Below are 57671 nucleotides of genomic sequence, written 5' to 3' on the forward strand. Positions count from 1 at the left end.
AGCCTTAGGGCAAATGGAAGAAGCGACCGCCAATCTTGCTCGCGCAACTTGGTATTATCAGTGGTTCTCTGCGGCAAACTATCAGTTGGCGCAAATCGAAAGCAAAAAAGGGAATCATGAAAAGGCACTTGAATATATCAGGGAAGCGTATTCTACAAACAATCGTGATGGTCGAATTGTAACACTTTACGCAGGTCTTTTGCGCAATGCAGGAATGCAAGAAAAAGCGGTAACTCTTTTGGATAATTTACTGGTTTATGACCCCTTGAACTTCGTAGCATTGTACGAAAAAGGTCTTTCCGAGGGAGATGCTTCTATGGCCAAATGGCATAAGAATATGCAAGATTTGGATAACAACTATTTAGAAATCGCAACACACTATATAAATATGGGTTTTAATGAAGATGGGATGACTTTGTTATCCTCATTGGAAAATCCGAAGAACCCTTTGATAGCTTATTATCTGTCTTATTTTCAATCTGAATTGGGCGACGAAGCTGCTGCAAAAAACATACTGCAATCCGCTAAATATTCTTTGGATTACGCTTTTCCATATCGACCAGAAACTGAAATCGTTTTGAAAAAGGCACTTGAACTGAATCCCCAAGATGTTACAGCCTACTATTTGTTGGGTAATTTATTATATGACCATAGACCTGAAGAAGCCATGACCGCTTGGCAAAAGACAGGGGAAATCAATAATAGTATTCCCATGGTCTCACGTAATCTGGCTTTTGGCGAATTTTATACAAACAAAGACCCCAACAAGGCCATTGAATATATCACGAAGGCCATTTCGGTCGATAATTCAAATCCGCTTTGGTATGCGGAGTTATCAAAATACTACGACGAATCGGATGCTAATTTCAAGGAAAATCTAGACCTACTTAAAAAGAACTTAGCCGTTGTTAAAAATGACGTATCCGCTCCTAAAACTTATGTAGAATTGCTCAATCTTAATGGTGACTACGATGAAGCGATTGATTTTTTAGATACGCATCATTTCAGAACCTGGGAAGGTGGTCGAGAAACCTATTGGCATTATGTGGACTCGCATACTTTGAAAGCAAAGGAACTAATACAAAACAAGGAGTACCAAAAGGCTATTTCCCATCTGGAACGCGCCTTGGAATATCCCGAAAACCTGGAAGTTGGTAAACCCACACACGATGAAAAAAGTGCGATGATTTACTATTTCATGGGAGACGCCTATTCACAAATGGGAAACTCCAAGAAAGCAAAAGAAGCCTATCAGAAAAGTGCAAACGCGGAAAATGGACGAGCAATGTACGATCTCTTATTTTATCAAGCGAAGTCAAATGAAAAATTAGGACAGTCGGATAAAGCAAAAAAAATGTTTAGTGATCTAATCGAACGCGCTCGTTCGCAACGGAACAAGGGAACCGACAATACACTTGTTGCCGTGGAAGAGGCATCAGCAACCAATAACAAAGCCATTTCAAATTCATATTACCTCGAAGCCTTAGGCAACATAGGGTTAGGAAATAAAGACGAAGCAAAGAAACTACTCCATGAAGCGATTAAAGTCTACAAAAACAATTTGTGGGCTAAACAAATGATAGATTCATAAAGTATGTGTAAGTCCCGAAAGTATTGTTTTCTACTATGCCTTGGGGTTTGTACTTCAATGGTCTTTTCACAAAATGATAAAAAACTTTCCCTAGGAGAGCAACCTATTTTTAAGGTATCTAAGACAAACCAAGGTATTACCATTAATGGAAAAATGGATGAGGAAATTTGGGCTTGTACCGAAGCAAGAACGTTTGATAATTTCTATCGAATTGACAAGCCGGATGACCAACAGCAAACCACTTTTCGAATGCTTTGGGATGAAAATAACTTGTATTTGTTTTACCAAATGGAAGACAAACATTTAACCGCTCGGGAAACTAAACGAGACGGGGAACCTTATCTAGATGATTGTGCAGAAATCTTTTTTATTACAGTGCCAGACAGTTTGGATACCCATATCGGCTACGAATTGAATCTGTACAAAGCCTCAAACGACTTCGTTTATTTTAATGATTTTTATCAAGGTCAGCACGGAATTCTAAAAACCTTCAATCCAGAATTTGAAGTAGAAGTCACCTACGATGGGACTTTAAACGACAATTCAGATATCGATAAAGGTTGGACTATGGAAATGGCGATTCCTATTTCCAATTTTGATGGATTGGGAAAAATTATCCCTGTACAAACCGGAAACAAATGGGCTTTTCTAGCGATTCGACAAGACCGCAATGATGCCGAGGGTAATCGCAGGTCCACTTCAACTATTTTTCCCATTTATGATATTTCAAAAAATGTGCATCAAGCCAATAGATTTGGACTGATGGAATTTGTCAAATAAAAACCTCTTGACTACCAATTGGTCAACGAACCATCATCTCTTCTAAGTCTCGGAATATCTATCATCTTGAATTCCCGCTTGATTGCCAATTCTTCATTGAACTCAACTCCCAGACCAGGAGTGTCGGGAATGCGATATCGAGGTCCATCCAACTCGGGGCGAACAGGATAAAATTCAGGCGCGTCGGTTCCCATGTATTGAGCAGGAGTGTTTACTTCTTCAAGATAGCTGAAATTAGGGCAAGCTGCGGCAAGATGAATGCTGGCCGCCGTGCAAATCGGACCCAATGGGTTATGGGGCATCAAATCAACATAGTGCGTTTCCGCCATTGCCGCGACCTTCATAGCTTCTGTCAATCCTCCTACATTACAAACATCGATTCGCGCATATTGTGCAATGTTATTTTCCAAAAAGGGCCTAAACTGCCACTTACTTGAAAATTCCTCTCCGATGGCAAAAGGTACGTTGACCATCTCTCGCAAGGCTTGATACGCTCCAGGGTTTTGGTCACGAATAGGTTCTTCTATAAAATCAATCGTTCCCCGAGGCATCCGTTTTATGAACGAATAGGTCTCGGCAACATTCAACCTAGTGTGATAATCAACACCTATTGTTATGTCCGAGCCGACTTCTTTTCGCAATTCGGTAATCCAGTTTGAAAGTTTAGCTATGGACTCTCTCGGTTCAAACCTACTCTTATCTTCTTGGGATTCAAATTCGGCTGGGGCCAATCTTAAGACCTTCCAACCTTCCTTTACGCAGATCGTGGAATAGTCTAATAGTTCTTCCTTTGTGGTAAAGCGTATAGAAGCAAAACATTCTACAAAATCACGCTGCTTACCTCCTAAAAGTTCATAGACCGGCACGCCCAAAGCCTTTCCCTTGATATCATACAAAGCAATGTCGATACCCGAAATGGCTGCCGTGAACACCCTTCCGCCCTCAAAATATTGGCCGCGATAGAGTTCTTGCCAAATAGCCCCGATCTGCCTTGGATCTCTTCCTATTAGAAAACTTCTAAAATGTTTTATGAGCCCAACAACAGCGAGTTCGCGACCGGTTAGCCCCGAACAACCCCAACCATATAGGCCTGAATCGGTCTCAACTTTTATGACCAAATGAGCTCCGCCATCCTCAATATTGATAGGATAAGTCTTTATATCTGTTATTTTCATAGCTACCATTTATTTACTTTCCATGAAAAGTAAGAAACTTTTATATTAATTTAATCCGTAGCACTATTCCTTTGGAACAATGCGCTCTACCTTACCTACTATAAAAGTGTAGCAGATCAAGCCTAATAAGGCCATAGCCCCTATAAAGAAGAGGGCAGGACTAAAATCTCCATCTTGCACCAAATAGCCAATTACAATAGGTACAATGACCGCCGACAACCCGCCGATGAAGTTAAAGGTACCTCCGATAAGACCGATATTCTTTTTTGGGGCAATAAGTGAAACGAATATCCAAGCAATACTCGCAAGACCGTTTCCGAAAAAAGCTATAGATAAAAACACGATTATCAAGGTCGTGTCTTCCGTATAATTTGCACCTATAATTGCAATGGAAAGTAACATGCCGGTAATAATTGGTGCCTTTCGTGCAACTTCGGATGAATGGCCCTTTTTAATCAAAAAATCAGAGGTAAACCCAGCCAATAAAACCCCTAAAAAAGCTGCTAGATAAGGAACAGATGCGTAAAAGCCGGATTTTATAAAATCTAACCCTCGGAATTCCACCAAATAGGTGGGGAACCAGGTCAAGAAGAAAATAGTGGTTGCACCCAAACAAAACTGACCTAAATACATACCCCAGAGTTTGCGATATTTGAAGGCATTCGCCAAATCATTCCATTCGAACTTATTGGTTTTATTTTTTTCTTTCATAGCAACCAATCCACCACCTTCTTCTATATGCTTTAATTCGGAAGAACCGATTCGATTATGATTTTGAGGGTCTCTATAGAAAATATACCAAACTGCGGCCCAGACCAAACCAATTATACCAGAAACAATAAATAGACCTCGCCAACCCAAAGCATCCTGTATCAGCGTTAAAACGGGTAAAAGCAATGCCATGCCCAAAAATTGACCTGAAGTGTAAGTTGCGATGGCCGAAGCCCTTTCATTTTCAGGAAACCATCTTGTAACTATTAAATTATTGATCGGGTAGGACGGTGCTTCGAACATTCCAATACCAGCTCTAAGTCCCAGTAGTGCAGCAAAAGAATTCACCATTCCCTGGATCAATGTGGCAATTGACCATAAAGCCATAATTACAGGATATAATATTCTTGATTTTACTTTATCTGCAACAATGCCTCCCGGAATTTGTAATATGGAATAGGTCCAACCAAAGGCCGAAAAAATATAACCCATCTGTATGGCATTTATTCCCAAATCTTCCTTTAGGGCTGCTGCCGCAATAGAGATATTGGTTCGGTCGAGGTAGTTTATTACGACCGTTACAAATATCATCGCAAGGATATTATAACGTTTTTTGCCTATTTTCTTGGTTGGTTTGGATTTCGTCACATTTTATTTTTTAAACGGAAAATTGATGCTGACTTTATATTCATCAGTCAATTATCTCAACATTAATTTCCCCATCCAAACTCGACCTGCGGTCTGAATTCGATACAGATACATGCCGGATTGTGCTTTTACCCCAGCATTGGTTAGGCCATTCCAGTTACATGTCCATTCTGATGGATTTCCTGCTTTTTCTTGATGTTCGTAAACTTTTAAACCGCGCATGGAATAAATCGTAACGTCAACTTCTTCACCCTCTTCCAATTTCATATTGAAGGTAATGGACTGAGTAAATGGATTGGGGTAAATTGTCATGGACGATTCTTCAGCAATCACAGCGATTTCTTCTTCAACAGGAACTTCATTGGCTACATAGACTTCGCCTTCCACCATATTTTGCCCTTCAACGATTTTGATACTTTGATTCACCGCTATATTATATATAGTTTCTTCAAGACCACTTGGCCAAGAGATAATCAAACTATCGACCTTTTGTGTTTTGCCCAACCCAAAATGAACCGGTTTAAGGCTTTGCCCCATCATAGTTGACCCATGATGAAAGCGATGCATGAAATGTCCTTCCGATGCAACTTTTAAAACGGCACCCAATGCGCTTCTATTGGATGCTGTTCCCTCTAAATGTACCTTTAGCCAAGCGTTGGGGTTTGCAGTTTCATTCTTGTAGAGGTATGGCGGGTTGTCACCTGGGTTGCTCACAAGAATATCCAAATCCCCATCATTGTCGAAATCAAAAACTTCCGCCCCCATGCCATTTGCGTTTCCATCTGCACCTGACCTAACGGACCAATTCTCGAATCTTTCCTCACCTTCAATACGCAGGTTTTTGAAAAAGACATTATTGTATTGTAAATCGGTTTGACCATTAACGATATATAAATCCTCATCACCGTCGTTGTCCGCATCAAAAAATTTATTGCCCCAACCGAAATGACCATCCCCGACCTGTTCTCGTTCTTGCGTATTTTCAAATACCCCACTCTCAGTTCCCATAAACAGGGGGTTCTTTATGAATTCAGCAATATTGGTAATGTAAATGTCAAAATAGCCATCATTATTATAGTCGCCGATTGACGAACCCATTCCGTCACCATTATTGACTAGGTTATACACTTCCGTAAGGTCGACAAAATCTTTTCCCTCTTGATTTAGATAAAAACGGCCGAGACCAAAATCATTGACAACATAGAGGTCCATCCAACCATCTCGATTTGGGTCTATCGGTAATGAGGACCATGTTCTCGATGGATTGTCAAGGTTTAAGGCTCCTTCAATTTCGGTAAAAGTACCATCACCTTGATTATTGAAAAGGCGGTTAGGAACGTTTAAATAATTGAGATAAAGATCGAGATCTCCGTCCTTATCATAGTCCCACCAAAGACCGCTTGAGCTGCTACAACCTTGACAGGGAACAATATTCGATTCCGTAGTTACATCTGCAAAAGTACCATCGCCCATGTTACGATATAATTCCGTACCGTCTTGATGGGCCAACAGTAAATCAGGAAAGCCATCATTATCATAGTCGCCCCACGACGCCCCCAATTTCACATCCGTGCCATCAGCGTTCGAATGCTGATTTCCAAATCCAGCTTCAATCGTCACATCTTCAAACCAACCGCCACGGTTGTTCAGTAGACGACTCCATGTTTTGGGTTCATCAGGCTGAAACGAATTATAAGCTACAATAAAAATATCCATATCGCCGTCTTGATCATAGTCGGCAACGGCATTTCCAAAATTACCTCCCATTTCGGATAATATTCGAACGTTGGTCTCTGAAAATTGTTGGGCACAAAGAATATTGCCGCTCATTAAAAAATGGAGGAACAAGAAAATGATAATAAGCTTAACGTAGTTTTTTTGCATTCGGCCCGTGCCTAGTGAATTACATGGCTCAATTTATTCCAAAAAAAGCGGTATTCTATTTTTTGGACAAAGAGAATTTGTTCATTTGTACGTTTTTATTGGTCACAGTCGATTAGGGTAAAAGGGAAAACAATTGCATAAAGTAATCATTATTAGCAACTATGATGGCTTCTTTGCCATTAACAATAATTGGTTTCATATCCTTAGCATCATGTGGGGCAAAAAACCCACTCTCAGCTACTGTTATCACTTCAAAATTTCCTGACCCGTCGCCCTTTAGAAATAAACCAATACCAGCATCATTTCTAGGAGTTTCGATTTCAGAGGCGTAAAGATTACCCGAAATCAAAAGATCCTGTTCTCCATCTCTATCAAAGTCTTTTGCTATAATATTATTGATGCTCGATACTTGGGCCAATTTTGGCAGTTGATACTTTCTAAACGACTTGCCATCTAAGTTTTCAATATAGTATGAGGCAAAGGTTTTTGCCCTTAAGTGAAGGGCCTTGTCTAAATCGTCACCATAAATATCTTGTAAATCAGCCTCTCCAAAGGACTCAAACGTTGGGAACTTTTTATCTAAGGAAGGAATTTGCTGAATGGAACAAGACCGACCGCGAATAGGGAACAATGTACCGTGTTCATAATAACTTAATACGATATCACTGGTGCCGTTATTATCAAAGTCATAATTATATACCTCGAAAGGAGTTTCATTCGATGCTTTATATTTATAGTTCAATCCCAAATTACCAACAATAAGGTCTTGATCTCCGTCGCCATCCATATCTTGGTGTATTACCTTGTAATACCAGCCTTCTGTATCTTGAAGCCCTTCAAATTTATGTATGGAAAAAGTACCGCTGTCATTTTGAATAAAGGTGGTAACGGGCATCCATTCACCAACCACGATAAGGTCTAATCTTTTATCAAGATTGATATCGACCCAAGTTGCTGAGGTCACCATGCCCACTGATTTTAATTCAGGGGCATTTATTTCGGTTATATCCACCAAAAATCCATTTCTGTTTTCCAAAAGTTTACTATTTGCAGGTTTAGGATAGTTGCCGGGGACTAGTCTTCCTCCGATAAAAACATCAAGATCGCCATCATTATCGAAGTCGGCCTTTTCAACTATGGACCCACTAATCCGGTCTTTCGGAATTCGATTTATATCCTTCTTAAAAATACCCTTACCATTATTTATATAGATACGATCTTGGAGTTCTTTTGCATTTGGCAAGAATTCATTACCACCGCTTACCACTAAAAGATCCAGGTCACCATCGAGGTCGATATCAAAAAAAGTGCTTCCCATGTCTTCGGAGGATTTATCAGCGGACCAAGCACCTTCTTTTATTTCCTCGAATCCATTGCTATCCCTTTGGAGAAACAATGTACCCGAAAATCCCGCTGATCCCCCCACGTAGAAATCATCCAAACCATCACCATTCACATCACCTACTGCAATTGAAGGCCCGAAAGTGGACATTTTATGTGGCAGCAAAACCTCTTTATCATAATCATTATATTCATTCTCTTCATGTCTGTGGTATAGACTGGTTTTCTTAGTGCTATTCGTAAATAAGAAATTGCTTTCTTTGGTAAGTAATGCAGGATTAATTTTACCTGAGGCTTCTTGATCAATAGTGAGTTGTTGGTTGGCCTTCACATCATTTAAAGATCGAAATGTTCCATCGGGCCATTGAATGTCTATTTTTTCGATGTTTTCAACACTACCTAGTCCGAAGTGGGCAATATCCTCACTTTTCGATAAATACCCTCTTGTATTCGTAAGTTCTATAGTTTGCCAAAAGGTCCCATCTTTAAATAAGGAAATACGTGTACCGTAAATCGGTTTGTTGTTTTCACGCCTCAGTTCAAGCCTTAGATAGTTGCCTAAATTTCTTTCACGGGAATTGTTCTTGTACAGAAATGCCTTTTCATTTATATTGTTGACAACGAGATCCAAATCCCCATCCGAATCTAAATCGGCGTAGGCCGCGCCATTCGATAATGAGGGGAGTTCAAAACCCCAATCTTCAATGACTTTGCTAAATGTAAGGTCCCCGTTGTTCTTGAACATATAGTTATTGATCTTATCTTCGGGAGCCATTTTTGCCAAAGCCAAAACATCAACAACATCTTGGAATCTTCTATTTTTTTGTTTTGCCACTATCTCAAGACTGTCCAAAATAACTTCATACCTATTATTTACATCACTATATCGCATGTTTCTTTTGATGCCATTTGTAACGAAAACATCTTTAAAACCATCATTATCAAAGTCAGCAAACAATGGTCCCCAGCTCCAATCTGTATTCGAAACCCCTCCCAGTTGTGCTAAATCGCTGAAAGTACCGTTACCATTATTTCGCTGAAGGGTGTTGAACATATATTGATAGTGACCACCGTCTTTCACGATTGCCCAGAAATCTTCAGGATTCATACCGCCCATATTCGTTTTGATTCGCTTATGATCTTCTGCCACCATGTCAACGACCATGATATCAAGGTTACCGTCGTTATCATAATCGGCAATATCACTGCCCATGCTAAAATTGGACGTATGCTTAAAAGTCTTTTTAAGCACTTCTTTGAACTTACCGTTCGCGGTGTTTAAATACATATAATCCGGACGGTCGTAATCGTTAGTTACGTATACATCCGTCCAGAGATCATTATTGATATCCCCTATTGCCGCCGAAAGGCCATGGGCCAAATTCTTTGTCCCCGCCGCATTTGAGATTTCAACAAAACCTTTTGAGCCACCTAAATTCTTGAATAGTTTATCACTATACCTTGGGTCTGGATTTTTAAGTGGGGTTTTACCGCCTTTACGGTTGCCGTAACTTGGGGGTTGATTGACCAAATACATATCCACGGCACCATCTTTATCAAAATCAAAGAAATTCGCTTGAACTGAAAAACCGGAATCTGCGATCTTGTAGGTCTTGCCTGCTTCGGTGAAGGTTAGGTCGCCATTGTTCAAATAAAGTAAATTCGGACTATTTTCAGAATTATGCCTTGCGCTTTTACAAATATAAATATCCTGATGTCCATCATTATTAACATCAGCGAAAGTCACGCCAGTTGACCAAGTGTCCGTTTTCATGATGCCACTTTTCTCAGTGATATCTTGAAATTGTAAATTTCCCAGGTTTAGATATAATCTGTCATGAACTTGGTTACCCGTGAAAAAAATATCCGGTAATCCATCATTATTGATATCGCCTATGGCCACACCCGCACCATTAACAAACTTCTCATTCAATAAATGATTGTCCTTATCGGTCTCGATTAGGGTATTCTCAAAATCTATTCCTGAGTGCTTGTAATCGACCAACGAAAAATGCTTATCACTACTTTTTAATGGAATGGTTTTTTCATTGGAACATGAACTCGTCAGCATTACGAAAAAAAGTAAATATTTAAAGATCAAGTGATTTTTGTTCATTGATATAAGGTTCTATTTCATAAAATTAACTCGAAAATAACTCAACATCTAAGTTATTCTAAACGGTTAAGGTAAAGTAGATGAACAAGGCTAATGTCCTGTTTGCACTTCCTTCATAAATGATCTGAGCATCCTTTACAATGACAATATAAGCCAACTGAAATACTTACTATTGTGAAAAAGGCAAAATAAATTACTGTTGATTAGATATTCCTTAATAATGCTCATCATTTACCATTGACCTTATAATTAATGTTCTTCTTTTGGGGTGTTGCTGTTTTTGCAGCTTTTAATAGAATCTTGCTTTACAAGATTTTCATCTAAAATTTTAAAAAACATTTGAACTTGAATTACTAACAAACTAAAAACTCATCCTATTATGTTTAAAAACCATTTTCGAAAAAAAATTCATAAAAGTAAAAGGGGCATTATGTCCTTATTTGCTTTTATCTGTTTTACTTCATTGTCTTACGCACAAACGCAAATTAGCGGTACAGTGAGCGATGAATTGGGTCCGGTAGCAGGCGCCAATATATTGGTCAAAGGCACCACAACTGGCACACAAACAGATTTTGATGGCAATTTTACCATTGAAGCCTCCCCAGAAGATGTACTTTCAATATCTTACTTAGGGTATGCAACACAGGAAGTAGTCGTTGGTGAACAAACAATGATTAGCGTTACCTTGATCGAAGATGCCGCGGCACTTGACGAGGTAGTGGTTATTGGTTATGGTTCACGAAAACGAAGTGACGTAACAGGTGCGGTCAGTTCGGTAAAGTCCCAGTACATAGAGCAACAGTCAGCAGGTGATGCGACTCGAGCTTTGCAAGGGAGTGCCTCAGGTGTGACTGTAGTTGCCTCGGCAAGACCAGGTCAACAAGCACAGGTTCGAATTAGAGGTTTGGGTACTATTAATGGTAATGGGCCCTTATATGTTGTTGATGGTGTTTTTGGTGCGCAACTGCCACCCACGAATCAAATCGAATCAATGCAAGTACTTAAAGATGCTTCTTCAACGGCAATTTATGGCGCCAGAGGAGCGAATGGTGTTGTTCTGATTACCACAAAGACCGGAAGGGCAGGGCAGTCTGCTAATGTTGAACTGAATGTAAGATCGGGAGTAGGTACTGCGAATTCAAAGTATGATTTTGTGACAGATCCAACTTTGGTGGGCCAGCAAATCTGGTTGGAACAGACCAACGACGGAATTACGCCCAGCCACCCACATTTTAATTTTGACCCCAATGACATTCAAGGAACTACTTTTAATGATTACCTATTTCCGAATGGAGCGTCTATAGGCGACCCTTCTACGAATCCTGATTTATATGTGTTACGTGATTACCCAATTACGCTTACTAATCCAAATGGTACGGATTGGTTGAAAGAGTTGTATCAACCAGCACCAATTACAGATATCACACTTACAGTAACAGGTGGTTCAGAGAAAACAACCTACGCCTTAAGTGGTAACTACTTTAAAGAAGAAGGAGTGTTACGCTATAATTCTTTTGATAGATATGCCTTCCGAGCAAATGCAGATTCGCAATTAAAAGAATGGTTAAAAATAGGACAAAGGCTAGGTGTGACGTTAACTCAGTCAAAAGGGAATACGGCGGGTTTTAACACCATTGTGGAAACAAGTCCTTTAATTCCTGTTCGAGATATTGCCGGAAACTTTGCCGGAGGTATAGTAGGTGGTGGCTTGAATGATGGTCCGAACCCGCTGGGTAACAATTTTCGTGAACGAAAAGATAAAAGGACTACTATTAACGCTACGGGTAATTTTTATATCGAAATTAAACCCTTGAAAAATATTGCAGTGAAATCTCTCTTCGGATACAATACAAGCTGGTACAGCAATTTCGATCCAAGATTTGCAGATCCAGAAAACACCAATGGTACTACGGGCAGTACGTTAAATGAGACCAGAGGAAAGAACCTAACTTGGAACTGGACCAATACTATCAATTACAGCAAGACCTTCAATGACTTACATAATTTTGAATTGCTATTAGGTACTGAGGCAACACGTTTTGAGTTTGATCAGATAAACGCTGGGCGAGAAGGTTTTATCTCGACCGATGATGATTTTTTCCAATTGAGTTCTGGTTCTGACAACCAAACTAATGGCTCGGCCGCAGCAGCATGGGCGCTTAATTCTTATTTTGGTCGGGCTTACTATTCATATGACGATAAATACATGTTGGAGGCTACTATTCGACGTGATGGATCATCGCGATTCGGAGCCAACAATAGATGGGGTAACTTTCCAGCAGTTTCGGGAGGATGGGTTGTTTCTCGGGAAAACTTCTTGAGTGACAGCAATTGGTTGAGTTATTTAAAGCTAAGAGCTGGTTGGGGTCAATCAGGTAATGATCAAATTGGGAATTACAACGGCTTTTCTACTTTTGGTTCCGGTTTAGGAGCGTCTTTCTACGGTCTTGGAGGGGCAGATGGCACAATTGTTCAAGGAGTCCAGACAACAGCTATCGGCAATCCCGATGCGAAGTGGGAAACTACTACATCAACCAATTTTGCGATTGATGCTACTTTCTTCAATCGTCTTAATATGACTTTAGATGTGTGGAGTAAAGATACTTCTGATATGTTATTCCCTGTTGCAATTCCAGCAGTGGAGGGTATTGCCAATGCACCTTCCGTTAATATAGGAGACATGGAAAATAAAGGTATTGATTTGGAACTTAGCTATAGTGGCGGTGGAAATGAGGATGGTGACTTTAAATATACAGTCGGTCTTGTTTTCTCAAAATATAGAAATGAAATTAAAAAACTATCGGATAACGAAGACGAATTCATTGTAGGTAGTCAACAACGTGCTCAGCGCTACACACGTGCTGAAACCGGAACTGCTTTTCCCGAGTTCTTTGGCTATGTGGTAGATGGTATATTTCAGTCGCAGGCTGAAGCAGACGCACACGCACCAAATGGAGATTATAACCAACCGGGAAATCTTAAAATTCGCGATGTAGACGGTGATGGAGAGATTACGGCAGATGATAGAACGTACATTGGTAATCCGCATCCGGATTTTACTGCTGGCCTTAACCTGCGAATGGAATACAAGAACTTTGATTTTACCGCTAGTTTATATACCAGCCAAGGCAATGATGCGATTAACTACTACAATCGGTTTACTAGATATGGTCTATTTCAAGGCCCTAAAAGCGCGGATAGACTATTCCGTTCATGGGGAAGCCCTTATTTAGATAATAATGCGGATGCCGTATTACCTAAGGCCTCCTCTCAAACTAGTTTTGAGCAGAATACGCATTCTGACTTAATTGAAGATGCTTCATTCATACGGTTGCAAAATGCTCAAATTGGCTTTAATATGCCGGAAAGAATTTTGAAGGAGCTCGATCTCTCTGCTGTACGAGTTTATCTTATGGGCACGAACCTATTCACTATTAGTGATTATTCTGGATTAGATGCCGAAATATTTGTAGGCAATGAAATCGATAGAGGTCTTGATCGCGGTACATGGCCAGCTCCAAGACAGATTATTTTTGGTTTGGATATTAAATTATAAATTGTTAGAAAAATAAAATTGAGAAAGATGAAAAAAATACTTTTAAAATTCGGATTACTAAGCGCTTTATTACTTGTGCTTGGAGCTTGTAGCGAGGAATTCTTGGAGGAAAAACCCAAAGGTGCCGTAAGTGAGGCAACCCTTGCAGATGAAAATGGAGTAGATTTACTACTAATAGGTGCCTACTCAAGAATTGATGGTTATGCCGCTGGTGAAGCAGGTGGTACCGGGGGCGCTTCAGCTACAAACTGGGTTTGGGGTGATGTAACCTCAGATGATATGCACCGTGGAGACCAAACAGGTGGATGGGCGCCTATTAACCTTATCGAGAGATTTGAGGTAGACCCCACTAATCCTTGGGTAGATGAACTATGGATAGCTAATTTTGATGGAATTGCCAGGGCTAACGACGCTCTGAAAATATTGCGACAGGCAAGTGAGAATATCGAAGTTGCAAGAGCAACTCAGTTAGAAGCTGAAGCAAGGTGGCTAAGGGCATGGTACTATTTTCAATTACGTTCAAAAATTGAGAAAGTACCCTATATCACCGAAGATATGGTTGCACGAGAAGTACCTAATGACAGAGAAATTTGGGACGATATCGAAGCAGACCTACAATGGGGCATCGACAATAATATGGCCGAAAGTCCTGAGGTGGGGCGTGCTTCTCGCTGGGCAGCAAAAGCATTAAAGGCTAGAGTACATTTGTTTCAGCAAGAGTTCTCCGAAGCAAAACCTTTGTTAGACGATATTATAAACAATGGACCGTTTGTGCTTATGGACCATTATTACGACAACTTTGATGAAGAAAAACAAAACAACGCTGAGAGCATTTTCGAGGTTCAATATACCGTAAATGACGGTGCAGGTGATGCAAATTCAGGCATCGATCATAGAACCCTGTTTCCAAGAGGTTCCGATGTTGGACTATGTTGTGCCTATAGCGCGCCTTCCTTTGATTTGTTTAATGCATTTAAAGTCGATGCCAACGGCCTACCGTTGTTCGATACGTTTCAAGATGACCTTTTACTGGAAGACTATGGTATTTTAGATACCGAGCCATTTACCCCTACAGACGTAGCTTTAGACCCTCGGGTTGATTGGACTATAGGGCGAAGAGGTATCCCATTTTTAGACTGGGGACCGATGTCAGGTGGTGACTGGATGTTAGATCAAGCCGGCATGGGACCTTTCTTGAACAAGAAAATCATGTTCTACAAAAGAAATTTTAAGACAATTTCTATTTCAAGCCCAACATGGTCAGCAGGACTGAATGGAAATAATTGGCGTCTTTTTAGACTAAGTCATGTTATTTTATGGAGAGCTGAGGTAGCCGCTGCCGAAAACGATTTGGAAACCGCGAAGAACATGGTTAATATGATTCGAGAAAGAGCCCAAGATGATCTCGTAATGGGAAAGGTAAACAATACCACCTTTGAAAGTGGGTTTGTATTGGACATCGAAGAAGATCAACCCGCAGCAAATTATAACCTTGGATTGTACGATTCGTTCCCAGACCAAGATTATGCTCGCAAGGCTATCTACCATGAGATGAGACTGGAATTTGCGCTAGAAGGAATGCGGTTTCAAGACCTTGTAAGATGGGGTATTGACGATGAGGTAATTCCTCAATATTTGCAATCGGAATTATCTGATGGCAGGTTACCATGGTTGCAAGGGGCGACCTATACGGCAGGTCAAGACGATCACTTTCCTCTTCCCCAAACGCAAATCGATTTACAACCAGGAGTTTTGACTCAAGATCCTGCATACTGATATTTAAAAAATAGGGTTAGTACCATAGCCCTATTAATCAAGTTGAGTTAGTTTAAAGGCGGCCCTTTTAATCCGAGGGTCGCCTTTTTGTTTATAATTAAAAACTAATACAACTTTGTCTTATCAATTTTATGGCAAATCATGAAATCAATGTACAGGCTCAAAACAAAACACCTATCAATACGAGACCAAATTTTACGGTAAATTGGCTAGAATTTACCAAATACATCAAATAGTATTTTCAAATAGTGTGGTATATTTAATGGAAGTAAAGAAGAAGCGGCGATCACAATGAAACAAGTATTCAGAATAAATTTCAAAATATGGTGGTCGGTAGCATGTCTTTTGTATGCCGTGCTCGTTTTTTCACAGAGCCCTGATTTAAAATTCGAGCATTTCATTGATGATAAGGGGCTATCCCAAAGCTCCGTAATGAAGATACTTCAAGATCGGGAAGGATTTTTATGGATGGCTACTCCAAACGGTCTTTACAAGTACGATGGAAAGAATTTCACCATATATAGACATGAATCGGACAACCCCAATAGTCTGGTAAGTAATTCAGTCTACGAGCTGGAGTTGGATTCATCAGGCAAAATCTTAATTGGAACGGGAAGAGGTCTAAGCAAGTTTGATCCAGTGACCGAGACCTTTTCAACATTTCCCTTGCTCTTAAAAGACAAACGGATTAGTGCTATTTATCCTGAAGAAGACGGTTCGCTTTGGGTAGGCACACTTCATTCTGGCTTATATCATTTTAAAAGCTCGGACATAGAGGGTATTACGCCCGATCATTACGTGTATAGACCTGACATTTCCTCAAGCATTAATAGCAATCAAATTCACTCTATTGTCCAAGATTCTGAAGGTAGTTTATGGGTAGGTACCGTAAATGGAATGAATAAAATGAAGAGCGGGTCTCAGAAGGGTTTTACGCGATTCACCGCTTTTGAAGAAAGTGTGAAATCACTTTTTTTAGACAATAAAAATAGGCTTTGGATCGGCCTTGAGGGCTTGTTGCTTGTCTGTATCGAAAACCCGGAAGATTTCGATGCTTTAGAACAGAGAGATTTTAAACAATTTCAATTCAACTTAGGACCTACGGATAAAGCTGAATATGGAGGGCTGATTGCGATTAATCAGGCATCAGATGATAATCTTTGGCTTGGAATTCATGGCGTAGGACTGTATTGGTTTAATTCAAAAACCGGAGACTATATCCAATATGCCCCCGATTTGCTCGACAGTCAAAGTCTAAGTAGTACAAAGGTAGAGACCATATTAGTGGATACCTTCAATGTGTTGTGGGTAGGCACGGAAGAAGGCGGATTGAACAAGTGTGATTTAAGAAGAAAAGATATCACCTTATTAAAAAATAATCCCTTTTCCCATAACTCCCTGAGTAATCCTTCAGTCAATGCCATAGTTGAGGGTGAGAAAAAGGCTCTTTTGGTAGGTACCGAAAACGGACTAAACACAATTAACTTTAGCGGTGAAAAATATGATGATCCTTCATTTAGTAGGTACTATCTAGACAATAAATGGGCTCATTCGAAACAGGTGTTTGAACAACCCGTTTGGTCGATTTTAAAAGACAAGGATAATGACTATTGGGTAAGCAGTACAGATGGAATTACCCACATGATAGTCGATTCAGAAACTAAAAAAATCACTTTTGGTCAAAATGGTTTCAATCAGATGATTGAAGTTTTCTCGTCGTTGGAAGATAGTAGAGGTGACCTTTGGTTTGGTTCATTCGTTGAAGGCTTAGTACGATGGAAAAAGAAAAAATTTCCCAACAGTGAATCATTTGATTTTTCAGAAGCAACATATTATCTCACAAGTGAAGACGACCGGAGCAGCATAAGTGGAAGCGAGATTAGCTGTCTTTTCGAAGATAGTAAAGGAAACGTCTGGATCGGCACACTACAAGGTGGTCTGAATCTATTTGTTCCGGGGAAAGAGGGACAAGAAGATACTTTTATCCCTTATCAACATAATCCCAAAGACCCTAATTCCCTCAGCCACAATTCCGTTTTTTCCATTCATGAGGATAAGAAAGGAAATTATTGGATAGGCACATTTGGAGGGGGACTAAATAAAATGACGTTTACGGAAACATTTGGTCGATCACCTAAATTTGAACATTATACCGAAGCTGATGGCCTGGCAAACGATGCTATCTATGGAATTCTTGAAGACGAAAACAATAAACTATGGATAAGCACAGACCATGGAATTTCATGTTTTGACCCCAAAACAAAGGTTTTCAAAAATTTCAATAAGGAGGATGGGTTGCAAGGAAATAATTTTAGAAAGAATGCCTATTATAGGAATGAAGAAGGATATCTTTTCTTCGGTGGCCTTAAAGGGTTAAACATCTTTCACCCTGAAAATCTGCAGGACAATACAATTCCTGCCGTGCCAAAAATCACATCGTTTAAAATAAAAAATCAAGCCGTTAAAGTTGGTCAAGAATTCAATGATCGTATCATCTTGAATCGCTCGCTTTCAGCACTAAACGAAGAAGAAATCGAACTGAAATATGATGAAAATGTGCTTACTTTTGAATTTGCTGCAATTCATTTCGCTGCACCTGAAAAAAACAAGTACGCCTATAAACTTGAAGGGTTCGATGAAGAATGGCAACTTTCTAAGGAAACATCATTTGCCCACTATACCAATCTATCACCGGGAGAATATGAATTTAAAGTTAAGGCCTCAAACAACGACGCGGTATGGAATGAGACCCCAGCGAGCATTACATTTCATATTTCACCTCCCTTTTGGAGCACCATTTGGGCCTATTTATTGTATGCGTTGCTACTAGCTTTTGTTCTTCTTGGAATAAGATCTTATTTCCATTTAAAAGCCAAAGAAAGAACCGCCATTAAAGTGCAACACGAAATTGAAAAAGCCAACAAGCTAAAGCTTCAATTTTTTACAAATATCTCTCACGATTTTAAAACGCCGATAACCCTTATAATGAATCCATTAGAGGAAATTTTAAATGATTATGACATCGGTAGTTCGTTGAGGAAAAAATTAGGCTTAGTCCAAAGAAATGCTGACTACCTCTTGCGATTGGTCAATCAATTGATGGAGTTTAGAAAAATAGAAGTCGGTGAAACGAAACTAGTGGCCACAAAATCAAACATAGTTCATTTCGTAAGGGAAATTACGTTTTCCTTTAAAGCTTTGGCTCAAAAAAAGAACATAAATCTGATTTTTGAGAGTCACCTCTATGATTCTGAGGTCTGGTTTGATTGGGACAAACTCGAAAAAGTTCTGAACAACTTGATTTCCAATGCTATAAATTTTACGGAAAGTGATGGAAACATCGCCGTTCGTCTGTTTATTCCTAAAGAGAAATCCACCTTAGATATCAGAGGAGGAGAAATAAAATCTGAATACATATGTATAGAAATCCAAGATAATGGCTGTGGAATACCCCATAATCAACTACAGCATATCTTTGAACGATTCTATCAAGTGAACAAGACCGATAGTAATGCTTTGAAAACCGGTTCAGGAATTGGGCTAGCCATAACCAAAGATTTGATGGATTTACATTATGGTAGCATTGAAGTTGATTCAAAAATAAACGAGGGAACTCGATTCACATTAAAGCTTCCTATAGGCAGTGAACATCTATTGCCAGAGGAAATAATAGAATTTTCGGCATCTAAAAAGCAGGCTAACGGACGGCTTGCAAATGAACAATCAGATACTATTGAAAAAGCCTCCAAAAAAAGTCAACAGGGAAGGAAATTGGTTCTCGTTGTCGACGATAATGAGGATATCAGATCACTGGTTAAAAATGGCCTTCAAAAAAAATACCGTGTTCTGGAAGCCGATACAGGCAAGAACGGTCTAAAGATTGTTTTGCAAGAATTGCCTGAATTAGTTATCAGTGATGTTCTTATGCCTGAAATGGACGGCATTGAATTTTGCCATGAACTGAAATCGAATGTCAGAACCAAGCATATCCCCATAGTTTTACTCACTGCATTGAATTCGGTAGAACATAGAATTAAAGGAATTGAGTCGGGTGCCGATGCGTATATCCCCAAACCGTTCAAAATGAAATTATTGTCTATTACAGCTGATAAACTCATTGAATCTAGGGAATCTATGCGACTTCGTTTTCAGACGGAAGATCAGCTAACTCCAAAGGAAATTATTCTCGATTCAGAAGATAAAAAGTTTTTAGACAAGATTATGGAGCGTATGGAGCAAAATATGAGCAACGAAAACTATTGGATTGATCAATTGGTATCCGATATGCATACAAGTCGTTCGACCTTTTTTCGAAGATTAAAAAAACTAACCGGCCAACCTCCAAACGATTTCATTCGAATGATTCGCTTACAAAGAGCGGCACAACTATTAGGACAAGGAGAATTGAGTATTTCTGAAGTCAGTTATAAAGTAGGCTTTAACGACCCTAATTATTTTGGAAAGTGTTTTCGCAAACAGTTTGGCGTAGCACCTTCAAAGTATTTGGTAAAAAGTGAAGTTTAATTCATACCGGTTAAAATGAACTTACCAGTTTTTGAAGATCAGAATCTCCTTATTTAAGACCAATAAACCCCATTGAGAAAGAAAGGGATTTTTTAATATTACCATAGATTACAATGCATCGTAATTAACAATTAACCAAAGTAATTTAAGGTTTTATGAACATTTATAAAACAAGTATTTTCATTCTTCTTCTTATAGCGTCATGCACAGAAGTAAAAAAGAATGATCAGGACGATAAAGTAGTAGAAATACTAGAATGGAATGAGTTGATTGATTCCGACCTATCCAAATGGGATACATATTTAAGCTACCAACATCAAGTGGGGTATGACGGTTCTCAACCCAAAGATGAGCAGGGTAATTTGATTCCTCCGATAGGGTTAAACAATCCTGATTATGATGTTTTTACTACTTTTCAAGAAGGCGAAGAAACTATAATTCGAAACAGTGGGGAATATTATGGCTGTTTGATTACAAAAGACGATTATGAGAACTATCATTTCCAAATAAAATATAAATGGGGCAATAAAAAATGGGCCTATCGCGAAGACCTCCTTAAAGATTCTGGAATTCTATATCATTCCGTTGGACCATATGGGATAGAATACTGGAGATCATGGATGCTTTCTCAAGAATTTCAGATTATGGAAGGACATACAGGCGATTTTTGGAGTCAGGAGAATTCCGTTATAGATGTTAGAGCTTATAAACCCGAATCTGTTTTGGACCCCCTTGCTGATAAAAACCAAGATTACATCCCTATAGGAATGAATAGTCCCTATAGAAATTATTGTCAACGAAGTGGCAATTACGAAAATCCACATGATGAATGGAATACACTTGACTTATATTGTTTTGAAGGCAAAAGTCTACACATGGTGAATGGGGAGGTAGTGATGATTTTAAAAAATTCAAGATATGTTGATGAAAACGGTACGGATGTACCTCTCACAAGGGGAAAGATTCAATTGCAAAGCGAAGCAGCAGAAGTATTCTTTAAAGATATTCGAATACGAAAAATCGATTCTCTTATGCCAGAAAAAAGATCTTTATTTTAATTTTCTTTAAACAATTATATACCAACTAATCTTATCGAAATATGAAAATCAAAAATAGTAATAGCTTGAACTTAATTTCCAAAAATCACCTCTTGATAGCACTTATATTAGTAGGAACCCTTTGTAGCAACGCCCAGAGTTCAGATTCTCAAAAAAGCATATCGGAGGCAAAAGTTACTGGCTTAAGATATATCAGTATTCACGTGCTCGAACTTGAAAAAAGCATGAAACTATATCGCGAAATTCTTGGTTTTAAGCTAGACAATGCTGAAGTGCTTCACGGACCCGGGCTCGAAGGAATGTTGGTCATGAAACTAAAAGCGAATGATTTAACAATAGGTCTATCGGTGACCGCACCTGAGTTCTTGCATACCATAGGACCTATTGGAAATACCAATCATAACCACTTCATGCTAAAGGTAAATGACATCGTCACAATCGGTGACAAGTTGAAGGAAGAAGGGTATAAATTGGAAAATGAGAACTACGCGCGTGATAAGTATACTTTTTTTGTCGGCCCCAATGGAGAAATTATTGGTCTTTCTTCATACGAGTAATTTGAACTTCGTTCCATCGCTTTACAATGCTCCCTCGATTTTGACTCTGTTCTTTCTATTTATAGGATGCCAGCTGAAATCACAAACACCTACTTTTGAACAGGACCAGGAGATACTATCAAAAGTAAAAGACCTTCACATTCTTAAAACCGAAAACGCCTTAGTGGCGGTTTCCGGTCGCCTACAATGCCGTGTATTTACGAGTAGCTCGAAGGGATTAAAGGGAAAGAGCTACGGTTGGTTCAACAGAGAGGCCATCTTAGACGGTAGTTTTAAGAGACGGTTCAGTAGTTTGGGCGGCGAAGACAGAATGTGGTTTGGACCCCAGTACGGAAAATATAACGTATTCTTTGAAAGGGGTTCGACCTTCGAAGATGAACATATGCAGATTTCCCCAGACTTGGATACCTTGAGTTTCAAAGTCATTGCTAAAAATGACAAGATGATTGAAAGTTCAGGCCGCATGCGTATTAAAAACTATCAAGATTACGTATTTGATATTGATTTACACCGAAGAGTTGCAATTCTAGAAAAAGAGCGTATTGAGCAAAATCTCGAGATTTCCATTCAAGAGAATGTTTATCACGTAGGTTTTGAAACGGAAACCGAGATGACAAATATCGGCACCAATGAATGGTCTAGGGAAACAGGGCTCATTTCCATTTGGATTTTAAGCTGTATAATACCTACCGATAGCACGGTTGCGATTATTCCGACCAGGGGTCAAATAGAAAGTGTTACGAACTATTTTACGCCCTTGGATGATTCAAGAATGCAAATCAAAGATGGAGTTGTCCACTACAAAGCCGATGCGAACTATTTAAATAAAATAGGAATCCTTCCAGAAAACACCGTGCCCATCTTCGGAAGCTATTCCCCTGAACTGAATCTGCTTACGATTGTTGAATTTACTTTTGAGGATAGTCCATTATACATGAATTCTCAAAAAACCAAACAAACAGACCCTTATGGTGGCGATGTGATAAACATATTCAACGATGGCACTACTGCAACGGCTGGGCCCTTTGGTCCATTTTATGAATTAGAGAGTTCTTCAAGTGCCAAAGAACTTAAAAAAGGTGAGAAAATCATACATGTAAGCAGAACCTATCATTTTGAAGGGGATGCGCAAAGTCTTGACGAAATAGCTTTGGCGACCTTAGGCATTAGACTTTCCGATAGGGTGAAATTTTAAATATCCCGTTTTCAATTTTTATTTTCTTGCAGAAGGCGGCACAGTAGGTCGAACTTCTACTTTGCTCGGTAAGGTTCTTGGATTCATTTTTACTAAATCAATCACCATCTGCCCGATATCCTCTGGTTGAATTTTCCAGTCGTCTTTCTCGGAAGGGGTTTGTCCGTTAATAAAAGTAGCGACGGAACCTGGCATAATAGTCGTAACTTTAATTTCGTATGGTCGTAAATCCAACATGATTGCCTGGGAAAAACCGACTAATCCAAATTTACTGGCATTATAAGCCGCTCCTTCTAGGAAGAAATTGGTACCTGCTAAACTCGCCATAGTTATAATGTAACCCTTAGAACTTTTGAGTGCAGGAATAGCCGCTTTAACTGTATGAAATACGCCTGTCAAATTAATATCCACAACTGAATTCCAATCCTCGACACTCATTTCATCAATCGAGCTAAACTTTCCTATTCCCGCATTCGCAATACAATAATCTAACCGGCCCCAAGTGTCTATTACTTTTTGCACCGCTTTCTCTTCATCAGCGAAGTTTCTCACATTTGATTGGATGCTTAAAACTTCTCCTTTTCCGATTGCCTTTAATCGTTCCCCAGCAATCTTCAAATCCCCCTCTGTTCTCGCCGAAATCGCAACATTAATACCTTCATTTACCAAGGCATCTGCAATTCCTAACCCAATACCTTTAGAACCTCCTGTTATGTATGCGGTTTTGTTCATCGTCTAAAACTCTTTAAAATATTCTAGGTAATTAATTCTATTTTTCCGTCCAATAATCCATCACCAATACATCGCCTATTATGGGACCGATTTTATTGACCAAGGCGATATGAGCTTCATGAAATAAGTAAATTTCCCGACCGTGGTCATCATTGAAGGTGAGGGTAAACGTATGGGTCAAACCTTTGCTAGCGCCTTCTTTACTATCGTTAACTCCCCATTCAAGATGCGTAATTTCAGGGATTTCATTTTTAAGATCTTCAAAAGCTTTTACAGCTTCGTCAACCTGTGCTTCGGTGGCTTCTTCTTTATATTTTAGGTTTACGATATGCCGTAATACTTTTCTGCCTCTATCAATTTTAGGGGAAACTTTGTAGGCGGCTATCTTTTTTAAATCGAATCGATTAGAGCCTGCAATGAGGAAGTTGGAATCTTCGATTTGATGCGATCGTAAACCGTAATAAATCGAAAATCCGGTTTCCAAATAATTTAAAGGCGTAAGCGTTCCGTTTTCATCTAATCTGCAGAGCTGAATACTAGCGTCATCTCTTGTGCCTACGGCAAGTATAGCCTCATTATTATTTACCGAAACAATTTCTATTCTTGTTTGGCCCTGAAGTTTTGTGTTTTCATCATCCTTTAAAACGAAATGTGGTACTAAGGCTCCTTTTCTATTCACCTTAAAAACGCTTACACCATCACCATGGTAAAAGAAGTCCGGATTTTTAATGAAACCACCTCTTTTATAATATTTATGATGTCTATGACCGACAACGACATAATAATTATCCCCTAATTGTACTCCGGTTACGGGGTAGGCTCCCGTCAGAAATCTATCCGTGGTATTGTCGCCGATATTATTTATGTTTTTGAACGAGCCGTTTTCGTATACCCTAAAGCTACTCACACCATTGTCTTGAAATCCTCCGGTATATAAAAATGTTTTCCCTTTGATTTTGTGGATGAACATCCCGATGATACCATCCGTAAAAATGGTTTCATCATCCTTCATAGAATGTACATGGGAAAGTTTTCCATCACTCTGAATTTTGAAACTACTTAAGCCAGGTGTCTCCTCTAAGCCCCCAATAAAGAGATAGGATGCCTTTTGCATATGAACGACCTGCAGGGTTATGGCAATACCAAGGTGGGTTTTATCGGTATCCATGGTTAAGGAAACCTGTTCCAAAAGCCCATTGTCTAAAATCTTAAATGTTTCAATGGCGTTACCATGCTTATTGGCTACAAATAAAAAGTCGGTACCGTCAATATTATCCGCAACCATACCTCTAGCAGGTCCTTCTTTCTTGTAAAGATCTTGGGTACCAATTGGTGATAATTTGCCCTCTTTGTTCAGACTGAAGATATCAATGCCTCCAAAGCCTCCTGCATAAACGTAATGCGAACCATTTTTTTCATAACTGGTAATCGTGACCGTATTATTTGCGGATACACTCTTGAAATCCTGCATATACGGCATTAAATCACCTGTGGTCTGCGACAAACAAATTTGCGATAAAGGCAGTACGATAGAAACGAAGAATATTTTTAGATTTCTCATAATTTGAAAGTTTTATACATTTAAGGGATTGGTTATTCTATGATTGCATTTGCCCCTACGGAAGCGATATCATGGTCTTGCTCAATAGTTCCACCGCTAACGCCTATAGCCCCTATGATTTTTCCGTTTTCATTTTTGATTGGAACTCCGCCAGGAAAGGTAACGAGTCCGTCGTTGGAAAGTTCAATGTTATAGATTATACCTCCGGGTTGTGTTAACTTACCTAAATCACCTGTATTTATATCAAAATAGCGAGATGTTTTTGCTTTTTTAATGGCGACGTCAATACTTCCTAAAAAGGAATCATCCATACGAATAAACGCTTTTAAGTTCGCTCCCGCATCAACGACTGCAATGTTCACCAGGACATCTAATTGTTCCGCTTTTTCCTTAGCGGCCAATACGGCCTTAAGGGCATCTTCATGTGAAATGTCCGTTGAAGTTTGCGCATAAACAACCCCAGTGTTTATTAGAATTAACAGTAGTAAGGATGTAATACTTTTTGATATTGAAATCTTTGTCTTCATTGCTATTTATATTGTAGAGATACAAATATCCTGAATGTAGCTATCAAAAGAGTTGAACAAGTTCAACTAGCGAAAATTAATTTTCGCTTTTTTTGATTTTACTTAAAAACTCGTGACGTATACCGAGGTAACCCGCTATTTGTTTATCGGTAAGTTTTGATGCAATATCGGGGTAGGTTTCAATAAAATGAAAATAGCGTTCTTTTGCGGTTAAACAATGATTACGAACTAGTCGCCTTTGCCATGAAACCAGTCCTTTTTGGAACATGATTCGAAAGAGCTTTTCCACCGTCGGCAGGGCTTCATACAACGCAATTTTATCTTCTCTGTTGATCAGAAGCACTTCACTATCTTCTAAAGCCTGCATATTCAAATCAGAAGTGGTTTGATGCATAAAACTGTCAATATCCATCAACCACCAATCTTTGGCCGCAAAGTAAAGCGTGTTTTCGTTTCCTTTTTTGTCTAACGTAAAGACCCTAAAACAACCTTCCGTGACAAAGCCTTCAAATCTACAGAGGCTCCCTTGGCTCAATAAAAACTCTTTTTTCTTGAAACTTAAGGGTTTGAAATAGTCACATATCTGATTTAATTCCGTTACCGAGAGGTTTACATTTTTTTTGATATGTTGTTTTAGTAAATCGTACGACATTAGGAGTCAAGATTTGGTAACCAATACCACCCAATCGTTATCCCGTTCTTTTTTAATAGGGGGTAAGCCAAGAGACTGCTTTCCAGAACCTGAAATGGATTTTATCTTTCCTTTTTGGAGCTCACCGCCCTTTCGTGGGTTATACCACAACACATCGTATTCTGAATTCGAATTCCCAAAATCTAAAGTAGATTCCCCACCATTTTTGAGGTAGACCACGTACATATCCCCTGGCTTTGCTAAAACATAATCACCTTTAGACGAAATCAAGGAATCATCCGATTCCATATTCCAAAAGGGAATTTCGTTGTTGTTAAAAAAGTCAAGGCATATTTTACCTTGTTCCCAAAATAAATCCCTTGAACGATAATCTTGACAGCTTAAATCAGAATGCGGATGCTTATAGCCAAAATACCATTCCGTACCCCAGGCACCTGCCATCATGGCTCCCCAGAGGCCATTTTTCCGGGCATCGTTATGCTTAGGATCTTCTTCATCCGTTATCAATGAATGTTGTGCGTCGCCCGGTTCATCAACGGCAACGGCCCAGACTTTGCCTGCACTTTCAGCCTCTTCAATAACTTTCAATGTTTGTGAGTGAACTCGACTGAAATCAGGTTTGTTGGTTTGTAAAGATGCACCGGTAAATTTTGTATTCGGCCCGTAAAGCGGGTCGTACCAAGCCCCATTATGAATCACCAGATGATGATCGTATGGGTCTATTTCTGAAATATATTCCGCCAATCGAATGCGCTCTTTGGCATCTAAGGGAAAGGTAGGTGGAGTTTCTGTCCAGTCGCCAGTTTCCTCAGCTAAATTCCAATTCAAAGCTAGATGGTGCCCGAATCTTGCGATTAATTCTCGGTAATACAACTTAGTATATAATCCAGTGCCTCCATTATCCAGTAAACCTTGGTTTTCATGTTCGAGAGTCTTAAAATGAAGAAACATACCTAATTTGTCTGCATGCTCAAACAGAATTTCCCATTGGTCCAATTTTGAAACATCAAACCGGTCCCAAGTATCATAATCTACATAGGGGAAAACATTTTGATCGTCACCAGCGATGTTCATGGTCAAAAATGAAAAAGCGTTCATTCCTTTGGATGCTAGGTAATTAACCGCTCCTATGATTTCCTTCCCTTTACCGCCACCCCAAGTAGGGTCACCTGCTGACCAGTCTTGAAGATGTGCCGACCATGTTTTGACTAAATTATCTTTATGCCCATCGTTGTGAAATGTACCATCGAACTTGTCATAGGCCAGAAAGTTTTCTGGGGCGTCCGAACCGCATTTTAAAAAGTACTCTCCGTTTTGAAATTTTAAATATTTCTCGCTTACATATTGCAGACGTCCTTTTCCACGAAAATCCCTTCCTGTTTTATCTGACTCACCAATTGTGAATGTTCCACTAGCGCCGTCCATAAATTCACCGGTTTTCAATTTTTCAGAAGTACGTACCGCCGCCCATTTACCTTTTTTGAAATCTACCGCGTAATTCCATTCTCCAATCTGGTCAGGTGTAAAATGGACTTTCCAAATATTACCCAATTCTCCACCGCTGTTTCCCGCATCGCCATCTGTGGCATAATATCCGGGGACAATGAAAACTTCACCAGATGCTTGATGACTAAAAGTGACATTTAAGCGATAGTTCAGAAAAGGATTTTCCTCTGCCCTTTCGGAAGTTTCGGGCCCCTCAAAGACCAATGTTACTTTGTGCCATTTTTTTAGTTCCCCTTGAATTTCTTGGGTAGAGACTACGTTAATTGAGAAAAGTAGGAGAACAATAATTAAAGATTGAATTTGTTTCATTATGGAGTCATTTTGAGTTGAGAATTTACAACTATTCTTTCAGAAGCCCCAGCCGTATTAAGGCATCAAATGTTTCATGCTCTAGAACAAATTGTGGACTTCGACGAATACTGACAAATTAGGAACTAAAGTTTGAATTGCTAATTAGCCCAAACTCTTGCTATAAGCTATAATAACAATTCCTATAATCATACAGGCTAATCCCCCGTAAAGTGCCATTCTAGCTTTTGACGAAGCCTTTACCCATTCTTTTGTAATGAGTCCGCTCATAATGGCCGTGGCAACGGCTGAAGTGTTGAAAATCGCATAGCCAACTGTATTACCGGAAGCGCCTAATTTTGAGGCGGCGTAGCCGAATAGGGCAGAGGCCGCATAATGGAAAACGGCCATGATTAAAATCAAAAAGAAGTTTTTTGCAAAGGCTGAAGTTTTAAAATCACCCCATGCTTTTTTTGCACTTAGTTGCCATAAAAAATAGGCTGTCATGACAATTCCACCGCTGATGAATATGGGAAACATGACCGCAACGCCTGTAATCCAGTCCGCATTATCATACTTTTTTAGAGTTTCCTGTAGATAAGGTGCACCCGCTGCGTTGGCATAACTGAATCCCGTTGCTAATAACCCTCCGATTACTGCTATCAAAATACCTGTTGTCATGGAACCTTTCTTCCGCTCATCGGAATCTTTTTCGCTTTTTGCTTCATCTTTTTCTCGAAGAAGCCCGGCCTTACCGTTTAGAATTACTCCAATCAACACTATTGCGATTCCGAGGAGTATGAAAACCAATACATTATTTTCAGGTAAGCCGTCTACCAAGAATGGCAATAAGGACCCCACCAAAATAACCGTTCCGATAAAAAGGGAAAAACCAAGTGAAAGTCCAATATGGTTTATCGCCTTGCTCCACATCATAACACCAATACCCCAGAGAAAACTAGTGAGCCCCATTTGTATCCAAATGTCCATCGGCATATTGCCGAATACCTCTCCAAAACCATTGATGAAGGTTACAGAAGCTATAATAGGGACCACGAACATGGTCAATAAAAAGAAAAGACTCCAAGTATTCTCATACTTGAAATCTTTGGTGAATTTTTCAGGTAGGGCATAGAGGCCTAGCATTAATCCGGCGAAAATAGCTAACAATACTCCTGTGGTCATAGTTTCTAAATTTTATTGTTTTTATCAGGTCACATCGAGCGGAGTCGAGATGCCGTCGAAATTGGTCGTTGTTTATTCTCCACTCCGCTCGAAATGACAGTTCGGTTATGTTTCACCATTTAAACTTGAAAATGGTCTTGCTGTCATAAATCTCTCCTTTTTTGAGGATGCTCTTCGGAGCGCCCGGAATATTTGGTCCGTTCGGGTACCGATGCGTTTCGCAACAAAATCCCCGATACTTCCCATATTGCAAGCCTGACTCTCTTTTAAGCGCATCAGAAGTATATTTACCGGTATAAAAAAGCATTCCAGGCTCAGTAGTCGAGATTCCCAAAGATCTTCCACTCGTTGGTTCATAAATTTCAGCCACCTTATCCAAATCAAATCCCTTCTCATTGAACAGGTAAAAATGTTCAAAACCATCTCCCAAGGCTTTATGGACTTCCCCAATGGCCTTAGCGCTTCTCAAATCATCGGCAGCATTTGCCACCGAAATATTTTCTCCGGTAGCGGCACCGGTTTCATCCCAAACCTGTTTTTTGCCAGAATGAATCTGCACCGTATGCTGCTCTACATTATCTGAAAATCCGGATAAATTGAAGTAGGTATGATTGGTCATCGTAAAAGGCGTATCGGCATCAGTGGTGGCCTGATAATCCATTCGGATTTCATTTTCATCGGTCAATGTAAACTTGACCAATACATCAACATTTCCAGGAAATCCTTCTTCCAAGTGTTTGCTTAGTAACGTCATTTCGATTTGTGAAATGTTTTCATCATAAGATTTTACGTTCCATATTTTCTTGTCAAAACCAACCTTTCCCCCGTGAAGGTTATTATCACCAACGATTTTTGCTAATTCATATTCTTGTCCGTTTAAGGTAAATCGGGCGTCCTTGATTTGTGAGCAATAGCGCCCGACAGTTCCCCCAAAATAAGGTGCATTTGCTTGATAAGCCTCTGCAAAATAGTTGTCGAAAGTATCAAAACCACACACAACTTCTTCAGCTTCTCCATTCTTATTGGGGATAATTATGGAAGTAATTGTAGCTCCATAATTGGAGATTTTGACCGACATACCGTTGTCGTTTTGCAAGGTATATAGTTGGACTTCTTTGCCTTTATACTCGCCGAAATGGGTTTTTGTTGTTTTCAAGATTTTTATTTTTCACTAATTAGTTATCGCATCTCGACTGCGCTCGATGTGACAGCTCGACTAGAAAATCACTTATTGTTTATAGGAATTCAATTTTTCCCAATCAAATTCGACTCCGATACCCGGCGTATCGGGGGCCACCGCGCGATGATTTTTAACGACCAAAGGTCTTTTGGTATATTGGTCAATCGGGAAACTATGTACTTCCAACCATCCGGAATTCGGTTGGGCCGAGACCAAACTGACATGCAATTCTTGCATACCATGTGAGCATGCAGGAATATTATATTTGTTGGCCAATCGCGCTGCTTTCAACCATCCTGTGATTCCACCGCAATTGGAAGCGTCTGGTTGTACAAAAGAAAGTTTTGCCTGTTCCATGGCATATTCAAATTCGTGAATGGTATGCAGGTTTTCGCCCATCGCCAAAGGGAAACCTGTGGCATCGGCTATTGCTGCAAAGCCCTTATAATTATCTGGAATAATGGGCTCTTCAAACCAAGTGATATCGTATTGGCGAAATTTTTCGATGGCCTCGATGGCTTTTCCCACGGTCATTGAATAATTGGCATCGACCATAAAGGTCACATCTTGACCAATATATTCGCGAACTGCTTTGATGCGCTCAATATCCTCATCAAGGTTTTCGCGACCGATTTTTATCTTAACGGCATTGAATCCGGCGGCCAAATAACCTTCCATGTTTTTTAATAATTTGGGAATGGGGAATTGTAAATCGATTCCCCCGCAATAAGCCTTACAAGTGTTTCCAGCCCCACCCGCCATTTTCCAAAGCGGTTGATTTGCTTTTTTGCACTTGATATCCCAGAGCGCCATGTCAATAGTTGAGACCGCGAATGAAACGATTCCGCCACGACCAACATAGTGCATGTGCCATTCCATAAAATCATAAATTCCATCAACATCGTTGCCATTTTTTCCGATTAAAGTAGGAGCAATGTCATGGTCGACCATTGCTTTTATCGAATGGCCGCCCTTGCCTCCAGTATACGTGTAACCTGTTCCATGAGTGTCATCATCCAAAGTGATGGTGGTTGTTACCAATTCAAAATGGGTATGGTCGCCGTGTTTGGCGTCGTTCATTACTTCAGGCAATGGCACTCTGAACAAGGTACAGTTAATGGTCTTTATCTGTGCGTACATTTATGCCTTGTGTCTAATGTAAAATGTCTTTTTTTCCAAGTATTGTTCGAAGCCGTATTTACCATCTTCGCCTCCGCTACCGGAAAGTTTGTACCCATTGTGAAAGCCTTGGTGCTGCTCACCATGACCACGATTCACATAGATTTCACCGTATTCCAATTCATCATTACACTTCATAATCGTGTTCATATCATTGGTAAACACCATAGCCGCTAAACCGTATTCACAATCATTGGCATAGCCTACAACCTCATCAAAAGTCTTGAACTTCAACACTGGCAGTATAGGACCGAAAGACTCTTCGTGAACAATGGTCATATCTTGGGTGACATCAGTTAGCACGGTTGGTTCAAACCAATATCCTTTTTCAAATGCCGCACCTTCTGGGCGTTTACCACCAGTAGCAAGGGTTGCACCCTCTTTCAAACTCACTTCTACCAGATGTTCCATATGTTTTAGTTCGGAGGCGTTGACCTTAGGCCCCATGTCGGTTTCTTCTAACATTGGGTCACCTACTTTTAAGGCTTTGGTTTTCGCTATGAATTTTTCCATGAACGTATCATAGATTCTTTCATGAACATACATTCTTTCGTTACAGGTACACACCTGTCCGCAGTTGTCAAAACGGGAATTCAAAGCCGCTTCTACCGCAGCATCAATGTCGGCGTCTTCAAATACGATGAACGGAGCTTTTCCCCCTAGTTCTAGCTGTACATGCGTTAAATTTTGCGCTGCATTTCGTGCAATTTGTTGTCCTACAGGGGTAGAACCCGTCATAGTAACCATTTTGGTAATTGGATTTTCAACTAGAGCATTACCCATTGCCCTGCCCGGTCCTGTAAGTATGTTTAGCACTCCATCCGGAAGTCCTGCTTTTTTGGCCAAATTACCAAGTTCCAAAGTTGCTAAAGGTGTCTCTGATGTAGGTTTGATGACAACCGTATTTCCAGCCACTAAAGCTGGGCCTAATTTTCTTCCTGCTAAGGCCAGTGGAAAATTCCAAGCTGTAATAGCTACAACAACCCCTCTTGGAATCTTTTGAATCCATATTTGTTCGTTCGGGTTGTCCGAGGGAATGATATCACCTTCAATCCTTCTTGCCCCTTCGCAGGCATACTCAATGAAAGAGGCCGTTACCGCAACTTCCATTTTGGCTACTTTTAAAAGTTTGCCCTGCTCTTTGACTAAAAGCTCCGCTAAATCATCGGCGTTGGCTTTAATTTCGTTCGCTAGTTTGTAAAGCATTTCAGCACGTTGTCGAGCTGGCAATTTCTTCCACGATTTTTGAGCAATTTCTGCCGCTTCTAAGGCCATTTGAGCTTCTTCCACCGTTCCTTTTTGTACTTGTGCCACGATTTCTTCCGTGGACGGATTGACCACTTCTATGGTTTCACCAGAAGTTGAAGTAATCCATTTTCCATCTATGAATAATTGATACTCTTTTATATCTGCCATAATATTCTAATTATGAGTTTGATTTAATCTCTCTAATTATGTATACTAGTTATTGTTTTTAAAATGAAAAGGAGTTATCGTCCCATCCAGCCCCCATCAACCAACATCGTTCCGCCATGCATATAACTCGAAGCCTCAGAACATAGAAAAACGATTGGACCTTTGAAGTCTTCCGGTTGACCCCATCGACCTGCCGGAATCCGTGCTAATATGGATTCATTTCTTTCAGGATTATTTCGCAAAGCTTCCGTGTTATCCGTACTGATATAGCCCGGTGCAATAGCATTTACGTTTACGCCTTTGCCTGCCCATTCATTGGCAAATGCCATGGTCATCTGACCTATAGCACCTTTACTAGCGGCATAACCCGGAACCGTGATTCCACCTTGGAAGGTTAGGAGGGAGGCGGTAAAAACGATTTTACCGTCGCCTCTAGCCACCATTTCTTTACCCAATTCACGTGTCAAAACGAATTGAGCTGTTTGATTTACTTCGATGACCTTATCCCAATATTCATCGGAATGCTCTACCGCGGGAGCCCTCAAAATCGTGCCCGCATTATTTACCAGAATATCGATTTTAGGAAAATCATCTTTTACCTGTTTGATAAAGGCATAAAGGGAATCACGATTGCCAAAATCGCATTGGTAGGCCTTGAATTTACGACCGATACCTTCGACTTCTTGTTCGACTATACTCCCATGCAGTTCTAAAGATGCACTAACACCGATAATATCGGCCCCAGCTTCAGCCAATGCAACGGCCATACCTTTACCGATTCCTCTTTTACATCCTGTTACCAAGGCTGTTTTACCTCTTAGGCTAAATTGATTCAATACACTCATTGTGTTCTATTGTTGGGTTTTAATATTAAGCTTGACAATCCATCAAGACTTTCATTCCATCGGGATTGTTATCTATATTTTCGAAAACCTTTTGAATATTGCTTAAAGGTTGCACATCGGTTATCATCTCTTCAAAAGGAAGTTCATTTTTGGTAATCAGATCAATCGCCTTTTCATAATCTTCTTTCTCGTAAACACGCGCTCCAATCAGTTTCAGTTCTTTCCAAAAGAACTTAAACAGGTCGATTTCTTTTTTCTGCCCATGAATGGCTACCATCAAAATTCTACCTCGAATTCCGGCTACTTCGGTCATCACATCCAAGGCAGGTTGCACGCCGGCCACCTCAAAAACCACATCGGCTCTGCGCCCCTCGGTTTGTTCTTTGACATATTCGACCAAATCAATCTTCATGGGATTCACAGCATTCAGACCTAATTCCTTGGCTTTTGCAATTCGATTTTCATTGACTTCGGAAACAATAACATTGGCTCCAGTCTCCTTTGCTACCATAGCTACTAAGAGTCCGATGGGACCTCCTCCCAATACAACAGCAGTTTCACTCGACTGAAGTTCGCTTAGGCGCACGTCATGAACCGCAACGGATAAAGGTTCAATAAGCGCCGCCAATTTTAAATCGGTTTCTGCTTTCAATTTATGGAGTGTAAAAGCCGGCACATTCCAATATTGTTGCATGGAACCCGGACTATCGATACCGATAAATTTTAAATCCTCACAAATGTGGTTAAACCCTTTATCAGAAGGCTTTACTCCTCTATCATCAAGTGGCCTAACCACAACCTTTTCACCAATTTCAAAGCCTGAGACATCATCGCCTAAGGCATCAATGGTACCTGACATTTCATGACCTATTGTAACGGGAATATTGACACGCTTATCCATCATTCCATGATAGATATGCACATCAGTTCCGCAAACTCCGGAGTAGGCTACTTTGATTCGAACTTCCTCGTTTCCGGGGGCTTTGATTTCTTTATCTATAACAGAAAAGGTTTTGTTTCCTTCGTATACTGTGGCTTTCATTATTCTAAATTAATATGTTATTCTCCTTTCGCCTTATGGGTAGTTCTTCTTTTAGAGGTAAATCGCATAATGCTCTGCTCGTCATAATTGTTATAGATATGCGTCAATCCCCATCTAAGAATTTCTGTTGGCTCTTTTTCGTTATCTGCAGTGCGGTTTAACCCAATTGCATGGGCCGCCCCTTTAATGGAGGACTTTATTTCAAAATTGATTCCATCGGGTGACCATTGAATGGTATTCTTTTCAGGACCGTCGGTCGTAATCAAAGAAGCGATTCCCCCATCATAGGGCCATACACAGATTTCATGCCCGCTATTACTAATTGGGTTATAGGGAGATTTCACATAAGGTCCTTTTGGGTTATCGGCAATTGCTACACCATGACGAATCTGTCTTCCGCCAAAAGTGATTTCCTCACCCATTTGCTCTCCTTTATAATACAAGTAGAATTTACCTTGGTAAGGAAGAATGCAAGGGTCATGTACCTTATGGCTATCGAAGTCGCCTTTCTTCACAACACTATGACGGTCTTGAACTTCTCCTTTCCAAACTCCGTTATCGGCCGGTCGTAAAATGGGCTCTTCGCTTTTTGTCCAAGGTCCATCGGGAGAATCCGCCCATGCCAGACCAACGGTATTTTTAACGCGAACGTTATAAGGTGATTTAACCGCTTGGTAACAGAGATAATATTTGTCGTCCCATTTCATGATTTCGACCGTAAAAACGGAACGATCATCATAGGCACCCTTTTCTCCCCTAGCAACGGCCATACCTTCTTCTTTCCACGTAATTCCATCCTCAGAGGTGGCGTACCAAATATCACATCTGTCCCAGGGGAAAACCTTATCGTTTTCTATATCACCAGCGAACCCGTCGGTCTTGCCCGTACTTTTTGAATACCATACGTAGTATTTTCCATTCTCCTTGATCATCGCGCTTGGGTCACGTCTAACTACGCCTGGTTCATAGGCCAAATCTCCTTTTAAGGGTTCCGGTCCACTAAATTCGATAAACCATTGATTGCCTAGATCCGCGGGCCATTTCAACGCTCTTTTAGACGCAGCACTTAAATATTCAGGGTTCGTTATGCCCAAGTGGTCAATCTGTTCGGGCGTTGCCTCATATTTTTTTTCTGCCATTTCTCGTTTAGTATTGGTCTGTCCGTTTGAATTATTGCAACTTAAGAAAAGTATTACCGGGAGACAAAGCATTAGAATTAGTCTTTTCATACTGAAGTATTTTATAGTTAATAAGCATATGTAATAAAGATGATGGCAAATTATAGAAAGCCCCACTAGAACAAAAAAAAATGTCGGGTACAAGCTGTTCATAAATGGGTAAAATTCGCTTTTTCGATAATAGACCAGACATATGTCGCATTCAAATCTTTTCTTAACGTCAAACAGTTGTCTAGGAAAACAATGGGTCCAATTACCTTTTGGACTATAACTTCAAAATTAAATACAAAATAGTGTATTGCACCGTTAGCAAAAAGGATAGGGACTAGACAAATACTTGACATTTCACATAGGTCCGAATTGACTAAATCGATGAGATAAAATCTTCTAGATTTACGCTTCTATCCAATTTCATCTTTTTTCTAAGTCTATATCTTGTAGTATGAACTGACTCAACAGAAATTCCTAGAAGCCTAGCCATTTCCTTACTTGAAAAATTCAGCTTGATCAGAGCGCAGATTTTTTGATCAGCCTGACTTAGGTTCGGATATTCCTTAGTTACCTTTTGGTAAAATTTTTCGTTGACCGCCGTAAATCTCAATTTGAACTCTTCCCAATTGCTGGTATTACTATGCGAGATAGATTTTAAAATTTGATTGATTTCAGCTGTTTTGATACTTCCATTTTCACCTTTTAACTTGTTTTTAATTTCTTTTAAAAATTCATCCTTTTCGACCAGCTGTAGTGCAGAGGTCGCCAACTCTTTATTCTTAAGTTCGAGCAGCTCCTTTGCTTTTTGTATTTCCAGTTCTTTGCTACGTTGAATAAGTAGTTTTTCGGCTTTGTACTTTGACCGAATTTGCCTGAAATAAATAATTCCTATAACGACCAAAAAGACCAAAGCGCCTAACAAGATTATACGCTGTAAAAGTGATATCTTATCTTGTTGCTCCAACTGCTCCAATCGTTGCTTTTGAATTAGCATTTCTTGCCTTTCTTTTTCTACTCTAAACTCATCTTTTATTTCTAAAAGCGGTTGGTTGGTTGAGCTCCGGCTATCAAAAAATTGCGCATCTAGCTTTTTTGCTTTTTCTTGACTGTAGAATGCTTTTTTAAAATCCCCTTTTTCAATATAGAGGTTGGCTAATCGCTCATGAACTAAAATTGAAAAATCCAAATGGCTATTATGCTTAGCGGAGATATCCAAGGCTTTCGCATAATAAATCTCACTAAGGCGTAAATCTTCGAGGCTTCGATAAATATCTCCCCAATAGGTGTACACCAAAACAAGATATGAAGGACGATTTTCTTTAAACCAGGGCTCGATTTTCGTTAAAAGAGCTATTGCTTCTTGATTTTTTTTTTCTTGAGAAAGAATGAATGATTTTTCAAAATCTAAATAAGCTTTCTGAATTTGGCTGTGAGATTTATCATATTTTAGAAAACAACTATCAAGATAAATCCTTCCTAAATTAGGTTTGTCGAGCTCTCTATAGGTAGCGCATATGAGATAATAATTTTGTACTAATCTAGCCTCGTTTAACTCTCCTGTACCCACCAGGTTCTTTTTAATTTTTAATGAAGTATTGAGGTATTCGAAGGCCTTCCCTTCTTTTTTGAAAAAACTATAAAGTCTTCCCAGGCGATTGTAAATGGCTGCCTTTGAAACATCGTCTTTCGATTCGTCCGCAAGAAAAAGAGCTAGCCATAGACCATCATAAGATTTGGCATAGTCGACCTTCTGTCCATATTGAAATGGCATTTCCAAAAGTGCCTTAATGGCGTTTGTAGTATCACCCTTCTTAAGAAAGTCTCTGTAAGCACTTTCCAATAAATACAAAGACTTATCAGGACTTTCATTACGAATAGCTCTTGCTTGTTCAAAAATATCCTGTTGAGCTTGCGCTTTCCCGATAAAAATAAACATGGAAAAAAATAGCAGTAGAAAAGCTATTGTTTTCGAAATCCTTGTATTGATACCATCGAGGACCATTTTTATTTCTTCGTGTTTACGTTAAAGAAGTCATGGACATCATTGTTATTCACAACAATTACCATTTCTTGTTCTCCTAATTGTGCTAGTACCATATTTCTAACATCTTTATCTGCAAAAAATCCAGATTCGAAATTGGAAACATATTGGAAATCACCTTTCCCATTTCCCTTTAAAAAAGACCCTATTCCTGCATCGGCCCTGGTTGTCTCAACCTCTGACTGATAGTTATTTCCTGCCAATAGAAGATCTTTCATTCCGTCACCATCAAAATCAGAAAATAAAATACTATTAATGGGTGATTGCTGTATTTGAAGAGCAAATGGTTCAAAACTAAAATTACCCCCTCCATCATTCATGAAAATTCCAGAGCGAAATTCAGTTGCTTTATAATGCAATGCTGATTCAAGACCTTTTCCAACAATCCCTTCCAAATCTTTGTTCGCAAAGTCGGTATAGCTTGGTATTGTCTGCGCTAAATGAGGTAATTGCTGGGTCATACAACCCTTGCCGCGAATAGGAACTTGCTTTCCCTTATAGTCCTTTGCTAAAATGATATCTTCCGAACCATTGTAATCAAAATCGGAAGTGTAAATTTCAAATGGTTTTTCTGGGGATGCATGAAATTTATAGTTTAAACCTAAATTACCAGCTACGATATCTTTGTCACCATCATTATCAATATCCGCTACAAATAATTTGTTCCACCACCCAACGGCATCCACTAGATTTTTATAATCTTCACTTCGCTCAAGTCTGTTGTTTTTATTTAGAAAAACTTGTATTCCCATCCATTCTCCGGTAAGTAGAAGATCATCCTTTTTATCATTGTCCAAGTCGATCCAGGTGGCATCAGTGACCAAACCTAAACCCCCTAGTTCAGGGGCTAAATCATCATTCCTGATTTCGAATTTTCCATTCGTATTAACTAGTAACAAACTACTTGCCGGATGAGGGTATCTTCCGGTGATTACCCTTCCTCCAACGAACAAATCTATATCGCCATCACCGTCATAATCAGAGGGTGTTACGACTGATCCGGCAATACCAACTTGTGGCAAGGCATCCGAAGATTTTGAAAAATTTCCTTTACCATCATTTATATAAAGTCGGTCTACTAGCAGTTTAGGAGTACTCTGGAATTCATAGCTGCCACTTACCACGTATAAATCTTCATCACCATCACTATCTACATCAAAAAAGGCGGCGCCGACATCTTCGCTTTGCTCGTCAAATGTAAAAGCTGGATTGTTTTTCTCTCTAAACGTACCATTCGATTGCCCTAAAAGCACCCTCCCTGGTTGCTTATGGCCACCACCTAAGAAAACATCTTCCAGCCCATCATTATTTATGTCAGCTTTAGCCACTGCCGGACCTGTTTGAGAAAGCTTATGTGGAAGCAATATTTGTAGATTATAATCATTAAAATAAGGGTCTTCATGTTTAAAATCCGTATCTATTTTTGTAAATAAAGCGGCTGGTTTGTTTTTAGGTTCCCTTGGAGCCGCATATATATAATTCATATAGAGAAACTGATTGACGTCAACGTCTAACAACTCTTGAACCTTGCCGTCAGGCCAAATAACCTCAAGTTTGTCAATTGACATATGTTCTCCTAAACCGAAATGGAGAATATTAGGAACAGAAGATAGAAAGCCCCTAGAATTAATTAATTGCCGGGTTTGTTTAGACCCATCTTTGAAATACAGATTTACGGTAGTTCCAACCCCAAATACATTTGTCGGAGGACCTTCAAATTCCACTTTCAAATAATATTTTATGATACTTTTAGTGGTATTGTTCTGAAGCAAAGTGACATTTTCATTAATGTTGTTTGCGACAATATCTAAATCACCATCATTGTCTAAGTCAGCATAAACGGCACCATTTGAAAATGTCGGTTGTGTATTGCTCCATGAATCTGTAACATTTTCAAAAGTTCGATTACCCTGATTTTTGAACAGGTAGTTATTCAACTTTTGTTGTGGAAGCATTTTTGCGAAACTTAGAAAATCCTCTGCTGTTGGTTTCCGCCCATTCGTCTTTAAAATTTCGAGTATTTCATTGTTTTTATCACGATCAATAACATCTCGATATACTCCATTCGTTACATACACATCGTTGAATCCGTCTAAATCAAAATCAGCAGATAATAGAGACCAACTCCAATCGGTGTTTGCTATACCTGACATATTCCCAATTTCACTGAAAGTTCCATTACCATTATTAATTTGTAACATATTGTGCATATACTGGTGATGATATCCCTTATCAACCATTAATTCAAACTGATCTATGGAAGTCATGCCCATGGTTGTTTTGGAGCGTATATAGTCTTCAGGATTCATATCCAAAGTCATTAAATCTTGCAAACCATCATTGTCTATATCAGCCATATCGCTGCCCATACTATTGAAAGACATATGTTTAAAAACTTTATCCCGAGACTCTGTAAAGGTTCCATTACCATTATTGATATAGGCTAAATCAGGCGTATTGAAATCATTACAAACATAAACGTCCATCCAACCGTCATTATTCAAATCTCCAACTTGAGGGTTCAGACCAAAACCAATATCAAATTGCAGCCCAGCTTTGACAGAAACATCTGTAAAACGACCTGTACCATCGTTGTTGTAAAGGCGGTCACTTCCTTTCAATTCAAGCGTTTTTGGGTTTTTATGAATTTTGTCCAAATCAAGAACTTTTGTTCGGCTTGTTATATCTGGTGTATTGGATATGTAAACATCTAAATCATTGTCTCGATCATAATCAAAGAAAGTTGCCTGAATGGAACGGTTGGCATCGGCTAAGCCCATTTCTTCTGCTTTTTCAGTAAAAGTTAAGTCACCATTATTGATGTATAGTAGATTGGCAAATTTATTGTCCTCGTCCTTCCAACCACCGCGGGAAACATAAATATCCAAATACTCATCATTGTTGATATCGACCATAGTGACACCTGTGTTGAATCCATCATTTATGGTAGTACCAGCTATCTCTGTAATATCCTTAAATCTAAAATTACCCTGGTTTAAATATAGTTTATCTTCAGATGAGTTTGAAGTAAAATATAAGTCTAACAATCCATCGTTGTTGATATCGCCTACAGCAACTCCACCACCGATATAGGTATACATGTATTGATAGTAGTTTGATTCTAGGGTTTCCTCTAACGTATTGACAAAATCAATTTTAGAAACATCTGAGTGTATTGTCGTAAATAATTTTTGTTCGTTTGAAATACCAACCTCGTTTTCCCTGCTGGATGATTCGTTGCATGAAGGCATAAGTAACATCAGAAATAGTAGAGTAATTACTGTGACTTTTTTACTGTAAAAATGCTTGAGAAGCAAGGACATATGCTGTGCTTATTTTTTGGTATTGGTATATATCTAAAATACGGAGTTTTCTAAGGACTGCCTAATGATCCGAATCAAAATTTATAGGCTGAAATACCCCAAATACAAAGCGGTAAGACCTTTATGGAAATCTTACCGCCGTACTTAAACTAAATAAACTAACTCAAAAATTTTAATTCCCTAAACCTGGGTGTTGGTCAATTTCCTGTTGAGGGATAGGAGCAAAATAATTGTCCGTTCCTAAAGACCCAAGGATTGGATTTGAAGGTTCGGTTAAGGGGAAGGGTGTACCATTTCCATTACCGTCATACATCGTTCCGATGGAAGTCTGAGGATTTCTGTTGCTAAGTGCTTGCTCTACTCTTTGCATACGGACCAAGTCATTCCACCTGATATACTCGCCTGCCAATTCCCATTTGCGTTCTGTAAAGGCCAATTCTTCAATTGTACCATCAGCATCACTAACGTCTACAGCAGGATCAGGTGTGTTGATATCCAAGCCTGCCGCTCTTCTTCGGACCATATTTAGCGCCTCCCAGGCATCAGCACCCGCTGAACCAGCTCTGCCGGAGGCTTCCGCATAAATCAACAATAATTCAGAGTAACGCATATAGTAGTCGTTTCTATCGCTTTGAAAACCTAACCAAGTACCTTCCTCGAAAGGCCCTACAATTTTTCTGAATATAGGATTCTGCTGATCTGCAAATTCCTGCCAAGGTAAAGAGTCAACTACCGGAGTAGAAGCATTGGTAATGATTCCTCCACCTTCAGCCAAAGGCATCGCGTCATGATAGGTAGCATCTTTTCTTGGTCCTTCAGGAAAATCTTCATAATATCTTATTTCGGCAAAGGTTTCTTGCCAACCGTTAGTAGGGGCACTACCGGGTAGACCCAACTTACCGTGTTTACGGTTTGGCAACCCGCATGGAGCGCAATAAGCTATGGTGAATAACGATTCTGTATTAAACCTTCCTTCAATTGTATATAAAGTGCTCATGTCTGGTACCAAGGCAAATCCATGACCCCCATCCATAACAGATTTAGCACTTGAAGCCGCTTGGGCATATTTGCCGGTATCATTTACAGGAAAACCTGCCCAATCTAAATACAGTCTGGCTAAAATTGCTCTCGCAGAACCTTTATTCGGTTTGGTTGCTCCATTATTTGAAGTTACGGGCAAAAGACTCTCGGCCATCAACATATCGCTTTCAATTTGTGCATAAACTTCTTCAGCCGACGCTAAGGTTGGTTCAAGATTGGCATCTAATTCCAATATCAAGGGAATTCTGCTATGAACACGCGCCAAATGGTAGAACATCAACCCTCTCAAAAAATGGGTCTCACCGATAAGAGCATCTTGAGCAGCGGCATCAGGTAGTTGCTGCCCCTCAACGCTGAATAATACTGTATTTGCCGCACGAATCATCTCGTAAACTCCTCTCCAGTTCGTAAAGGTCCGAGAGTTATCAGGAGTAATCGCCCTTTGGTCGTACTCCCTGAAATCGGCCTTGTTACTTGCCCTATGAGTGGTCATGTCATCTCCTGACCAACCATTTACATAAAAGGTCGTCATCCAAGCCGCCTTGTTCAATTTACCGTAGATACCTCTTACACCTAGTTCTAATTGTTCTGTAGTGGTATATTTAACCACTGCCAACTGAGAACCCGCGGGGTTTTCTTCCAGTTCCAATTGCTCACAACCGTTAAAAGTCATAGCAAGTACAATTACGCCGATGACCGCATAATGTGCTTTTATTGCTTTAAAAATTTTTAATTTTTTCATTTGTCTTTTATATTTTCAATTAACAATTTTTTTTAATTAAAATCCAACCTTGATGCCCAAGGTATATGTTCTTGGGTTCGGATAAGCTCCAAAATTAATACCTGGAGCGACATCTTCTATACCTTGATTTGTCCTTCTTGAAGTAATTTCTGGGTCGTACCCTGAGAAATCGGTGATTAAGAAAAGGTTTTGACCACCAGCGTAAAGTTTAATAGTATCAATACCTACCACGTCTCTAAAAGTATACCCTAGGGTTAAGTTACTTAATCGGATAAAATCTCCCTTCTCAACATAACGAGAAGAATTGAACAATTGTACGGTCGAGGGAATATCCGTTTCGTTTGATGGTGTCCATTGATTTACTTGATCGATTGCCATAAAACTTCTCGAGTCACCTGCTCCCCCTGTGATACCAGCTTGCATAATATTATAGACATCGAAGCCATGCACCCCTTGAAGAAAGAAGTTCAAATCAAAATTCTTGTAGTTTAAGGTATTATTCCAACCCCAAGTTGTCGTTGGCGTACCATTACCTATGGCGCCAAAAACTATTTCTCCATCGTCTCCTCTTAGATACTTCGCGTCACCCGGAGCTTTACCAACCGCAGCAGCTGCGGCGGCTTCAGATGATTTCCACGTACCTAGAAAGGTTGCACCGTTAAACTGACCCAAGGGTTGTCCTAACTGAATAATGTTAACGACTCTAGACTGTCCGCCAGGTGCAGTAACCGATCCTTCAATTTGATCTAAACCTCCATATAGATTTGTTACTTCGTTCTTAACATATGAGAAGGCAAAATTGGAATTCCAATTCAGGTCCTCACCATCTAAAATATCATAGCCGACAGCTACATCTATACCAAAGTTTTCAACCTCCCCAACATTTTGCCTTGTAATACCAGTTCCTAATGTCCCTGACAATGGTGTTTCCAATAAAAGATCAGTTGTGTTCTTTTGATAACCATCGATACTGAGGCTACCCCTACCATTCCAGAGTCCTAAATCAATTCCTACATTAACCTGTGTGGTGGTTTCCCATGTCAAATCGAGATTTTCGAATGCAAATCTTGGGTTCAATATTGTGCCTGGGCCTGCTGAACTGCCATCAAACGCATAACTATTTGAAGTTAAGAAGGCATTGGTCCCGAAATCGGCGATACCTTGGTTACCTACCTGCCCCCATCCCGCGCGGAGTTTAAAAGCGCTTAAGGTTTCAGAATTCTCCACAAGACCATTCAAATTGTAGGCGATTGCAACCGACGGGAAGAAACCCCATTGGTTTCCTGGTCTGAATACCGAAGTTCCATCATAACGACCTGTAGCTGTAATGAGTAAATTGTCGTCTAGAATATACTCAGCTCTTAACATCCATGAAGACAATTCGCGTTCACCGAAGTTGTTGAAGACCGTTTGGCCAGCATTCGGGGCTAACTCTGCAAAATAGAATCCATTGGGTAAAGCCAAATCATTTGCATTGTAACTATTGAATTTGGCCTTTCTGTTTTGATACTCTTGAACCCCGGTCAATTTGATATCATGCTTGCCAAATTCCTTTTGCCAAGTTAATATGTTACTTAGTTGATAGGAAGTATTCTTATTATTGCTAAAAGAGACATCCGGTATTTCATTTGGTCCTTCATTGGCATATCTCTGTATATTATAATTACTTAGTTGAGTACCAGCGACCATGGTAAAATTCAGATTGTCAGTAATATCATAACTTAGGTTCAAAGCAGACTGCAGTCTTTCCTCCACATCTTCAAAATCACTACCTGTTAATGTCAGAACTGGATTTTGATTCAATGAGCCGATTCCCTTAATTGACCTATTATTGTAGTTGCCATCTGCATCAAAAACCGGTGTAGAAGGGTCCCATGTGTTGGCCTTATATATCAAACTTCCTTGTCCGTTACCAAATGTTTGGAAATTATTTTGAATCTCTCCATGACTTGCATATAAATTTAAGCCAACTTTAAATCTGTCCGTTATTTGTGCTTCAAGATTAGAACGTAATGATAGCTGTTGGTATCCTGTGTTGATTACAATTCCCTCTTCATCCCTAAAGTTACCTGATAGGAAGTATCTTAAGCTTCCCTCAGAGCCACTAGCCGATAGCTGAATATTCTCACTATATCCAGTCCTTAATATTTCATCTTGGTAATTCGTACCACCATTGGCAGCCAGCTCTGAAATTTCGGCATCTGTAAATACCGGGCTACCTCCTGTATTAACCCTTCTTATATTCTCCAATCTGGCAAAATCATCAGGAATATCGGCCAAAGTTGGAAGAAGACTAGGCACTTGCGAAATTGTAGTGAAGTAATCTATATTAATCTTTCCTTTACCAGAACCTTTCTTTGTCGTAATAATGATAACACCGTTGGATCCCCTTACACCATAAATAGCTGTCGCAGAGGCATCTTTTAAAACATCCATTGCAGCTATGTCATTTGGGTTAATAGTGCTAAGGTCACCTCCTAAAATACCATCAACTACTACTAGCGGGTCATTGTTACCAGTGATAGAGTTAACACCACGTATACGAACTTTCACGTTCGCCCCTGGAGCTCCGTTTGCTTTAGCAACAGTTACCCCAGCCGCTCTACCTTGTAGGGCTTCTTCAACCCTAGTAAGTGGCTGATTCTCGAAGGCTTTTGAATCAACCCTTGAAACAGAACCTGTTAGATCGGTCTTCTTAACAGTACCATAGCCAATTACTACAACTTCGTCTAACTGCTGTTGATCCGTCTGTAATTTTACATTGATTGTGGTTTGATCTCTTACGCTAATGTTTTGCGTTGCATACCCCAAATATGAGATCACCAACACATCTTCTGGAGATGCCTCAATCGAGTAATTACCATCAAAATCTGTTTGAGTACCTGTAGTCGTACCACGAACTAGAACGTTGGCTCCTGGAACCGGACTATCATTTTCATCCGTTATTGTTCCTGTTACCGTTTGCTGTGCAAAGGAGTATTGCATACCCATTAACACAAAAAACAGTCCCGAAAGGAAGCATTTTTTTAATAGTTTAAAGAGTTGTTTTTTCATAATCATTGGTTTAAGTTGAAAAAGTTCTGAGTTAAAAAATTATTTCGATTTAGTATTCAATTCAAATTTTGATATTCCTAATATATCACCTTCATAAATGAGGAAAGTTCAATTTTAGATAGATAAAACTAATAATTGTACACTATCAAGATGAATATTTCACTAGACTAAAACTAGACAAGTGGCATCTATAAGCTATTTAGCCGATTATCAATGATTAATCCTGCTCAAACGTTGTAATTAAGGCCTAAGCATTTTTTAGTTTGGTATTTGAGCATTAATTATCTCAATTACACCATACTAAAAAGACTGGACAAATCACTATTAGCTTCCTTAAAAGTATTGAGTATTGTTAATTGTTAATTGACAAACATTAACCATTACTAGCACTATTTTAACTTGAGAACTTAGAGTTATTCTAATTTCTAAGTATTGAAATGGAAGTAGCTTTAATCAATTCAAGGAGTAGAGCAGTAAAATCATAAGTCCACCTGAAATCGCAACCACCGCAGTAAGGGTACTAAAGGTTTTTAAAAGTTTGGTCGTGCCAATCTCATGTACTTCCTTAAAGAGCCAGAAGAAACTGCTATTTACATGGATGATTCCCAAAGAACCCGTACCTATAGCCGCTGCAGTTAGTCCAGCGGGAAGACTTCCATTAGTTACCATGGGGGCCATAATTGAGGCTGTGGTTATTAAGGAAACGGTTATTGAACCTGTCACTGTGGTAAACATAAAACTTAGTAAAAACGGAAGTATGATTCCAAATGCCGCCAGTCCGCCAGCATCGGGTAATAATGAATTCACTATTTCAGTATCCTTTATGACTTGACCAAATGCACCACCGGTACCTGTTATCAAAATAACGGTAGCCGATTTTGCCCCCGCGGTTTGGAAAAAATCATTTAGTTTCTTCGAAAAGTCCCTTTTGTCTAAAAGTGGTAGTGCAAAGACCACCCCGATTAAAAGTGCCCAAATAGGATTTTTAATAAATGCAATGATTGGATTATCTCCTGAAAACAAATTTCCCATTCCCATTAGAACCAATGGAATTAGTAAGGCTACAAAGGGTAAAACCCGCTTAAAACCTTTAATGGCCATTTTCTCTCCTTCTTCGGAATCAACTTCTTTTGGGAGCGGAATCGCTAAATTCTTTTTGTTGAATTTTATCCAGATTAATCCTCCAATTACTGCAAATAGACCTACGGTTACGTTTATGGGTATCATCCCTCCAATATCCGTTTCTAGAATGGCGGCAACCGCTAAAGGACCAGGGGTGGGGGGAATCAGCGCATGGGCAACCGTTAAACTACTTGCAAAGGACAGCCCTAAGACTAAAACGGAATGACCCGATTTTCGAGATAAGGCGATTACTGTTGGCAGCAAGGTCAGATACGCCACATCTACAAAAACAGGAATGCCGACCAGAAAACCGATAACGGCCATGGCCAGAGGCAAACGCTTAATTCCAAAAACTTTGATAACACTATCGGCGATAACATCTGCACCCCCAGTAAATGCAAGAATCTCTCCCAGCAGTGTTCCGAAGAGAATGACAAGACCAATCCATTTTAGTGTATTTCCGAATCCGCTTAAAAGACTTTCGGTTACTACTTCGACTGAACTTCCAGAAGCTAAACCTAGAATCAAACCGGCTATCAAGAGTGCTGGAATGGGATGTACTTTCAAAATTGTAATAGCCATAATGAGTAATACAATACACCCTATTAAAACAGCCAAGCCTGTCATGCAATTTCTATTTCAGTTCGAGTTGTTCGATTTCAGAATTTTCAGTTCCACGAATGGCTTCGTATGCCGAAATCATCTCTTGAAGCTTTTCAGGATTGCTTTTTGCAAGATTGTTTTGCTGACTAATATCTTCTTTCAAATTATACAAGAGATATTCATCTGAATTCGCTAATTCAATGTTGACTTGTTTGTTAATTGCAGGACCTTCATAGGGTGGTATCATCGCCCAATCCCCTTTTCTAAATGCTGTTCTTGAAGTAGCTTCAATCACCATTTCATCACGACCAGCATTACTTTTTCCAAGGAACGAATCCAACAGTTCTTTACTATCATTGGTACTTTCACTACTTTCAACCAAGGCGGCTAGTGATGAAAATAAATCCAATTGGGAGACCATGGCATCCGATACTCCAGGGCTGATTTTACCCTTCCAATAGGTGAAGAACGGAACTCGCGTCCCTGCTTCGAATAGGCTATATTTTCCTCCCCTGAGGGCACCTGCTGGTTTGTGATTTCCTAATTTTTCTTCGGAATCATCATAGTAGCCATCATTCACTACCGGACCATTATCACTTGAAAAAACGATTAAAGTATTTTCCAATAAGCCTTCGGCTTCTAAGGTTTTGATGAACTCACCTACCATCCAGTCGGCTTCAACAATGACATCTCCTCTTGGTCCCATTCCCGATGAACCAACAAAACGCGCATGTGGAGTTCGTGGCACGTGCGGTTGTTGCAAAGCATAGTACAAGAAAAATGGTTCGTCTTTATGTTTTTTGACATAGTCTTGGGCATCTGCCAAAAAGTAGTCCGCCATATCTTCATCAACCCATTTGGCTGCTTCACCACCTTTCATGAATCCGATACGAGGGATTCCGTTTACGATACTATTGTTGTGCCCATGATGCCATTTCATTTTTAATAGTTCAGGATTTTCCAGTCCTGTTGGTTCGCCTTCAAAATTTTCCTTGTAGCTTATCTCAATCGGGTCGTTCGGGTCAAGGTTCACCACATGTCCATCCTCGATATAAACTGTTGGAACCCTATCTTGGGTAGCAGCCAAAATATGGCTGTAATCGAAACCAACTTCATTCGGGCCAGGGCTAATACGTTCGTTCCAATTAACGTTTCCACTTCCTAAACCTAGATGCCATTTTCCAACAATACCGGTATGGTAACCTTGTTTTTTCAACATTTTGGGAATCGTAGTTTGCGCTGTGTCGATAATCAAAGGCGCCGTTCCTGGAAGTATTTTGGCACTCTTATTTCGCCACGGGTAAACTCCTGTCAACAATGCATATCTGCTTGGTGTACACGTAGCTGAGGTAGCGTAACCGTTTGTAAACCGCATGCCACCATTAGCCAATTTGTCTAAATTGGGAGTCTTTAATTCGGTAGCTCCATATGCTCCAAGTTCTCCATAGCCAAGGTCATCTGCGTAAATAATAACGATATTTGGTTTTGCTTTCTCTTCGGATGTTTCAACTGTTTTTTGCTCTTCTTTACAGGAGGCAAATAAAAGAATGCAAGCAGTTAGGTAGCAATAAAATTTTCTCATAATTATCTAGCTTATATTTTGTTCTCGTTGATAAATTCGATGCGTCTTCGTACTAAATCCCCTTCTTTTTCAAGCCATTCCGGCGGAAATATCGATTTAGGGATATTGATTTCAAAACCAGGCCGAACCGTTTTGATCAATACTATACTGTTCAAAATTAGATTGGTCTCCGTTTCGGATTTGGCATTTTTAATAATTTCCAGAAACAGGTCATTTGGAACGTTCTGCACATGTAGTATTAAAAATTCGGCAGCCCTTATTCGAACCAAGTTGTTCTTATCGTATTTGGAAAGTTGCACGACTAACTTGAAAAACGGATAGGATTCCTTTCCAAAAGAACTGCACACGATCAAACCCCAATATCTTTTCCAAGGGTCGTCAGAATTCAAAGCCTTTTTGATATCCGCTTTAACCTCATCGAAGGGTTTTAGACTCAAATCCGCAATGTCAATTAATTCAGCAATCTCGATTTTGTTTTCTTGACCAAATGCAACGGGATTGGAAAGTCCCGCTTCAATGAAATAAGGCTCCGGATAAAAGCTTAGATCAGGCATTGACTTTACTTGATGCCGCAAATTTGAACGCAGTTCCAACAAAGTTGATTGATGAGAAGGTTCGGCCGCCAAATTATGAACCTCGTGTGGATCATTTTCAATATCGTATAACGTTTCGGGAGATCGCGCCTTGAAAAACTGTTCTTGCGCTTCATTTAACTTTCCATCATCAAAGAGTTGCTGCCACTCTTTGTACGCCAACATTTTATACCGATAAAAATTAAAAAGACCATCAGCATTAAACGGCTGATAATTTCTAATGTACTTGTATTTTCCTTTACGGATGGAACGCACCAAATCATATTTTTCATCAAAGCGGTCTGCATAGCCGAATGTTGTATTTCTCTCAGCAAGGTTTTCATTGCTTAAAGTTTCCCCAAGAAAGGCCTTGCCATCAATTTGTTCTGGAACCTCGACTCCTGCAAGATTCAAGACCGTTGGGGCCAAATCAATAAATTGAACAAAAGCATCGGTTCTAGTTCCCATTTTTAACGGGGATAAATGTTTCCATTTTTCCGGGACATAAACTACCATAGGAACATTCAGACCACTCTCATAAATGTATCCTTTGCTTCTGGGTAAGACACCGCCATGATCGCCGTAATAGAACACAATGGTGTTTTCCATAAGTCCATCTTCTTCCAATTGATTGATAAATTCCCCGATTTCAGCATCCACTTTTTGATGTAAATCGCGATAGTGGGCATTTGTATATCGGAAAGTTGGTGTGTCAGGATGATAGGGAAAAACAGGTACATTATCAGTTGCGGTCTTTGTACTAAGACTATCCATTTGAGCTTTAGTAAAGTGTAATTGCCCTTCATGGGTACTGTGGAAATTCTGCACATGGAAAAACGGTTGGTTTTGTTCTCTATTTCTATAAGACGCCTTTTTTGAGGAATCGTCCCAGACACTGTCGGATTTTACAAAATTGTAATCTTCCTTTGCATTGTTCGAGGTATAGTAACCTGCCTTTCGAAGATATTCCGGAAACATTTTCAGTCCATCCGGCAGTGGAGCGAATTCCATTCTGCGATGGTATTGTGAACCTACTCTCGGAGCATAACATCCAGAAATGATTGTGCTTCGCGCCACCGAACATACCGGCGCATTTGAAAATGCATTGTTAAAAACGATTCCCTTTTCGGCCAAGGATTCGATATTTGGCATAGGTGCCCCACCTTCTTCATATAATTTCAGAAAGTGCTTTGAATTATCCTCGCTAACCAGCCATACGATATTCGGCGTTTTTTGTTCTTGTATCGTATCTTCAGTTTCTTCTTTGCAGGCAACGAAAGCGATTAATGAAAAAAGCAAAACATAGGTAAAGAATGGTATTTTAAGATTTTTCATATAGTTATTGTGTCGTTTTCAAATTTAGTTTCGCCTTTTTCAAATTACGTATTTGTGCGTTCATAATTTGTATGGAAAGGAATAAATCAACATAACTTAAGGGTTTAAAACCGAATCATATGTTTTCCTTTTTCAAGTGCTATGTATTGATTCATTTTGACATCTTGATTTAAATCTTGTCCATCAACTTTTATAGTACCCGCCTTGCCATTTTTGAGACTTTTCAAATCAAGTTTTACTTTCATTTCGCCAGGAACATTCAATTCAAGAATTTTTGCTCCATTCATAAGATCCCACTTAACGTATAAATTTCCCTCGGGAGAAGGTATATGAGCTTCAATGTTTTCAATTGAAGAATTCGTTCTGATAATTTCAACCTCTTTCATCCCCGGTATAATTGGTTTAACACCCAAAAGGTATTCTGCAAATATGGCAGGGGGAAAAGCACTTTCGGTTTGGGCATCGCTTCGGGTTCTACCCATTTCCAATTTCCCCGAACGACCAATACCGTCCAATCGCCATTCTTCCCAGAGTGTGCCGTTCGTGTTTGGCGCTAACATTTTATCAAATCGAGAACTGAACATTTCCAGTGATTCATCGATATAACCATATTCAGCCAAACCCTTGTGTAGATAATATGACATTGCTGGAGTGACCATTATCAAACCGGATTCACGTCTTACATAATCATGATTGTCTTTTAAGAGTAATTGTTTGGCAATTTTATCTGCCTGTTCTTTAGTGGCAATATTCAAAGCCAAAGCGGCTGCTTGAACATGCTCGCTAAACATTTCAGATTGCTTTCCATCAATAAGCGCATCTGCAAAAAGTTGTTTTTCATCATTCCATAAATGTTGTTGTAGTGATTGGCGAAGCTGTTTTGCCTTTGCTATATACATTTTACTATCAGGCATACCCAACCAATCTAGAAGTGTTGCAAAATCTTCCAAAGCACCTAAATAGTGTCCATTCAAATTGAGGTTGGCTCCCCTTCGGTCTAGTAGTGCATGATCTAGCCAATAAGGATAAGGCGGATTTTCTATCATGCCCAAATTATTGGTAAAACTATCCAACAGCTGCATCAATTTTTGAGCCGTAGGCAACAATTCTCGCGTTGTTTTATAATCTCCCGAATACAACAAATAATTGTGCAAACTTCGAATCCATAAACAATTAGAATCTAAAATAACCATATAGCCATCGCTGGCTGCGGGGGCGTAGGCCGGAATGATTCCGTTGGCCTGTTGTTCTTGAGCAGTCTGGACTAAATATCTGCGTTGAAGTGCCGTGTCGCCAAAGATATAGTAGTTGCCAAGTGCTGCATAGTAACCCGTTTGCGCATATTGCCTGCGCTCTCGATAGTTATCAGTGTAGGCATCCGTGGTGCATACATCGATGGTCTTTGCTGAAGCTTCCATGTATTGATTTACCCAAGGTGCTTCTTTGGACTTTATGTACCCCTTCTTTTCAAAAGGGTATTTCATTTGACGGGTGCCGAAAGAAAAGAGTTTTACTGGGGTTTCTTCATTATGGACTATAATTCCGAGGTATCGATAGGGTTTGAAATAGGTAGCCTCCCAAACATCTTTTTCTCCTGAAAGGATTATTTCATCTCGATATTCAGAATCCACAATGTTAAAGGTGAATTTTTCATTGACCATAAAAGGAGCGCCAACAACTTCTATTTTCGTTCCTGATGGTCCCTGAATTTCTAACATTGGACTGCCATTTACCACTTCCCCCAAATCAAACAAGAGAAACCATGGTTTTCCAGTTTCTGTTTTGGAAATCTCCAATGGCCCTTTTTTAGTTTCATATTTTTTAAAGCTTTTTAAAACCGACTTGTTTATTTTTTTGGATAAATCAAAAGTCTCAGGAGACTCATTATTTATTTCGATTTGACTTGCTTCAATAAGATTTTCAGCTCTTATTTGATTCTCCAAAAGATATGGTACTTCACGAGGTACCAAAGCTGTCCAGGGTGTGGCCAATTCAAATGGAATATCATTTTTTTGAAACGAGGGCCAACCTTCTGTTCTAATCAAGGGAGTAGCATTCGACCAACTGGAATCATTGAAATCGAATTTCTCCCAACCATACAAATGTTTCCGCATATCCACATGGTCATTATCTATCTGCTGAAAACGACTAATTAAAGGTGCTTTGTTATCCCATGAGGGTTGACGTGAGACTTTCCAATCGGAATTCGTAACAACCGATTCTGTTTTTCCGTTGGAATTCATGTCCAATTGTGCCAACAATCCGCCTCGCTGTTCAAGATTATACGAATACTTTTCATTTTGTTTATGGACTCTGACGGCCATTACGTTTTTCCCTTCTCTGAGCAGATTTGTAATATTCAAAATATCGAAGGATTGATGGTGTGGAGCACTACGAGCAGGACCTCGCCGAACATATTCCCCATTAATATAAAGTTGGTATTGTGAAGTAGCAGTGATTCTTAATGTCGCTGTTTCAGGGATTGATGAAAGGTTAAAAGTCTTTCGAGCCAATAGTACATCCGAAGTAATGGAATCATTCAACCATACCCATTGGGCTTGCCACGGTTCGATTTCCAATTGGTCGCTTTTCTCTTGCCATAATCCCTTTACGCCATTGCCCAGGTCTTGTTCTTGCGCCATCAAAGTAGAGCAAAAACTCAACAGACCGAAAAGCAAAATAAGACTTCGCATAAATGGAAACTAGTTTTTAACAAGGTAAGTAATCATATTGAACAAAATTTTATCGGCTATAGGGTCTTTACCCAAATTCTCAACTAAGCGTAACTGCGAAATCAAGTAGCGACCTTTTCTGGAAGGAACAATTGCCATATCAGAACCCCACCATGAAGCTCCGGGTCCTGAATAGTTCATTTTATGTTCTTTGGAAAACCAGTCGAAGGCTACCGTCCCCACTAAAGTTTCAACCTTGGTATTTTCATTACCCTTTAGGTCGCGAAGGGTCGTCATCGGCCAGACGTTTTCATAAATATTTCGCATCATTCCATTTGAAGGAAGTCCCTTAAAAATAGGGTGTTCGTGCACCATGTGCGGAATACAGGTCCATAAACCAACAGCAGAATGTGCATTTACGCTGAAAGGAAATAAGGGGTTGGAACCATCACTATCTTCCTTTGTTCCTTCAACATAAACTACCGTGCCTCCTTTTTGTACAAAGGCCTCTAAATCGGAGAAACGTTTTTTGTCAGAATTTGAAGTTGGAACTGTAGCCGTTACAAGAACCGGAACAGAGATATCCATAGATTTTGAAAAGTTGATTGTTTTGATTCCTGATATTTTTAGAAATGATGAAAGGGTATTGGAAACATCCAATACCGCAATCTTAGTTTTAGGAACTTGTAATGCCCTCGTACTAAACACATCAAACTCCGTGAAATTTTCGTTTAGTATTGTGCCATCTGGTGCGGTCATTTTTGCGGTAACCCTATAACTACCTTCCCAATTTGAAGTATTTATTTTTGTGTCGAATAAACTTGAAACTCCTGATTTATATTCTGCAACTTTCTCTTTTGAATAAACCACCTCTCCTGAAGAGGAAGAGATTTTCAATTCCAGATTTCCATTTACAGAACCCAATTCGTTTATACCATTGACACTCAAAGTCAGGCCCTTTTCAGCGTACACGTTTCTTGGCTCCGCCCTTATAGAAAGTAATTGTGGTTGATTTGCAGCTTTCGTAGCCTCATAAGCATAGGACTTTGGATTACGCCATAAATCAATAAGTCCGGCACCTAAAATCCAATCCCCGGCAGCGAGCGCATGAATGCAATATCCATCAACCTCAGGATTCGAACGAACAGCTTCTATCATCCGTTTGTTGGCAGCTCCGTGAATGCTTTGCTGATCCAAATAAAATTGTTGCATGTTCGGATAGAGTTTCTTGAAACCACTTTCTATTAATAGTGCTTCTTGCTCTTCCGCTAGTCTTTTGTGATATCGATACGCCGGAGTTAAGGAATTACCATCTTTTTCGAATTTAGGATTGTTGACCGTCAAATCCGGAAGACTTCCATAGCCCAATTCCGAAACAAAAGACATGAGCCCTGGAACTACATTTCTTCCCGGGGTCTTTCCTTTATACCCTTTCGCCTTCTTTTCTTCTTCGGTCAGACCAATGGATAGATAGCCATCATATTTATCCTTGTCAATAAAAGGCCCAGGATAATTATGAATATCGTTGAACTGTGTTGGTTCATATTCATTGGGTAAATACATATTCGCTCCAAATGCCCATCCACCGGATTCATCTAAAATCAATCGTGTCGGGTCCAAAGTTCTGGTAACCATGGCCATAGGACGCATTAATTGTTTAAGCACCGGGCGATGCAGTTCGTTGAATAATTCCCATTGAACAATACTCGCTCTATTTCTATCACGCAGAATGGTTTGCGTCACTTCATTTTCAACCCTTTTTGATAAGTAAGGAGTTGATAAGGGCAATTGCATGCATTCCAATGCGGGACTACCAACAACCAAAACCCCCATCTCATCGGCCAAATCTAGCCACATTGGCGTTGGTGGATGGCGCCAAGGACGTATCATATTAAAACCGGCCTCTTTGGCCAAACGAATCTCGGTTCTTGCCATTTCCTCGGAATCCGGGTAGGCAATTCCGTTGGGATACAGACCTTCAAAAAAAGTTGCCTTGATATAAATCCGTTTACCATTGAGGTAAAAATCTTTGTTTTTTAAGGTGAGTTCTCGCATGCCGAATCGCTCACTCCAAGCATCGGAAACCTTTCCATTGACTATGACTCTTACTTCAGCTTTGTATAGATGCGGATTCGCTGGAGACCAATATTCAGCATCAGGAATTTTCAAGACAAAGTCTTTTTTGTTTTTTCCAGGATGGAGCTCCCATTTTTCTGAGGTATTTACAACTGTATCAGCCGAATCAGTTGCTGAGGTAATCCTAATTTCTAGTTCGGCGGACACTCCCTTGATAGCTGTATGGTCAAGCTCAACATGAAATATCGCTGTGTTTTCTCCGATTCTTGGCTCGATAAACACATCATCCACATAAACCGCATCGGTGGCCATAAGCTGTACTTCTTGCCAAATACCTCCCGAAATTCCTCCCCGCCATTGCGGAGTTTCCAATGGTTTAACGCCATCTACTTCTTTGTCAGACAACAAAATAGGCCCAACTACGCGGACGTTAAGTACATTCTTTTCGCCGAACTTCAATAACTCATCAACTCGAAATTCAAAAGGTGCGAATCCGCCTTCATGAAAACCGACTACCTCATCGTTCAACCAAAATTCAGACAAGTAGTTGACCGCTCCGAAGTGCATGCGAATTACTTTGTCTTTCCAGTCGGCCGGTACTTGAAATTCATGTCGATAAAACCCAACGCCCTCGTAATCTTGTTTTATCAATTCCCAACTACTTGGGACCTGTATTTTTTGTTTGTCTGGATGTTTTTGAAATATGGAATCCTTATGCCAGGCGGCGGACCTACCCTCATTAGTTTCATCAAAAATGATTTCCCATTGTCCATTCAGGGAAATTTCAGTTTGGGCAAAACAAAATGCTTGCACACCTAATACAATCAAAAGGACGCAAGCATTTAAATTTCTCATAATAAGTGTTTATCTCACTACACGCCCTGAAGCATTACCGCCCATTAATCGTTCTACTTCCGCACGTGTGGAATAATTGAAATCTCCTTTAATAGAATGTTTTAAGCAAGATGCTGCCACTGCATAGTTCACGGCTGTTTGCGTATCACTACTCAATTCAGGAGTGGTCAGGGCAAAAATTAATCCTCCTGCGAATGAATCACCACCACCAACACGATCAACTATGTTCTTTATTTGATATGGCTTGTAATTTCCATCTTCGTCTAAAGGTGCGAAAGACGGTGAATCCGTGGCTGCATCGAAAAGCATTGCTCCCCAATTGTTATGACTTGCAGAAAGACTTTCACGTAACGTAATGGCTACTTTACTCACATTCGGAAATTGCTCAATTACTTGGCGTGCAACATCTGGGTATCTTGAGGTATCCAAGGTTCCTGAATGTACATCAGTGTCGCCTGC

At 39.7% G+C, this 57671-nt stretch carries 34 protein-coding genes (2 of these 34 only partly in view); 8 read left to right on the forward strand and 26 right to left on the reverse strand.

Features of this window, described 5'->3' with window-relative positions:
* Window positions 1–1591: the 3' end of a DUF5107 domain-containing protein gene (locus tag FEE95_RS20175; protein WP_138659837.1), read on the forward strand. It extends 1718 nt beyond the left edge of the window; only the last 1591 of its 3309 coding nucleotides appear in the window; the start codon falls outside the window, past its left edge; the stop codon is at window positions 1589–1591.
* Between the two features lie 3 nt (window positions 1592–1594).
* Window positions 1595–2371 carry a carbohydrate-binding family 9-like protein gene (locus FEE95_RS20180; RefSeq protein ID WP_138659838.1) on the forward strand — a complete coding sequence of 259 codons (777 nt, stop codon included), beginning with the start codon at window positions 1595–1597 and terminating at the stop codon, window positions 2369–2371.
* Window positions 2372–2382: 11 nt separating this feature from the next.
* Here FEE95_RS20180 and FEE95_RS20185 read toward each other — a convergent pair whose 3' ends face one another.
* The 4 genes from FEE95_RS20185 to FEE95_RS20200 form a co-directional block, all read right to left on the reverse strand.
* Window positions 2383–3546 (reverse strand): mandelate racemase/muconate lactonizing enzyme family protein, encoded by a 1164-nt coding sequence (locus FEE95_RS20185; protein ID WP_138659839.1) that lies wholly within the window; start codon window positions 3544–3546, stop codon window positions 2383–2385.
* Window positions 3547–3609: 63 nt separating this feature from the next.
* On the reverse strand, window positions 3610–4905 hold the full coding sequence (locus tag FEE95_RS20190) for an MFS transporter (RefSeq protein ID WP_238474624.1): 1296 nt from the start codon (window positions 4903–4905) through the stop codon (window positions 3610–3612).
* 51 nt (window positions 4906–4956) lie between these two features.
* On the reverse strand, window positions 4957–6789 hold the full coding sequence (locus FEE95_RS20195) for a CRTAC1 family protein (protein WP_138659840.1): 1833 nt from the start codon (window positions 6787–6789) through the stop codon (window positions 4957–4959).
* Between the two features lie 112 nt (window positions 6790–6901).
* Entirely contained in the window at window positions 6902–10246 is a 3345-nt protein-coding gene (locus FEE95_RS20200; RefSeq protein WP_138659841.1) for a CRTAC1 family protein, read from the reverse strand.
* Between the two features lie 430 nt (window positions 10247–10676).
* Here FEE95_RS20200 and FEE95_RS20205 point away from each other — a divergent pair, with 430 nt between their 5' ends.
* The 6 genes from FEE95_RS20205 to FEE95_RS20230 all read left to right on the forward strand — a co-directional run bounded on the left by FEE95_RS20205 (window position 10677) and on the right by FEE95_RS20230 (window position 22912).
* The gene (locus FEE95_RS20205) at window positions 10677–13802 is read left to right on the forward strand and encodes a SusC/RagA family TonB-linked outer membrane protein (protein WP_238474625.1); all 3126 of its coding nucleotides are present in this window, start codon (window positions 10677–10679) and stop codon (window positions 13800–13802) included.
* A gap of 27 nt (window positions 13803–13829) precedes the next feature.
* Window positions 13830–15578: a RagB/SusD family nutrient uptake outer membrane protein gene (locus tag FEE95_RS20210; protein ID WP_138659843.1), complete on the forward strand. Its 1749-nt coding sequence runs from the start codon at window positions 13830–13832 to the stop codon at window positions 15576–15578.
* 291 nt (window positions 15579–15869) lie between these two features.
* Window positions 15870–20102 (forward strand): hybrid sensor histidine kinase/response regulator transcription factor, encoded by a 4233-nt coding sequence (locus tag FEE95_RS20215; protein WP_138659844.1) that lies wholly within the window; start codon window positions 15870–15872, stop codon window positions 20100–20102.
* Between the two features lie 155 nt (window positions 20103–20257).
* Window positions 20258–21160, forward strand: a complete 903-nt coding sequence (locus tag FEE95_RS20220) for a 3-keto-disaccharide hydrolase (protein ID WP_138659845.1) — start codon at window positions 20258–20260, stop codon at window positions 21158–21160.
* A 41-nt stretch (window positions 21161–21201) separates the two neighbouring features.
* Window positions 21202–21717 carry a VOC family protein gene (locus FEE95_RS20225; protein ID WP_138659846.1) on the forward strand — a complete coding sequence of 172 codons (516 nt, stop codon included), beginning with the start codon at window positions 21202–21204 and terminating at the stop codon, window positions 21715–21717.
* On the forward strand, window positions 21683–22912 hold the full coding sequence (locus FEE95_RS20230; RefSeq protein ID WP_138659847.1) for a DUF6786 family protein: 1230 nt from the start codon (window positions 21683–21685) through the stop codon (window positions 22910–22912). Before FEE95_RS20225 ends, FEE95_RS20230 begins: the two co-directional genes overlap by 35 nt.
* Before the next feature lie 18 nt (window positions 22913–22930).
* Here FEE95_RS20230 and FEE95_RS20235 read toward each other — a convergent pair whose 3' ends face one another.
* From FEE95_RS20235 to FEE95_RS20340, 22 genes are all read right to left on the reverse strand, one after another.
* Window positions 22931–23644 carry an SDR family oxidoreductase gene (locus FEE95_RS20235; protein ID WP_138659848.1) on the reverse strand — a complete coding sequence of 238 codons (714 nt, stop codon included), beginning with the start codon at window positions 23642–23644 and terminating at the stop codon, window positions 22931–22933.
* Between the two features lie 37 nt (window positions 23645–23681).
* Window positions 23682–25205, reverse strand: a complete 1524-nt coding sequence (locus FEE95_RS20240; protein ID WP_138659849.1) for a Dabb family protein — start codon at window positions 25203–25205, stop codon at window positions 23682–23684.
* Window positions 25206–25237: 32 nt separating this feature from the next.
* Window positions 25238–25732, reverse strand: a complete 495-nt coding sequence (locus FEE95_RS20245; RefSeq protein ID WP_138659850.1) for a GlcG/HbpS family heme-binding protein — start codon at window positions 25730–25732, stop codon at window positions 25238–25240.
* Window positions 25733–25808: 76 nt separating this feature from the next.
* Window positions 25809–26384 carry a Crp/Fnr family transcriptional regulator gene (locus tag FEE95_RS20250; protein WP_138659851.1) on the reverse strand — a complete coding sequence of 192 codons (576 nt, stop codon included), beginning with the start codon at window positions 26382–26384 and terminating at the stop codon, window positions 25809–25811.
* Between the two features lie 6 nt (window positions 26385–26390).
* Window positions 26391–28199 carry a DUF5060 domain-containing protein gene (locus tag FEE95_RS20255; protein WP_138659852.1) on the reverse strand — a complete coding sequence of 603 codons (1809 nt, stop codon included), beginning with the start codon at window positions 28197–28199 and terminating at the stop codon, window positions 26391–26393.
* Between the two features lie 144 nt (window positions 28200–28343).
* The gene (locus FEE95_RS20260) at window positions 28344–29363 is read right to left on the reverse strand and encodes an L-rhamnose/proton symporter RhaT (RefSeq protein WP_138659853.1); all 1020 of its coding nucleotides are present in this window, start codon (window positions 29361–29363) and stop codon (window positions 28344–28346) included.
* Window positions 29364–29475: 112 nt separating this feature from the next.
* Window positions 29476–30519, reverse strand: a complete 1044-nt coding sequence (locus FEE95_RS20265) for an aldose epimerase family protein (protein WP_138659854.1) — start codon at window positions 30517–30519, stop codon at window positions 29476–29478.
* Between the two features lie 72 nt (window positions 30520–30591).
* Complete coding sequence (locus FEE95_RS20270) at window positions 30592–31683, reverse strand: mandelate racemase/muconate lactonizing enzyme family protein (protein WP_138659855.1); 1092 nt, start codon at window positions 31681–31683, stop codon at window positions 30592–30594.
* Window positions 31684–33138 carry an aldehyde dehydrogenase gene (aldA, locus tag FEE95_RS20275; RefSeq protein ID WP_138659856.1) on the reverse strand — a complete coding sequence of 485 codons (1455 nt, stop codon included), beginning with the start codon at window positions 33136–33138 and terminating at the stop codon, window positions 31684–31686.
* Between the two features lie 74 nt (window positions 33139–33212).
* A complete protein-coding gene (locus tag FEE95_RS20280; RefSeq protein WP_138659857.1) occupies window positions 33213–33983 on the reverse strand; it encodes an SDR family oxidoreductase in 771 nt (256 codons plus the stop codon).
* Between the two features lie 25 nt (window positions 33984–34008).
* Window positions 34009–35025, reverse strand: coding sequence for a zinc-dependent alcohol dehydrogenase (locus FEE95_RS20285; protein WP_138659858.1), 1017 nt, complete (start codon window positions 35023–35025; stop codon window positions 34009–34011).
* 17 nt (window positions 35026–35042) lie between these two features.
* Window positions 35043–36254, reverse strand: coding sequence for a glycoside hydrolase family 117 protein (locus FEE95_RS20290; protein WP_138659859.1), 1212 nt, complete (start codon window positions 36252–36254; stop codon window positions 35043–35045).
* A gap of 313 nt (window positions 36255–36567) precedes the next feature.
* Window positions 36568–38130, reverse strand: a complete 1563-nt coding sequence (locus FEE95_RS20295; RefSeq protein WP_171037098.1) for a helix-turn-helix transcriptional regulator — start codon at window positions 38128–38130, stop codon at window positions 36568–36570.
* A 68-nt stretch (window positions 38131–38198) separates the two neighbouring features.
* Complete coding sequence (locus FEE95_RS20300) at window positions 38199–41558, reverse strand: VCBS repeat-containing protein (RefSeq protein WP_138659861.1); 3360 nt, start codon at window positions 41556–41558, stop codon at window positions 38199–38201.
* A gap of 172 nt (window positions 41559–41730) precedes the next feature.
* Window positions 41731–43341: a RagB/SusD family nutrient uptake outer membrane protein gene (locus FEE95_RS20305; RefSeq protein WP_138659862.1), complete on the reverse strand. Its 1611-nt coding sequence runs from the start codon at window positions 43339–43341 to the stop codon at window positions 41731–41733.
* A gap of 36 nt (window positions 43342–43377) precedes the next feature.
* A complete protein-coding gene (locus tag FEE95_RS20310) occupies window positions 43378–46395 on the reverse strand; it encodes a SusC/RagA family TonB-linked outer membrane protein (protein WP_171037099.1) in 3018 nt (1005 codons plus the stop codon).
* A gap of 453 nt (window positions 46396–46848) precedes the next feature.
* Entirely contained in the window at window positions 46849–48144 is a 1296-nt protein-coding gene (locus FEE95_RS20315) for a GntP family permease (protein ID WP_138659864.1), read from the reverse strand.
* 7 nt (window positions 48145–48151) lie between these two features.
* Window positions 48152–49702: a sulfatase family protein gene (locus FEE95_RS20320; RefSeq protein ID WP_138659865.1), complete on the reverse strand. Its 1551-nt coding sequence runs from the start codon at window positions 49700–49702 to the stop codon at window positions 48152–48154.
* 11 nt (window positions 49703–49713) lie between these two features.
* The gene (locus FEE95_RS20325; protein WP_138659866.1) at window positions 49714–51609 is read right to left on the reverse strand and encodes a sulfatase family protein; all 1896 of its coding nucleotides are present in this window, start codon (window positions 51607–51609) and stop codon (window positions 49714–49716) included.
* Window positions 51610–51713: 104 nt separating this feature from the next.
* Entirely contained in the window at window positions 51714–54302 is a 2589-nt protein-coding gene (locus FEE95_RS20330) for a family 78 glycoside hydrolase catalytic domain (protein WP_138659867.1), read from the reverse strand.
* A gap of 9 nt (window positions 54303–54311) precedes the next feature.
* Entirely contained in the window at window positions 54312–57212 is a 2901-nt protein-coding gene (locus FEE95_RS20335; protein WP_138659868.1) for a glycoside hydrolase family 2 protein, read from the reverse strand.
* Window positions 57213–57221: 9 nt separating this feature from the next.
* Window positions 57222–57671, reverse strand: the 3' portion of a protein-coding gene (locus tag FEE95_RS20340) for a sugar kinase (protein ID WP_138659869.1). Its footprint extends 642 nt past the window's final position; 450 of the gene's 1092 nt are visible here — the last part of the coding sequence; the start codon falls outside the window, past its right edge; its stop codon occupies window positions 57222–57224.

It is taken from the genome of Maribacter algarum (ex Zhang et al. 2020) (genome assembly GCF_005885635.1).
In the GTDB taxonomy this organism is placed as follows: domain Bacteria; phylum Bacteroidota; class Bacteroidia; order Flavobacteriales; family Flavobacteriaceae; genus Maribacter_C; species Maribacter_C algarum.

What these genes read in the sequence shown, in the direction of transcription:
- FEE95_RS20180 (WP_138659838.1), top strand. Translation starts at nt 1,595, where the DNA reads ATGTGTAAGTCCCGAAAGTATTGTTTTCTACTATGCCTTGGGGTTTGT.
- FEE95_RS20185 (WP_138659839.1), bottom strand. Translation starts at nt 3,546, where the DNA reads ATGAAAATAACAGATATAAAGACTTATCCTATCAATATTGAGGATGGC.
- FEE95_RS20195 (WP_138659840.1), bottom strand. Translation starts at nt 6,789, where the DNA reads ATGCAAAAAAACTACGTTAAGCTTATTATCATTTTCTTGTTCCTCCAT.
- FEE95_RS20200 (WP_138659841.1), bottom strand. Translation starts at nt 10,246, where the DNA reads ATGAACAAAAATCACTTGATCTTTAAATATTTACTTTTTTTCGTAATG.
- FEE95_RS20205 (WP_238474625.1), top strand. Translation starts at nt 10,677, where the DNA reads ATGTCCTTATTTGCTTTTATCTGTTTTACTTCATTGTCTTACGCACAA.
- FEE95_RS20210 (WP_138659843.1), top strand. Translation starts at nt 13,830, where the DNA reads ATGAAAAAAATACTTTTAAAATTCGGATTACTAAGCGCTTTATTACTT.
- FEE95_RS20215 (WP_138659844.1), top strand. Translation starts at nt 15,870, where the DNA reads ATGAAACAAGTATTCAGAATAAATTTCAAAATATGGTGGTCGGTAGCA.
- FEE95_RS20220 (WP_138659845.1), top strand. Translation starts at nt 20,258, where the DNA reads ATGAACATTTATAAAACAAGTATTTTCATTCTTCTTCTTATAGCGTCA.
- FEE95_RS20225 (WP_138659846.1), top strand. Translation starts at nt 21,202, where the DNA reads ATGAAAATCAAAAATAGTAATAGCTTGAACTTAATTTCCAAAAATCAC.
- FEE95_RS20230 (WP_138659847.1), top strand. Translation starts at nt 21,683, where the DNA reads ATGGAGAAATTATTGGTCTTTCTTCATACGAGTAATTTGAACTTCGTT.
- FEE95_RS20235 (WP_138659848.1), bottom strand. Translation starts at nt 23,644, where the DNA reads ATGAACAAAACCGCATACATAACAGGAGGTTCTAAAGGTATTGGGTTA.
- FEE95_RS20240 (WP_138659849.1), bottom strand. Translation starts at nt 25,205, where the DNA reads ATGAGAAATCTAAAAATATTCTTCGTTTCTATCGTACTGCCTTTATCG.
- FEE95_RS20245 (WP_138659850.1), bottom strand. Translation starts at nt 25,732, where the DNA reads ATGAAGACAAAGATTTCAATATCAAAAAGTATTACATCCTTACTACTG.
- FEE95_RS20250 (WP_138659851.1), bottom strand. Translation starts at nt 26,384, where the DNA reads ATGTCGTACGATTTACTAAAACAACATATCAAAAAAAATGTAAACCTC.
- FEE95_RS20255 (WP_138659852.1), bottom strand. Translation starts at nt 28,199, where the DNA reads ATGAAACAAATTCAATCTTTAATTATTGTTCTCCTACTTTTCTCAATT.
- FEE95_RS20260 (WP_138659853.1), bottom strand. Translation starts at nt 29,363, where the DNA reads ATGACCACAGGAGTATTGTTAGCTATTTTCGCCGGATTAATGCTAGGC.
- FEE95_RS20270 (WP_138659855.1), bottom strand. Translation starts at nt 31,683, where the DNA reads ATGTACGCACAGATAAAGACCATTAACTGTACCTTGTTCAGAGTGCCA.
- aldA (WP_138659856.1), bottom strand. Translation starts at nt 33,138, where the DNA reads ATGGCAGATATAAAAGAGTATCAATTATTCATAGATGGAAAATGGATT.
- FEE95_RS20280 (WP_138659857.1), bottom strand. Translation starts at nt 33,983, where the DNA reads ATGAGTGTATTGAATCAATTTAGCCTAAGAGGTAAAACAGCCTTGGTA.
- FEE95_RS20285 (WP_138659858.1), bottom strand. Translation starts at nt 35,025, where the DNA reads ATGAAAGCCACAGTATACGAAGGAAACAAAACCTTTTCTGTTATAGAT.
- FEE95_RS20290 (WP_138659859.1), bottom strand. Translation starts at nt 36,254, where the DNA reads ATGAAAAGACTAATTCTAATGCTTTGTCTCCCGGTAATACTTTTCTTA.
- FEE95_RS20295 (WP_171037098.1), bottom strand. Translation starts at nt 38,130, where the DNA reads ATGTTTATTTTTATCGGGAAAGCGCAAGCTCAACAGGATATTTTTGAA.
- FEE95_RS20300 (WP_138659861.1), bottom strand. Translation starts at nt 41,558, where the DNA reads ATGTCCTTGCTTCTCAAGCATTTTTACAGTAAAAAAGTCACAGTAATT.
- FEE95_RS20305 (WP_138659862.1), bottom strand. Translation starts at nt 43,341, where the DNA reads ATGAAAAAATTAAAAATTTTTAAAGCAATAAAAGCACATTATGCGGTC.
- FEE95_RS20310 (WP_171037099.1), bottom strand. Translation starts at nt 46,395, where the DNA reads ATGAAAAAACAACTCTTTAAACTATTAAAAAAATGCTTCCTTTCGGGA.
- FEE95_RS20315 (WP_138659864.1), bottom strand. Translation starts at nt 48,144, where the DNA reads ATGACAGGCTTGGCTGTTTTAATAGGGTGTATTGTATTACTCATTATG.
- FEE95_RS20320 (WP_138659865.1), bottom strand. Translation starts at nt 49,702, where the DNA reads ATGAGAAAATTTTATTGCTACCTAACTGCTTGCATTCTTTTATTTGCC.
- FEE95_RS20325 (WP_138659866.1), bottom strand. Translation starts at nt 51,609, where the DNA reads ATGAAAAATCTTAAAATACCATTCTTTACCTATGTTTTGCTTTTTTCA.
- FEE95_RS20330 (WP_138659867.1), bottom strand. Translation starts at nt 54,302, where the DNA reads ATGCGAAGTCTTATTTTGCTTTTCGGTCTGTTGAGTTTTTGCTCTACT.
- FEE95_RS20335 (WP_138659868.1), bottom strand. Translation starts at nt 57,212, where the DNA reads ATGAGAAATTTAAATGCTTGCGTCCTTTTGATTGTATTAGGTGTGCAA.